The sequence below is a fragment of the Flavobacterium sasangense DSM 21067 genome (assembly GCF_000686885.1).
Classification (GTDB): domain Bacteria; phylum Bacteroidota; class Bacteroidia; order Flavobacteriales; family Flavobacteriaceae; genus Flavobacterium; species Flavobacterium sasangense.
Window position 1 is genome coordinate 1 of sequence record NZ_JMLU01000022.1, and the last position, 57,671, is coordinate 57,671.

Below are 57,671 nucleotides of genomic sequence, written 5' to 3' on the forward strand. Positions count from 1 at the left end.
AGTACAGGATTAGTTTCAAACATTATTACGCAATTCTGCGTTACGGTTATCATCTCTACTTTATTGTCATTAGTAGCTTCATTTACAATTATTCCATGGTTGTCTTCTCGTTATGGAAAGTTAGAACATATTGAAGGTAAAAACTTGTTTGGAAAAATCATTCTTGGATTTGAAAGCTATTTAACTCGTTTTACAGACTGGGTTTCAGGATTGTTAACTTGGTGTTTAGATCATTATATAAAAACTATTGTAGTTGTTTTAGTATTGTTTTTTGGATCAACAATCGGATTAATGGGTGGTGGATTTATTGGTGGTGAATTCTTCGCAGCATCTGATAGTGGTGAGTTTTTAGTTCAAATTGAAATGCCAAAAGACGCTTCGTTAGAACAAACCAACTTTATGACGCAAAAAGCAGAAGCTTTCCTGAAAAAAGAACCATTCGTTCACAGTCAAATTACAACTATTGGTCAAACGAGTGAAGGTTTAGGAGCTTCTCAAGCAACTGCTTATAAATCTGAGATTAACGTAAAAATGGTTGGTTTAGACAAACGTGATGAACCAGCAAACGTTTATGCTGCCAAAACAAAACGTAAATTAGAGAAAATCTTAGTTGGAGCAAAAGTTAAAACGGTTCCAGTAGGTATTTTAGGAACTGCTGAAGACGCTACTTTAGGTTTAATTGTTACGGGTCCAAATGTGGAAACAGCTATGGCATTTGCAAAAGCGGCTGAAAAAGAATTACGTACGATTCCTGGAGCAACAGAAATTGAATTATCTGTAGAAGATGGAAATCCAGAAGTAAACGTTCAAGTGGATAGAGATAAAATGGCTGCGCTTGGATTAAGTTTACAAACTGTAGGTATGACGATGCAAACCGCATTTAGTGGAAACACTGATGGCAAATTTAGAGCGGGTGAATACGAATATGACATCAACATTAAATACAATGCATTCGACAGAAAAAGTATTGAAGATGTAAGTAATTTAATTTTCATAAACGATAGAGGTGAACAAATCAAATTAATTCAATTTGCAACGGTTTCTGAAAGTTCTGGTCCAAGTGAATTAGAAAGAAGAGACAAATCAGCATCGGTAACTGTAAAAGGTCAAAATGTGGGAGTTGCTTCGGGAACTATTGTATCGCAATGGCAAGAAAAAATTGATAAATTAGAAAAACCTACAGGTGTAGATTACATTTGGGGTGGTGATATGGAAAACCAATCAGAAGGTTTTGGAACACTTGGAATTGCTTTATTAGCAGCTATTATCTTGGTTTACCTTGTTATGGTTTCGTTATACGACAGTTTTGTGCATCCATTTGTAGTATTATTTGCGATTCCGCTTTCGTTTATTGGAGCTATGTTAGCTTTAGCTTTAACAAATAATACATTGAATATTTTCACCATCTTAGGTATCATCATGCTAATTGGTCTGGTGTGTAAAAATGCGATTATGTTGGTGGATTATACGAATCAAAGACGTAAAGCAGGAGAAAGTATTAGAACGGCATTAATTCAAGCGAATCATGCAAGGTTGCGTCCAATTTTAATGACTACGATTGCGATGGTATTTGGTATGTTCCCAATTGCATTAGCTTCTGGAGCTGGAGCAGAATGGAAAAACGGTTTGGCTTGGGTAATTATTGGTGGATTAATTTCATCGTTATTCTTAACCTTAATCGTGGTTCCTGTAATCTATGAAATCATGGAGAAAATAATCTCTAAATTCTCTAAAGGAGAAAAAACAGATTATGAAGCCGAAATGGTTGCCGATTATGTTCACCAAGAATTAAGTGAAGACGGTTTTAACCCGAAACACACATTATAACAACAAAAAAGTCCCGATTTAATCGGGACTTTTTTTATACTTCAAATTGAATTAGTTTTTAACTAAAACGTCTTTTGACCATTTTTTTACTTCAGCAATTCTGCTATCTGAAAAATCAACTTCGCTTAAAGAATCTTCACTCCAGAAAAACCACTTTCCAGTTTTAGTACCTTTGTTATATTCGCCCATGGTTTGTTTAGTACCATCTTCGTTATAAGCCATCCATTTTCCATGTAATTTTCCGTCTAAGTAATACCCTTCTTGTTTTACTTGTCCGTTATCATAATAATATGTTGCTTTTACCATTTGGTCAACCACTTCTAATTTTGGTTTTACTTCTTGTGCAAATGACAAACTCGAAACCAATAATACTACTGCAATTGCTACTTTTTTCATACTCTTTTCTTTTATAGGTTAACATTACAGTAACAAATATAAAATATAATTTACAATAAAAAAACTTTTACTTAACAATTTGGTAACATTGAGTAAAAACTTAACATTGAAAAAGCCAATACGTAATGTATTGGCTTTAAATTAAATATAAATATATGTTAGATTATTTCACTAAACCATCTAATAATTCTACTAATAAAGGAGATGATGGTCTTGGCGCATCAGCTTTTACAACTTTACCTGTAGGATCAATTAATAAGAATCTAGGAATCGAATTAATTCCAAATGCTTTGATAAAATCTGACATCCAGTTTTTATCAGCAAACAATTGAATTCCTCCTAATTGCTTTTCCGTAACAAATTTTTGCCATTTCTCATGATCTTTATCTACATCAACCGAAATACTAACGAATTCAATGTTTTTACCATGATATTTTTCCTCAATTTTCTTTAAATGAGGAATTTCTGCTCTACATGGACCACACCATGTTGCCCAAACATCGATATACACATATTTCCCTCTTAAATCTTCTAATTTCGTTTTTCCACCTTTGTGGTTTTCATAATCAAAAGAAGGAGCTGCAGTACCTTCTACTTTTTTTGCAGCCGCTTTTTGATTATAATATTGCGCTAGCATCATGCCTTCTTGGACAATTCTTGGTTTTAAAGCGCTTACTAATTTTTCATCTAAACCAGCACTTTCTAATTTTGCTAAATCTTCTTTTGCTTTTTTATCAAGAGCAGCCTTAAAAGTAGCTTCGTCTTTTTCTAATAAACCTTCAAGCTCCATTTCAAATTTCTCATCTGACAATGCTTTTTGAGCTAGAAAGTTACTTTCTTTCGAACCTTTTCCAGTGTAAACAATTGTTTCGTCAAATTCTTTTGCATCCAATGTTAATTTGATATCATCGCCTCCTCTTAAATACATCATTGAAGATTCTGACCCATCACTAAATTGATGTAACCCATCCGTTACTTCAAAAGAAGCTTCAAAAACTCCTTTTTTATTAATTGGGATTACTTGTTTGAATTTATTTGGGCCAAAAACAGTTAACGTGTCACTATTTCTGTTTTCAATTTTAGCCGAAAATTTTACTTTTTCTTTTGTAGTAGTTTGTGCAAAAGAAAAACCGACTGATAATACTAATAAATAAACTAGTTTTTTCATAAAATGTGTTATAAGGTTTGTGTAAAATTATATTATTATTTTATAAAACGAAAAATAACGAATTAAAATTCTATTATTATTAACAATTGAAAACAAAAATTTTCTTTTTTGTTCTTACTTTTGCATAAAATTTTTCAAAATGTACAGAAGTCATAATTGCGGCGAATTAAACGCATCACATATTAATACAGAAGTTACCCTTGCAGGTTGGGTTCAAAAATCGAGAGATAAAGGATTTATGATTTGGGTTGATTTACGTGATCGATACGGAATCACACAATTAATCTTTGACGAACAAAGAACCGACAAAGCCGTTATTGAAAAAGCAAAATCTTTAGGAAGAGAATTTGTTATTCAAATCAAAGGAACTGTTATTGAGCGTGTTTCTAAAAACCCAAATATGGCAACGGGTGACATTGAAATTTTAGTTTCTGAATTAACTATTTTAAACGAAGCACAATTGCCTCCATTCACTATTGAAGATGAAACTGATGGTGGTGAAGACATTCGTATGAAATATCGTTATTTAGATATCCGAAGAAATCCGGTTAAAAACAACTTATTGTTCCGTCATAAAGTATCGATGGAAGTTAGAAAATACCTTTCTGACCAAGGTTTTTGCGATGTAGAAACGCCTTATTTAATTAAATCTACTCCAGAAGGCGCACGTGATTTCGTTGTACCAAGTAGAATGAACGAAGGACAGTTTTATGCACTTCCACAATCGCCACAAACGTTTAAACAGTTATTGATGGTAGGTGGAATGGATAAATATTTCCAAATTGTAAAATGTTTCCGTGACGAAGATTTACGTGCTGACCGTCAACCAGAATTTACACAAATTGACTGCGAAATGGCATTCGTAGAGCAAGAAGATATTTTAGATATGTTCGAAGGCTTAACGCGTCATTTACTAAAAGAAATCAAAGGAATTGAAGTAGATAAATTCCCAAGAATTACTTACGATTACGCCATGAAAACCTACGGTAATGACAAACCAGATATTCGTTTTGAAATGAAATTTGGTGAGCTAAATGCTGTAGCGCAACATAAAGATTTCCCAGTATTCAATTCAGCAGAATTAGTAGTAGGAATCGCTGCACCAGGCTGTGCAAATTACACAAGAAAAGAAATTGACGCTTTAATTGATTGGGTTAAACGCCCACAAGTTGGAGCTTCGGGAATGGTATATGTAAAATGTGAAGAAGATGGAACTTTCAAATCATCAGTAGATAAATTCTACGATCAAGAAGATTTGAAAAAATGGGCCGAAATTACCAATGCTAAACCAGGTGATTTAATTTTAATTTTATCGGGTAATGCAAACAAAGTGAGAACGCAATTATCTGCTTTAAGAATGGAAGTTGCTACTCGTTTAGGTTTGAGAAAATCTGACGAATTTGCACCATTGTGGGTGGTTGATTTTCCATTATTAGAATGGGATGAAGAAAGCGGTAGATACCACGCAATGCACCATCCATTTACCTCTCCAAAACCAGAAGACATGGCATTAATTGAAACCGAACCAGGAAAAGTTCGTGCTAATGCGTATGATATGGTATTAAACGGAAACGAAATTGGTGGAGGTTCTATTCGTATTCACGACAGAGAATTGCAATCAAGAATGTTTGATTTATTAGGATTTAGTAAAGAAGAAGCTTTGGCTCAGTTTGGATTCTTAATGAACGCTTTCGAGTTTGGAGCACCACCACATGGAGGTTTAGCATTCGGTTTAGATAGATTGGTTTCTATTTTAGGCGGACAAGAAACGATTCGTGATTTTATTGCATTCCCTAAAAATAATTCAGGAAGAGATGTAATGATTGATGCGCCTTCAACTATTGATGAAGCACAATTACAAGAATTACACATTAAACTAAGATAAAATGAAAAAGGTTCTAATTGGTCTTATCGTAATCATTGCTTGCTTAATTTCTTTTGGATATTTTCAAAAGAATAGTGGCTTAAATGGCGATAAATGGATTGGAATTGGAGTTCTTTTAGCTGCTTTTGTTCTTATGCCTTTATTTTTATATTCGAGATTTAAAAACAAAGAAACTAGAGACAGGATGCTAAACTTAGGTTTAAAGAAAAAAGAAGGTACTGATAATCAGTAATTTTTAAATATTTTTAACTTTTTCTTGTTTGTGTCGTAAATAAGTATATCTTTGATAATTATTAATTTTTTACAATACAAAATGAGAACAGGTAAAGTTAAGTTCTTCAATGAATCAAAAGGTTACGGTTTTATTACTGATGATGAAACTGGAAAAGACATTTTCGTACACGCTAGCGGAATGAGAGTTGAATCTTTAAATGAAGGTGATGCTGTTAGTTACGAAGAAGAAGAAGGAAGAAAAGGTAAAGTAGCTGCTCAAGTAGTAGTTATCGAAGACTAATATATATTATTTTTTGATTACCTAGAAAGAACAAAGTCCCGATTAAATCGGGACTTTTTTTATACCATATATTTATCAATATAACTTTATTCCATAAAAAAAGAGCTACATTACTGTAGCCCTTTTAAACTAATCAAACCATATTTTACTTAAATAAATACTTTACTCCAAATAAAATATTTCCTTTTGGCATTGGCACCATTCCTGCTTCAACATACTCTGTGTTGAAAATATTATTAGCGTAAATCGAGAATTCCAACTCTTTTAATTTGTATGATGCACTTACATCCCAAATATTATAACTAATTCCAGAAGTTCTTTCTACATATCTATATCCAATAGAATTACTAAAATTCTTGAACCATTCCATTGCATAATTTCCAACAAATTGGTGTTTCATAGAATTAATGGAATATCTTGAATAAGCAGCACTCGTTTGCTTAACATCGTCTTCTATAAAAGTATATCCTAATTTAATTTTTTGCTGCAAAGCATTTACAGTAAATCTATATTCCATATTGGTTTCAAAACCTTGTGTGTTTACATCCTGAATGTTTTGAGGCGTATAAACCACATCTGATTCTGTTAATCTTACATAATCTATCAAATCATTTGAATCTCTATTAAATGCTGCAAACGTAAAATCAAACTTTTTAGTTAACCATTTCACTCCAATTTCTTCCGAAACAGCTTCTTCTGGTTGTAAATTTTCGTTACCAATGGCTTGTGGACCTATATAATACAAATCAGTATATGTTGGAACTCGATAAGTATATCCAATGTTTCCATATAGCCTAACATTTGAGGAAACTTGATAACCTAAATCTAATCCTGGAAATGCTTTGCTGTCAAAATCAGAAAAATAAGAAACAGCAACTCCTGGCGTTATATCGAATTTTTTATCCAAAAACTGAAAACGATGTTCTAAAAACACAGAAGCCATTTCTCTTGAATTATCACCTAATCGATTACTTGAAATGTAATACTTAGCCATTTCAACACCGAAACCAGTGATTCCAACTTTTGATTCATACGAACCATTTAATTCGGCAGCAAACTTATTGGTAATATGTAAATTTCTATAAATAGAAGGATTGCTTCTTATGTAGTGATATTCATCTTGATTTCTTCTCCAATACACTCTTGGTTTCCAAGTGAAATTTCCATTTTTAATCACTGTTGAAAGTCCAACTAAACTCGCTTGTGTTTCTTCATATTGCTCAGTTGCTGATGGAATTCCGTAAAAACCATTTGCACCAAATTTTCTTTCTGAATAAGTTGTCAGTAATTCAATTGGTAATTTATTTTTATTGAATTGACTTTTCAATACATAATTGGTGTTATCAAAATCGGTATTATGACGATATCCTTCTGAAAAGTTTTTAGAAAAATGTACGATATGACTACTCTCTTTTAAACTAACTGTACCAGTAGCTTCAGCAATAAATTGACCAAAAGAACCACCTTGTACTTTTGCAATCAAAGAATTTTCTTCAACGTCTTTTGTTACAATGTTAACAGCTCCTGTGAAGGCATTTTGTCCAAAAACGCGTGCAGCAGGCCCTTTAACAACTTCAATTCTTTTAATAACTTCAATTGGTAAAGCTAAATTCATCGTGTGATGTCCTGTTTGCGGATCATCAACTTTAATTCCATCAATAAGTAATAACGTTTGATCAAAACCTCCACCTCTGATATATAAATCGGCTTGCATTCCGTTTACACCTTGGCGTCTTACGTCAATTCCTGCAAGTTGTTGTAATGCATCAGCAACATTTGTAATTCCCAGTTTTTTGATATCTTCAGCGGTAACAATTTGAATTGTTCTTGAATTTTCTTTAAAAGGCAAATCAATACGAGAAGAAGTAACTACAACTTCTTTAAGAGAATCTGTTTTTAATTCTGTTTCTTGTGCATTTCCTACTATAGAGCCAAAAAGCAAGACATATAAAAAGTATTTGTTTTTCATTTGAAGTTTATTTTAAAACGGTGCAAAAGTCGTAACTTTCCGGACGATTAAAATAGTCCAGTTTTAAAATGAAAGATAGTCCGGTTAATGTGTTACTAAAAGAACTTATTCACTTTGATAAAACGAGTGCTACTTCGGTGTATATTCAAATTTCCCAACAAATTATAAATGCTGTTCAAAGAAGGTATCTTAAAGAAGGAACAGCTTTACCTGGTACCCGAATTTTCAGTCAATTACTCAACATTCACAGAAATACAGCTGTTGCAGTTTATGAAGAATTAGCTTCGCAAGGTTGGGTTGAAATTATTCCAAACAAAGGGACTTTTATTTTAGTTCCAAAACCAAAAACAGCTACTATCAAAGCACGTTCCAATAAAATAAACGATGCTTATAGTTATCCTAAAACGACAGGATTTCCTTTTCAAACTTCGTTTCACTTGGCATCAACACAAGAATTTTCGGAAGCAAAATACATTTTAAACGATGGTCAACCCGATTTACGATTGCATCCTATTCACGAGTTTTCAAAATGGTATGGCACATCAATGAAACGAAAATCGTTGATTTCAAAATGGAACAATACATCAAAAAACAGCTATTCTACATTTGAAAATCAATTATGCAATTTTTTAAATGCAACGAGAGGATTTCACATCAAACCCACAAATTTAATCAGTACACGAAGTACCGAAATGAGTTTATACATCATCTCGCAACTTTTAATTCGTAAAAAAGATGTTGTTTTGGTCGGTAATTTGAGTAATTATAATGCCAATATGATTTTTCAAGAAGCTGGAGCCGATATTAAAACTATTCCCGTTGATGAAAATGGATTAGACATCAATTATATTGAAAAGCATTTTACAAAAGGAAAAATTCGATGTGTTTATGTGTGTTCTAATCGCGATTATCCTACTACAAACACTTTGTCTGCCGAACGAAGATTACATCTTTTACAGCTTGCCAAGAAATACCAATTTGCCATAATTGAAGATGATTTTGATTATGATTTTCAACTCGACGGTTCCGCTATGTTGCCCATGGCAAGTTCAGACGGAAATGGAATGGTAATTTATCTTGGAAAGTTAGGCCAATCGTTATTTCCTAGTTTTCAAACGGGATTTGTGGTAGCTCCAGAAAATTTGATTTTGGAAGCAAAAAACTACCTACAAATGTTAGACAAACAAGGCGATTTGATTCAAGAACAAGTGCTTTCGGAATTAATTTATGAAGGTGAAATTCATCGTTTACTGAAAAAGAATACCATCATTTACAAACAAAGAAGGGATTTTGCTTGCGAATGTTTCAAGCGTTATTTCAATGAAGTTATTGGATATAAAAAGCCTTCCGGTGGATTAGCCATTTGGATTGAATTTAACCCTTCAATATCATTAATTCAACTTGCTGAAGAAGTTTCGAAATTAGATGTCTTTCTGCCAAAGACCATTCTTTATCAAGATAAAAACACCTGTGCCATCCGTTTTGGATTTGGACATTTGAATGAAGAAGAAATTGAAATTGTAATAAGCAAATTAAATCTTGCATATAATTCAATCACAAAGTAATAAAAAAAAGTCCCGCAAATTGCAGGACTTTTTACTATAATCTTATTGTCTTAGTCAGCTAAAACAATAATCTTGTTTTCATTCATTTCGATGGTACCTGAATTAATAGGTAACCAATACGTTTGCTCATTTACTTTATTGAATTTAGAAACGAATTCTTTTTCAATTTTAATGTTTTGAGCATTGATTTTCACGTTTCCTTTTGCCAATAATGAAACAATAGGCGCGTGATTATTTAGCATTTGAAACTCACCGTTAATTCCAGGAACTGCTACCGAAGTAACTTCTCCTTTAAACAATGTAGCTTCTGGTGATACTATTTCTAAAATCATTTTTTTATGCTTTAGGCTTTAAGCTTTAGGCTTTAAGCTATTAAAAATTATGCCTCTGCTAACATTTTTTGTCCAGCTTCGATAGCTTCTTCGATAGTACCTTTAAGGTTGAACGCTGCTTCTGGTAAGTGGTCTAATTCACCATCCATAATCATGTTAAATCCTTTGATAGTTTCTTTGATATCAACCAATACTCCAGGAATACCTGTAAATTGCTCCGCTACGTGGAAAGGTTGAGATAAGAAACGTTGTACACGACGTGCACGAGATACTGCTAATTTATCTTCTTCAGATAACTCTTCCATACCTAAGATGGCAATGATATCTTGTAATTGTTTGTATTTTTGAAGAATCTCTTTTACTCTTTGAGCACACTCATAGTGTTCTTTTCCTAAGATTTCTGGAGTTAAGATACGAGAAGTAGAATCTAATGGATCTACCGCTGGATAAATACCTAACTCAGCAATTTTACGAGACAATACAGTTGTTGCATCTAAGTGAGCAAACGTTGTTGCTGGTGCAGGGTCAGTTAAGTCATCCGCAGGTACGTAAACCGCTTGTACAGATGTAATAGATCCTTTTTTAGTTGAAGTAATACGCTCTTGCATAGCACCCATCTCAGTTGCTAATGTAGGTTGGTAACCTACCGCAGATGGCATACGACCTAATAAAGCCGATACTTCAGAACCTGCTTGTGTAAAACGGAAGATATTATCAACGAAGAATAATACGTCTTTACCTTGGTCAGATCCAGCTCCATCACGGAAATACTCAGCGATAGATAATCCTGAAAGTGCTACACGAGCACGAGCTCCAGGTGGCTCATTCATTTGTCCGAAAACGAAAGTAGCTTTAGACTCTCTCATTCCTGGCATATCTACTTTAGATAAATCCCATCCTCCATTTTCCATAGAGTGCATGAATTCTTCACCGTATTTAATAATTCCTGACTCTAACATCTCACGAAGTAAGTCATTTCCTTCACGTGTTCTTTCTCCTACTCCTGCGAATACAGAAAGTCCACCGTGACCTTTTGCAATATTGTTAATCAACTCCTGAATCAATACTGTTTTACCTACTCCGGCACCACCAAATAATCCAATTTTACCTCCTTTTGCGTAAGGCTCAATAAGGTCGATTACTTTAATACCTGTAAATAAAACTTCAGAAGAAGTTGATAAGTCTTCAAATTTTGGAGCTGGTCTGTGGATTGGTAAACCATTTGCACCTGATTTAGGTAAATCTCCTAAACCGTCGATTGCATCACCAATTACATTAAATAAACGACCAAAAACGTCTGCTCCAATTGGCATTTGAATTGCAGCACCAGTAGCAACTACTTCCGCTCCTCTTGACAAACCATCTGTAGAGTCCATAGAAATGGTACGAACAGTGTTTTCACCAATGTGAGATTGAACTTCAAGTACTAATAAAGTACCATCTTTTTTAGTGATTTCTAATGAATCGTAAATTTTAGGTAATTCGTTATTTGAATCGTTGAAAACGACGTCAACAACTGGCCCGATAATTTGTGCAACTTTTCCTGTGATTCTAGACATTGCTTATGTATTTATTTAATAGCTAATTAATGTTGAAAAAATGATGTATTTTTCCGAGTGCAAAGATAGTTTTTTCTAAAACAATTTTGCAATTTATTTTTTGAATTTTTTGCAATAAAAAAGCGAAATCTTCCAATTTCGCTTTTAAAATGTTATTCTACAGTAACGGATTTTGCTAAATTCCTAGGCTGATCAACATTACAACCTCTAAGAACTGCAATGTGATACGATAGTAATTGTAACGGAATTGTAGTCAACAATGGTGTAAACGGTTCGTTGGTTTCTGGAATTTCAATTACGTGGTCTGCTAAAGCTTTTACTTGTGTATCTCCTTTAGTAACTACAGCAATAATTTTTCCGCTTCTTGATTTTATTTCTTGAATATTACTTACCACTTTATCGTAATGTCCTTTGTTTGGAGCAATTACAATTACCGGCATAGATTCGTCAATCAAAGCAATTGGTCCGTGCTTCATTTCTGCTGCTGGATACCCTTCTGCGTGGATATATGAAATTTCTTTTAATTTTAATGCGCCTTCTAAAGCTACTGGGAAGTTATAACCTCTTCCTAAGTACAAACAATTTGTTGCGTCTTTGTAAATTTCGGCAATTTGTTTAGCAACATCATTAGTCAATAAAGCTTCTTGCACTTTTTCTGGTATTAATTCTAATTCCAACAAATAACGTTGGTAATCTGAATTACTCATTGTTCCTTTTGCTTTTGCTAAACGTAGCGCTAACAAAGTAAGAATTGTAATTTGCGTAGTAAACGCTTTTGTTGAAGCTACTCCGATTTCTGGACCTGCGTGCGTGTAAGCACCTGCATGCGTTTCGCGAGAAATTGACGAACCTACTACATTACAAACTCCAAATACAAAAGCTCCGTTTTCTTTAGCTAATTTAATTGCTGCCAAAGTATCTGCCGTTTCACCAGATTGTGAAATTGCGATAACTACATCATCTTTATTAATGATTGGATTTCTATATCGGAATTCTGAAGCATATTCTACTTCAACTGGAATTCTTGAAAATTCTTCAATAATATATTCTGCTACTAATCCTGCGTGCCATGAAGTTCCACAAGCCACAATTAGGATTCGTTTTGCATTTAAGAATTTTTCTAAATTATCTTCAACACCTGACATTTGGATAATTCCTTTGTTTGCCAAAAGTCTTCCTCGGTAAGTATCTTTGATTACGCTTGGTTGCTCATAGATTTCTTTCATCATGAAATGATCGTAACCCCCTTTTTCAATTTGCTCCAAGTTTAATTGAAGTTCTTGAATATAAGGATCAACCAATGAATCGTCTTTAATTTTTCTAACTTTTAATGGCTTGTGTAAACGCACAATTGCCATTTCTTCATCTTCTAAATAAATAGCGTTTGAAGTATATTCAATAAAAGGAGTAGCATCTGATGCAATAAAAAACTCATCTTCACCAATTCCAATTGCCAATGGACTACCTAAACGCGCTACAATAATTTCATCTGGTTTTTCCACGTCAATTACTGCAATCGCATAAGCTCCAATAACCTGGTTTAATGCAACTTGAACTGCTTTTCCTAGTTTACAGTTTTCTTTTTTCTTAACTTCTTCAATCAAGTTTACCAACACCTCAGTATCTGTATCCGATTTAAAAGTATAACCTCTTTTGATTAATTCTTGTTTTAATGGCTCGTAATTTTCGATGATTCCATTATGAATAATCACCAATTTTCCAGAATTTGAAAAATGTGGATGCGAATTTACGTCATTAGGAACTCCATGAGTTGCCCAACGTGTGTGTCCCATTCCTATTTTACCAATAGTCGTTTTCTCGCTTTCCGCTTTAGCTTCAAGGTCAGAAACTTTTCCTTTGGTTTTTGATAATTTTAAATCTTTTCCATCATATAATACAATACCGGCACTATCGTAACCTCTGTATTCTAAACGATGTAATCCTTTAATAATTACAGGATACGCATCTCTATGACCAATATAACCTACAATTCCACACATATAATACTAGTTAGGTTTAGTATAATAAATTTTTAATTTCAATTTTTTATCTTCAGGAACATTAACATGATTTCCATATAAAATTGTTCCCAATGTATTTATAGCAGAAGCAAGTGGAATATTTTTTTGGATATCTGAACCAACTAAAAAAGGATATCTTAAACTAGCCGAAACAGAAAGATTAATATTTTCAGTAACTACTAAACCCAATCTCATATCACTCTTCAAAAACTTATCTTCACTATTAATCCATTTTTTTAACTGTTCTGTTATTCTTATTTTGTAATAGTATTGATCATTTTCTTTTACAAGAAGACCTCCATAGATAAATTTATTTTTCTTTATATCTTCTGAAACACTATTATCTACCAAATAATCATATACAAGAGTATTATCACCTGCGTTGAATAAGTAAATTCTTTTAGGCTGATCAACTCCAGTAGCAGACATATGAGTTCCGTCAACATAAAATTTAAGATACGCATCATTAATTAGCCAATTATTAGCACGTATTTCTTCTAATTTATCCGCAATACCATTTGAGTCTGCATCATCTCCAAATAATTCAATATAAGAAACTGCACCATCTCCGCCTTTTACATAAAGTCTTTCATCACCTGTTAACTCATTAGAATTGTTAATTCCTGTTTCATAAACTGAGCCTGAAATATCATTATCAAAGAAATTAATTCTATTTCCTCCTAGCTTAATCTTAACACTTCTTTTTGTATTAACCGTTGAAATGGTTGAGTGATATTGAACAGTTATATATCCTCTCGAAAAATCTAGCTTTGCTAAAACTCCAGCCTCACCACTATTCTCCTCCGCTTTAAAATACAACCCTCTAAAATAATCTTTAAAAAGACTGTTATTGATTAGATTACTTGGATTTGCTAATAACACTTTATTTTTAAAAAAATCTTTATCTAAATTGATCCACATACCTGGAACCAATTTTTCTTTTACAACTTTTTCTGCAGGATCAGTTGTAATTGCGCCTGATGAATCTAAAAAATTACCACTACCATCTGTTTTGTAAATAATAATTTCGTCTTTTTTAAATTTAAACTGACTATTCTCTTCAGTATTTGAACCGTTATTTAATTGAAAACCTGTTAAATTAGATTCAACCAAATTTTTATCATCAGAATAATACTTTTGAGAATAAGATCCAACCTCACTAGGATTTGGATTTGGCTCAAAATCTCTGATATAATATTTATTTTCGTAAATTTTTAGATTTATAGTACTTTCAACATCGCCATAAATAGAATCTAAAGTGTAGACATTTTCATTGTCAACAACTTTTTTAGTTGAAAAATATGGAACATATAAATAAACTGAATCATTAGGTTCAATTTCAATTTCAGTACCATAATCAGCTCTTGGAGCCACCAATTCTAATTGAGAAACAAAATTTGCAGTTGTTTTTCCAAATTTAGGATTGTTATATACACCTAGAGCATTAATAGGTAAATTATTTGCTTGTACAGCGCCTGTTCTTTTAGAAAAAGCCAACAAAGGAACATCGTCCACCGACTCTAAATCAAAATGAGGATCATCAACAAGATCAGAACCAATACTATTAAAATCTTTGTCGCAAGAAATAATTGTAACAGCAACTGTAATTACAGAAAATATTTTAAGAAAACTTTTTTTCATAGCCGAAAACCCTTTTATAATACGTGATTTTTAATAAACGAAGTATATACTTCTTTAATTGTGTCTTTTGATGCGAAAGGTAAAAAAGGTTTGTTTGAACTTTCTATAAATTTTGTTAAAGTTGGAGACAACACTTCAGAACCCGCAACTACAGCATCGGAATGCATAATTGAAACCTTCATTAAGTTCTCATAAGTAGGTGATGCTAAATCTGAAACAGCATCTTTATTAATATTATCAAATAATACTTTATTGATAAATTCTTTATCTAATTCTCCTTCAAAACCTTGTTCGTAAACCGATGAAATAATTTTTGTTTCCGCAAAAATACCTTCATCTTTATAATAATGTTTCAAATAAACTGGTAACATTGCTGCCATCCAACCGTGAACATGAATTACATCTGGAACCCAATTTAATTTCTTAACGGTTTCAACTACTCCTTTGGCGAAGAAAATAGCTCTTTCGTCATTATCAGGATATAAAACACCTTCTTCGTCTGAAAAAGTTGCTTTTCTTTTGAAATATTCGTCATTATCAATAAAATAAACTTGAATTCGCTCTTTGGGAATTGAAGCTACTTTAATAATTAGAGGCATATCCATATCATTTACCACCAAATTCATCCCTGATAAACGAATAACTTCGTGTAATTGATGTCTTCTTTCGTTAATATTACCATATCTAGGCATAAAAATTCGTATTTGACCGCCTAAATCATTAATCATTTTTGGCATTTCATACGATTGTAACGATACTTCATTTTCAGCTAAATAAGGCACCACTTCAGATGATACATACAATATCCTCTTGTCTTCCATAATGTATTCTAGTTAATTAATGTTTTAAAAAACCTTGCAAAATTACAAAATTTTATGGATTTATCCACTAAAATAGTAAGTTTGCACCTGAAATAACAAAGTAGAAAATGCTCATTTTTAACAAAAAGTCCGATTTAAGCGCTTTTTTAAGCCCATTAATCAAACAAAATAAATCCATTGGATTTGTTCCTACAATGGGAGCATTACATCAAGGACACCTATCGTTACTTAAAAATTCGCTTTCTGAAAACGATGTAACAGTAATGAGTATTTTTGTAAATCCAACGCAATTTAACAATGCTGAAGATTTAGATAAATATCCAAGAACTTTGGAACGCGATGTGCAAATCATGCAAGATTTAAGCAACAACATCATCGTTTATGCACCAGAAGTAGCCGATATTTATGAAGGAAACACTGTTTCTGAAAGTTTCAATTACGATGGTTTAGAAAATCAAATGGAAGGGAAACACCGACCAGGACATTTTGATGGCGTAGGAACTATTGTGAAACGTCTTTTCGAAATTGTTCAACCGAACAAAGCTTATTTTGGCGAGAAAGATTTTCAACAATTACAAATTGTAAAAAAATTAGTTTCAAAACATAACATTCCAGTTGAAGTTATTGGTTGCCCCATTCATAGAGAAGCAAATGGATTAGCTATGAGTTCTCGTAACGAAAGACTATCAGAATCTTCAAGAGAAAAAGCAGCGGTAATTTATCAAATTTTAAATACAGCTAAAGATTTTTTCCAAAGCCATTCAGCGGAAGAAACCACAACATTTGTAGAAAAAGAATTCGAAAAACATCCTGAATTTCAATTGGAATATTTCGAAATCGCCGATGAAGCAACACTTTTACCCGTTTCTGAAAAAGAATCAAATAAAAAATATCGCGGATTTATCGCCATTTTCATTGAGAATATCAGATTAATTGATAATATTTCACTAAATTAATTACCTTTGCATCATGCAAATTCAAGTAGTAAAATCGAAAATTCATAGAGTAACCGTAACGGGTGCCGATTTGAATTACATAGGAAGTATCACCATTGACGAAGCCTTAATGGAAGCGTCTAACATTATTGAAGGTGAAAAAGTACAAATCGTTAACATTAATAATGGCGAACGATTAGAAACATATGCTATCAAAGGACCAAGAAACACAGGCGAAATCACATTGAACGGACCTGCTGCTCGTAAAGTGCACCGTGGCGACATCATAATCATTATTTCTTACGGAATTATGGACTTTGAAGAAGCTAAAAAATTCAAACCTACTTTAGTTTTTCCTAACGAGAAAGATAACTCTTTAACGTAGTTTGAAAACGCCAATCCGAAAAATTTTAAGCTTAATAATTCCTTTATTCATAGGATTGGGGATCATGTATTATCAATTTAGTACTATGACGACCGAGCAAATAGAAAAAACAAAAATCAGCTTTCTAAAAGCCGACTACTTTTATATTTTCCTATCGCTTTTCATAGCTTTATTCGGTTATTGGTCTAGAGCATATCGTTGGAAATACGCCTTACAACATTTGGGTTACAAAACTAAATTTAGTAATGATTTAATGACGGTTTGCGTTTCTTATTTGGTTAATTTAACTATCCCACGTTCCGGTGAAATTTCAAGAGCAGCTCTTTTAAAAAAATATGAAGACGTACCTTTTGACAAAGCTTTTGGAACAGTAGTTGCCGAACGAATTGTTGATATGCTTATCTTTTTACTTTTTTTAGCAATTGGATTCGTTTTACAATTTGATACAATATACCAATTTTTACTTGAAAATGGCGTAAAATTCGAAACGCTAATTTGGCTTTCAATCGCAGGATTTATATTATTTGTTCTTTTTGTTTTAATTTGGATTTATGCCGAATGGAACATCATTTTAAAACTAAAACAAAAACTTTCTGGCTTAATCGAGGGCATGCAAAGCATCTTAAAAATGAAAGATAAATGGAATTACATTTTTCATTCTTTTTTCATTTGGTTTTCTTACCTGATGATGTTTTACGTTACCATTTTTGCGTTACCAGAAACCGCAAATATTAGTTTTGACATTGTGGTTATGGGATTTATTTTTGGAACACTTGCTGTTGGTTTTTCTAATGGCGGACTTGGAGCATATCCTTTAGCAATATCAACTGTTTTATTGTTGTATGGAATACCAGAAGAAACAGGCGCTGCTTTTGGGTACTTGGTTTGGACGTCACAAACAGTTTTAACCATTTTCTTAGGATTATTATCTTATTTGCTTTTACCTATTTTAAATAAAAAATAAATTAGTAAATTGCTAATCTATTTAACCAAACTATTTAAAATGAAAACCAAACTTTTCCTTTTTGCTTTATTGGTATCGTCATGCTTATTTGCACAACGCACACCAGAAACTATCGAATCTAAAAAATTAGGCACAAGAACTTTTACAGTTGTAACGCCAGCATCATACGCTACTAGTCCAGAAAAAAGCTACCCAACTTTGTTAGTTTTAGATGGAGAATATCTACTAGATCCATTTGAAGGAATTTTAAAATACGGCGCTTATTGGGATGATTTACCCGAAATGATTATCATCGCCGTAAATCAAAACAATGGAGAAACTCGTTTTGCAGATAGCGAATTTGACCAAGCTGGATTTCCTTCTGGTACAGGAGCAAATTTCTTTGAATTCATTGGACAAGAACTATATCCATATGTAGATAAAAAATACCGCACCATTCCTTTCCGAATGATTGCTGGTCATGACACAACTGCAGGTTTCTTGAACTTTTATTTATACAAAGACAACCCAATTTTCAATGCTTATATTTCATTAGCTCCAGAAATGGCTCCAGAAATGGAAAAACGTGTAGCAGAACGTTTAGCTAAAACAATCAAACCCGTTTTCTATTATCAAGCTACAGGCGAAGGTGATTTAAAAGAAATCAACGAAAAAGCAGCAGAATTAGACGCAAATATTAAAGCCGTTCCAAATGCTACATTTAAATATCAAAACGATGCTTTCAAAGGTGCTTCTCATTATTCTTTAGTAGCAAAAGCTATCCCAAATGCAATTTATTTTATTTTTGATGGATACCAACCGATTTCAATGGTAGAATTTCAGGATAAAATTCTAAAATTAGATGCTGGATATACAGATTATTTAGTAGCGAAATACGACGAATTAGAAAAACGTTTCGGTTTTAAAATGAAACCAAGATTATCTGATTTTAAAGCTATCGAAGCCGCAATCATGAAAAACAAAGCTTACAATGAATTATTAACTTTGAGTGATTATGCTAATAAACATTATCCAAAAACTACTTTAGGAACTTATCACGAAGCTTTATATTATGAAAAAACAGGTAATTACAAGAGAGCTATTAAAACCTATCAAAGAGCTTTCACGCAAGAGCCAATTCGTGAAATAACTAAAGATTTCATGTTGAACCGTGCAGAAGCTTTAAAAGGAAAACCAGATAAACCAACTGAAGAAGCACCAGCGGAAGTTCCAGCTGAAACTCCAACAGAAGAAAAAAAACAAGAATAAAACCAAATGAGTAAAGTAAAAACCGCTTTTTTTTGCCAAAATTGTGGCACCCAATATTCAAAATGGCAAGGTCAATGTAACGCCTGCAAAGAATGGAATACCATTGTAGAAGAATTGGTTCAAAAAGAAGAAAAAGTAGCGTGGAAAACCACAACAGCTACATCTAAAACGGCTACAAAACCTTTACTTGTAAAAGAAATAGACACCGCACAAGAAATCCGATTGAACACGACTGATAACGAGTTGAATCGGGTTTTGGGTGGCGGATTGGTTCCAGGTTCCTTAACGTTGTTAGGTGGCGAACCTGGGATTGGAAAAAGTACTTTGCTCTTGCAGATTGCTTTAAAATTACCTTACAAAACGCTTTATGTTTCGGGAGAAGAAAGCCAAAAACAAATTAAAATGCGTGCCGAACGTATTACCTCAACCGGCGATAATTGTTACATTTTAACTGAAACCAAAACCCAAAATATCTTCCGTCAAATTTTAGAAATTGAGCCCGATATTGTGATTATCGATTCGATTCAGACTTTACATACGGATTATATTGAATCGTCTGCAGGAAGTATTTCACAAATTAGAGAATGTACCGCAGAGTTGATTAAATATGCCAAAGAAACCAATACGCCAGTTCTTCTAATCGGGCATATTACCAAAGACGGAACCATCGCCGGACCCAAGATTTTGGAACACATGGTCGATACCGTTTTACAATTTGAAGGTGATCGAAATCACGTGTACCGCATTTTACGTTCGTTGAAAAACCGATTTGGTTCTACTGCTGAATTAGGGATTTACGAAATGCAAGGTTCTGGCTTACGCGAAGTCGACAATCCATCTGAAATTTTGATTTCACATAAAGACGAACAACTTTCTGGAACTGCAATTGCTACTACTTTAGAAGGTATGCGTCCGTTGATGATTGAAATTCAAGCTTTGGTGAGCACCGCAGTTTATGGAACACCACAACGAAGCACTACAGGTTATAACGCTAAACGTTTGAACATGATTTTAGCGGTTTTAGAAAAACGTGCAGGTTTTAGATTAGGTACAAAAGACGTTTTCTTAAACGTAACAGGAGGAATTTCAGTTGAAGACACAGCGATTGATTTAGCTGTTGTAGCAGCCATTTTATCTTCAAACGAAGACATTGCCATTGCAGAAGGTTTTTGCTTTGCCGGAGAAGTAGGACTTTCAGGCGAAATTAGACCGGTTAACCGTATTGAACAACGCATTCAAGAAGCCGAAAAATTAGGATTTACCACGATTTTTGTTTCCAAACACAACAAAATTTCGTTAAAAAATACCGGAATCAAAATTGTTTTAGTGGCTAAAATTGAAGATGTGGTGAGTGAGTTGTTTGGGTAAACTTTTAATCTTTTAGACATGAAGAAAGAAAAATTAAAAATACTTCCATTTTTATTATTACTATTCTATTATGGAATTACCGAACTTTTTAAAGATTTGTCTTTTGAAAAGAAGATGGCAATGTTGCTACCTATTATTCTAATTTCGATAATTATCTATAGTATTCAATACAAAAACAATTCATCTGAAAACAAAAAAACAAAGTTTTACATTTTACTGTTCTTCATTATCGTTTCTACTTTAATAACTTGGTTTGGATACAATGCGATTGACTAATAAACATTCTTAATTAAAAGATTTTGTCCGATTTAAAAGAACGAAGATTAAAAAGTCTTGATTACCAAATTCAAGAATTAGAAAACCGTCCCAATTATTATAAAAAATATTGGTTTAGGATAATTATAATTGGTGTTTTAGTAACATTAATTGCTCCAGAATACACTGCTAAAAATTCTAAAAATTTAATCTATTATTTTGATTACAATTATCCGTTATGTTATATTGTTGTAGCACTTTCTTATATTGTACTTTGTGTAATCATGCTATTAACTTTCACAATTCAAGACAAGAAAAAGTTGAAGAAATTAAAAGAAGAAAGGGAGATGATTGATTTGTTTAGGAGTTAAACTACCAAACGACGAAAGTGAGGATTTACAATTCGTGTCTACTATCAACTTCAAATGATCTAGGAATTAAAAATTCCTATAAACATAATAAGTAAACAAGGTTAAACCTAAAGAAAACAGACCGTAAACATCAACTAAATATTTCTTTTTCCCTAAACTATATTCATTTTTTGTAATAATAGTATCTAATTTTTTTAGTTTCAGATAATAGAAATTATTAAAAATTACAATGACAACTTGAATTACAAAATAATAGTAATGAATTTTATATTCGAAATGAAAATTGGCTAGATAAAAAATAACATTTAAAATAGTTAACACGTTATTTGCCTGACAAAAAGACAAAAATGTTATTACAGGAATTTCTGGCGAAGCATTTACTTTGACACTATCGCTATAAAGATTGTAAAATATGCAATTAAAAAACCTTTTCATCTATTATAAATTCACTTATTCAATCTATTAATACTTTCCCAAAAAACATTCTCCCTAATTGGAAATACTAAAATTTTCATCATTCAAATCCTCTAAATCCCCTCCAACAACTCCAACGCCTTATTCACTGATTTCACATTATCAAAAGTCAGTAATAAACGTAAACCGTTTTTAGTTTCTTTTTCTTTTATTTTACATACATTGCCATTGCGTTGGGCAAATTGTAGCACTTTCATGAAACGGTTACTTTGGTAAAAATCACTTTGTTGGTCGCCAATGAAATAACCAATCATTTTGCCTTGTTTCATCATCAAACGTTCAATTCCCATTGCGGTGGCTTTCCATTTGATGCGTACGCTATTTAGTAACGCAATGGCTGGTTTTGGTAACGCACCAAAGCGGTCAATTAGTTTTTGTTCAAATTGTTGTAACGTAGCTTCGTCTTTAATTTGGCTCAATTCGTTGTATAAATTCAAACGTTCGGTAATGTTGTTGATGTATTCATCTGGGAACAGCAATTCGAAATCGGTATCAATTTGAATGTCTTTGACAAATTCTTTGGTTTCGATGTCATTTTCTTCTTGGTACAAGTCTTTGAATTCGTTTTCTTTCAACTCCTCAATGGCTTCGTTCATGATTTTTTGGTAGGTATCAAAACCAATTTCGTTTATAAAACCACTTTGTTCGCCACCTAATAAATCTCCCGCACCACGAATTTCCAAATCCTTCATCGCAATGTTGAAACCGCTTCCTAATTCGCTAAATTGTTCCAAAGCCGTAATACGTTTTTGCGCTTCACCCGTCATCATCGAATACGGTGGCGTAATGAAATAACAAAACGCTTTTTTATTACTTCTTCCCACGCGGCCACGCATTTGATGCAAATCAGATAATCCGAAATTATTGGCGTTATTGATGAAAATCGTGTTGGCATTTGGTACATCTAAACCACTTTCGATAATGGTGGTAGCGACCAAAACATCAAATTCACCTTCCATGAAAGCCAACATCAATTCTTCCAGTTTTTTCCCATCCATTTGACCGTGACCGATGCCGACTTTTGCTCCTGGCACCAATCGTTGGATCATTCCGGCAACTTCTTTGATGTTTTCAATTCGGTTATTAATGAAATAGACTTGTCCACCACGTTGAATTTCATACGAAACCGCATCACGAATCACTTCTTCATTAAAACGAATGACTTGCGTTTCAATCGGATAACGGTTTGGTGGAGGCGTTGTAATTACCGATAAATCACGAGCCGCCATCAACGAAAACTGTAACGTTCTAGGAATCGGAGTTGCGGTTAACGTCAAGGTATCGACATTCGTGGCAATGGTTTTCAACTTGTCTTTTACGTTGACACCGAACTTTTGTTCTTCATCGATAATCAACAAACCTAAATCTTTAAACACGACATTTTTGTTGACCAATTGATGTGTTCCAATCAAAATATCGACTTTTCCTTCTTGTAATTTTTGAAGTGTATCTGCTTTTTGTTTTGCCGTTCTAAATCGGTTTACATAACTTACGGTAACCGGCATATCTTTCAAACGTTCCGAAAATGTTCGGTAATGTTGATACGCTAAAATAGTAGTTGGAACTAAAACGGCAACTTGCTTTCCATTATCCACCGCTTTAAAAGCAGCACGAATAGCAACTTCAGTTTTTCCGAAACCAACGTCACCACAAACCAATCGGTCCATTGGACGTTCGCTTTCCATGTCTGCTTTTACATCGGCTGTTGCGGTAATTTGGTCGGGCGTATCTTCGTAAATGAACGAACTTTCTAATTCTTTTTGCAAATAACTATCGGGTGCAAATTGAAAACCTTTGTCTAATCTTCGTTTCGCATACAACTGAATTAAGTTGAACGCAATGTGTTTTACACGTGCTTTTGTCTTTTGTTTTAAGGCTTTCCAAGCGTTGCTTCCTAATTTGTAAATCTTTGGAGGCGCGCCATCTTTCCCGTTATATTTCGAGATTTTGTGTAGCGAATGAATGCTCACATACACAATATCGTTATCGGCATAGACCAATTTTATGGCTTCTTGCGTTTTGCCTTCTACCTGAATTTTCTGCAAACCACCAAACTTTCCAATTCCGTGATCAATGTGGGTTACATAATCGCCCACCGACAAGGAAGTCAGTTCTTTTAAGGTAATCGTCTGCTTTTTCGAATAGCCATTTTTAATTGAAAACTTATGGTAACGCTCAAAAATTTGATGATCGGTGTAACACGCTATTTGATTTTCTTCGTCGATGAAACCTTCAAACAATGGCAACACCATGGTTTTGTATTGCTTGCGAATACTTTCGTGATTGGCTTCATCAATATCTTCAAAAATATCATGAAAACGACTTGCCTGATTTTCATTAGAACAACACAAATAATTTTTGTAACCGTTGAAATGATTCTCGCTCAAATTGTTCAACAACAAATCGAATTGTTTATTAAACGAAGGTTGCGGTTGTATATGAAATTCGACTTTTTTATCAATTTTAAAAACCGCTTGATTATGCAATTCGATTACCGAAAAATCAAGAGCTCTTTTCAAAAACTGCTTTTGATTTAGGAATAATTCTTCGGGTTTTGCGTGTTGGATATCTTTGGATAATTTCTCGAATGCTTCATTGGCTTTGTCGAATAATTTATCTAATTGTTGGCCTAATAATTCGGTATTTTGAATGATTAAAACCGTTTTTTCGTTGATATAATCTAAGAAACTTTCGCGGTTTTCTTGTAATAATTTGTTTTCGACATTGGGAATGATGGAAATCTTTTTCAGCTTTTCAACCGACAATTGGGTTTCCACATCAAAACTTCTGATGCTATCGACTTCGTTGCCGAAAAATTCAATTCGGTACGGATTATCATTGGAAAAGGAAAATACATCGATGATTCCACCACGAACGGAAAATTCGCCAGGTTCGGTAACAAAATCAACACGTTTGAAATTGTATTCGAATAAAGTTTCGTTGATAAAATCGATAGACAAATTATCGCCAACCGACAATTTCAAGGTGTTTTTCTCTAATTCTTTTCGGGTAACCACTTTCTCGAAAATGGCTTCGGCGTAGGAAACAATAATCGCTGGTTTTTTGCGGGAATTGATTCGGTTTAAAACTTCTGCTCGAAGTAACACATTGGCGTTGTCGGTTTCTTCAATTTGGTAAGGTCTTCTGTACGAACTTGGGTAAAAAAGAACGTCTTCGGTATTAATTAATTGCTCTAAATCGTTCAAATAATACGCAGCTTCTTCCTTATTGCTGAATAAAATCAGAAACGGAAGTTCGGATTTTTTAAACAGCGAATGTGCCACAAAAGACAACGACGAGCCGACCAAACCAGTCATTTGAGACTTTTGGCGCGCTGCGAATGTACTTTCTAAAAGGGCAATCTTTGATGACTTATCGTAAATGGATATAATGTCGGACTTGCTCAAAATGAATTTTTTAATTGACTACAAAAATAAAAAAACCACTACGTTTTCAATAGAAAAGTAGTGGTTATATTACTGAAACGTTTGTTAAAAAACGAATTTCTTAGCAACGGTAACGTTATTTTCTAATGTTGTCTTAATTATCAAAGCTTGATTGTTTCGTGTTAATTCATAAAGAACAATTTCTGAAGTGTTTATTTTATCTTTTGAAAGAACAATTCTTCCCAACATATCATATACAACTACACCTGTAATGTTTGATTTTGTAGAAACGATTTTTGGTTGATTATCATTTTTGAAAACATAAACAGAATTTTCATTTCCTACAAAATCATCATTTGATAAAGAAATATCTTGATAATGGATTTTAAATCGAGAATCAAAAGTTCCAATTGTTGTTGTGAAAGTAAAAGCACTGTTTTTCAAATTGTGAAAAGTACCATTGCTAGTATCTTCTAAAAAGATGTCTTTATCGGCAAAAAATGTATCAAAATGGTCGATTGCGATATCAAAAGTACCGGCTTCAGTAGTAGTATAACCTAAAGGAATAACATCGCTAATTAACCAAGGATAAGCCCTAGCTTGAATTCCGAAACCTACTGAAAAAGAATCAATTAACGAATAAAAACGAATAACACCTTCTGTTGAAGCTAAAGCATCTGAACCAAAATCATATCCATTGGTTGCGTCTTCTTGATAACCAAAAGCAATTTGTTTAAAAGCGCCTAATGTGTTAGTCAAATTCAAATGCACATAATAATTAAGTGGAACATCTTGAGTATTTCTGTAAAACTGCAAATTATTACCTGCTACACGCATTGCATTGGTAAAATTAATTGTGGTGGTAGTTGCCGCAGACGCAAAAAAGCCTTGCCCAGCAGTAATGTATAAACCAGGTGCAGTTCCACCCGTTACAGCTGCTGTTCCAGTAGTTCTAGTTCGAATAGCATAATCACTTGAGGTAAAAACGTTATTTGTAATTGCTGAATTATGAGTCCAAAAATATAATGTACCTAAATTTGAATTATCTAATAATGTAATAACACTAATAGCCGAAGGATAAGGATTTGCTAAAAAATTATAATTTAATAACATCGGATTAAATCCTGCTACACTTGCTGGAATATTTCCATTATTAGGAACGCCTACAAATTCACCATTAAAAACTTGAGGTGTTGCTGTATATCCTTGTGGTGCTCTAATTGCATAGCCTTTTCCTGGCGTCATTACGTTTGCTTGATTTTCTAAAACCCAATTATTTACACCTACACTTGCGTTATAAGAATAAAATTTATCTGATAAAGTTAGTGGTGAAAAAACATTTAGAACTTGAGCAACAACTGGTGAACCCCAATACGTATATTCAAATTGACGCATTGGTGTCGTATTTCTCCTGTATTTTATATTACCCGTATTTACAGCAGATGAATTATTTTGTAATAATGATGTATTATTATTCATAATCAACTGTCCTGTTCCTAAAACTTGAATATTATCTTGTACAGTTATTGTTGCCGCATTGTCTATATTTAAAATAGCGTCAGCTTGTACTGTAATGGATTTAAAACTTGTATTAGATGTAATATTGCAAGTTCCTGACAAAACAATTGCATCACTTGTTATGTTTGGATCGCCATTATCCCAAGCTGAGCCAGTCCAAGTTGTAGTTTGACCAAACATCATTTGAATGGTTAACAAACTAAATCCAATGATAAAATTAAAAATGTATTTTTTCTTCATACCCTAACTATTATTTAATTTTATCAGATACTTCCATTTTTTTTCGCATTTCATCTGGATTTGCATTTCTTGCGGTATCCAAAGCTCGCAACATTAATTCCTCTCCAATTTCTTTAGGAATCGCTTTTTTGATGATGATTTCATCCCATTGTTTGTACAAACCTTTAATTTCTTCGTTGATTTCTGGAATTAATTTAGCTATTCTTTGTTCTGGAATTACTCTTAAATTCATGAAAGTCTCCAACGATTTTAATTTGGTATTTAAAGTGGTAATTCTACTTAAAATCTGAGGTTTATTATATTCAAAAGGAACCGTCAAAGCCAAAGTATCTGCCTTTTTAGACAAATTTGTTGTTTTCATTTGAAAAGCCGACAAGGTAGATTGCGGTTTTTGCAGCATTTCAATTTCAAATTGACGCCATTCGTTCCAACGATCTAAGGTAACTTCTACTTCAGGTCTTGGTGTTGGAAAATTAAATTGCCACATTTTCGAAATGTTTTTAAAAACAGCTTCGTTTTTTTGGGCTACTTTTTGGGCTTCTAATTGCTGATTTTCATTTTCGCATGAAATCAATGTTAAAACTAAAAGCGACAAACTATATAAGAAAACTTTCATTCGGATAAATTAAAAAGCAAAGGTACAAATGTTTACTTAACGTAGTTACTTTTCTAATAATATCTTAACACCAGTTTTACATCTAAATTGTTAATCTGCTAAGAAAAATCTTTGAAAAGATGTTAATTTATTAAATATCTAAATTAAGCAAAGTATTTATAAAAATATCACAAAAAACCATCCTAAAAATCAGTACTAAAATGTTATATTTGTTACCTCATTACACTATCAAATGGACACAAAAATTTTAATAATTGGTGCTTGTGGGCAAATTGGCACTGAACTTACAGCTAAATTAAGAGCAACTTACGGAGTTAACAACGTTATCGCATCAGACATTAGAAAATTAGAAAATGATGTAGTTAATAACGGAATTTTTGAAGTAGTAAATGCACTTGATTACAATCAAATAGAACACTTACTTGAAAAATATCAAATTACTGATGTGTATTTAATGGCGGCATTGCTTTCGGCTACGGCTGAGAAAAATCCGGCATTTGCCTGGGATTTAAATATGAATTCGTTGTTTCATGTTTTAAATTTAGCCAAAGCAGGAAAAATTAAAAAGATTTTTTGGCCTTCAAGTATTGCCGTTTTTGGACCTACAACTCCAAGACACAATACACCTCAATATACCGTTATGGAGCCTTCAACGGTTTATGGAATTTCGAAACAAACAGGAGAAAGATGGTGTGAATATTATCACAAACAATATGGTGTAGATGTAAGAAGTATTCGTTATCCAGGTTTGATTAGTTGGAGTACCGAAGCTGGTGGAGGAACTACAGATTACGCAGTAGATATTTATCACAAAGCAATTACAGATGGAAAATTTACGAGTTTCTTATCTGAAAATTCTGAATTACCGATGATGTACATGGACGATGCTATTAAAGCAACTATAGGAATCATGCAAGCTCCAGCGGAACAAGTTAAAATTCGTTCGGCTTACAATTTAGCAGCCATGAGTTTTACTCCGAAGCAAATTGGGGAAGAAATTAAAAAACACTATCCAAATTTCGAATTAAGCTACGAACCTGATTTCCGCCAGAAAATTGCCGATAGTTGGCCGGCAAGTATTGATGATACTCCAGCAAGAGAAGATTGGGGTTGGAAAAACGATTTCGATTTAGAAAACATGACCGTGGATATGTTCAAAAACTTAAACGAACATATTTATAACAAATAAAAAAACGCCTCGATTACTCGGGGCGTTTTCCATTAGAACAAAAAACAAACTTACTCCTGAACGATAGGAGCTCTCAATGATTCTAATACAGCAACAACTTCACCAATTAAAGCAGGATCTGTAACCCCGTTTAAACCAGCTGCCGCTCCAACATATCCTATAAATTTATCGTATTCAGCATCATTAGATTTTTTCCCCATACGAGGATTTTGTGCTGGATCATGTGCTGCCACCATATTCAATCCTGTATAAGTATTTGTAGCACCTCCCCCTGTATTTGCTGAGAAGAAATCGGTTAAATTATCACTTAAAATCGCAACATTTGTAGTGTTTCCACTTAAAGCTTCTGAAATTACTGGTGCAAAATGTTGCCCTAAGTTTCCTTCTGCTCCTACCACAATGTCAGAAACAATTAAAGTAATGGTTGAATCCACCACAGAACGATAGCTCAAACGTCCTTGTTCAATCATTTGTCCAGGATTGTTTGGGTCAGCTACCATAGTGGTACCACCTAATTTTGCATACAGAGATTTTGGTTTTGCTGAATCATCATCACTACATGATGTAAACAAGCTTCCCGATGCAATAAACAAAGCCATTAAGGCTAATTTTGAAAAATTTTTCATAGTAATAGTATTTGGAAATTAATTAAAAATTCGTTGAATTCCTCTTGAAAATTTATAACTGAAACTATCTTCAGACATAACAGGACAAGCAGTTTTATTTTCTAACTCTTTTGGAAGCACAAAACGTTCTGCTTTGTAATTCCCCATTGCCATAAGCTTATTATAAATAGTTTTTGAATCTGCAACCTTGATGTCGTGAAAGAAAACTAAAACACCTGTTTCTTTATTCAATCTATCGGTTTTAACTCCTGGAATAGATTTTAAATTACGATGGATTTCTTTTGCTTTAAGCGAATCTATTGGTTCTTTGAAGTCAATTCTGCTAATTTGTAAAGTAGCATTATCTACGACTAAAGGTTTTGCAGTTGCGATGTGAACTACTAAAACCAGAAATAAAATCAGGAAGATTCCGAAGACACTTCCTATAGCAATTTTGATTTTTCTATTAATTTTCATTTTGTTTGAGATTTTTGTTTAGTTTCATTTACGTAAACAATTTCTCATTGGTTTTCACAAACAGAAAAAAAATTAAATTTTTAACATTTAGACATAAAAAATCCCAAGACAAATTATCTTGGGATTAACTATTACTTATGTTTATTTTTACTTCTTTTCGGAAAGAATTTTATCTTCTATTACCGATTTTATTTTTACAACTTCATCCACATTGTCATTTGGAACCGTCATTGAAAGCACATAATGTTTAATTTTCCACTGCCCATTTTCTTGAACCAAAACACCTGAGCCGCGACAAATTTTCATTTGCGTACTTAACAATTCGTCAAACCAAACGATTTTTCCATTTTCACTAAAATAGATATTACGTTCGATTGCTTTAAAGTTCCATGCTTTTCCTTTGTCAAAATACGGTTTTGCGAATGTTTGAAATTGTTTTTTGTTCCAATTTTCAGTAGCGTCTGTTCCGATGAAAATGGATTCTTCTGACATCGCTCCAAAATACGCTTCATAATTTGCAGCTGCAGCCGCTTTATGCCAATTATCTAAAATAGTAGTAATGTTTTGTTTTTCGGATTGAAGCTTTTCCTCGCAGGGTTTGCAAGACAGAACTAGGGTTGCAAGGATTAGGATAGTTAGTTTTTTCATATTAAAAAGTGTTAATTACAACTGTTTTCACATTCACAAATTCTTTAATTCCATCTTCGGCTAATTCTCTTCCGTAACCTGATTTTTTGATTCCCCCAAAAGGTAATCTTGGGTCGGATTTGACCATTTCGTTTATAAAAACGGCCCCTTCATTGAAAGAAGAAATCTTGGTTTTGATGAAATCAATATCTTGGGTAAAGATAGAAACGCCTAAACCAAATTCCGATTGATTGCTTAATTCGATTACTTCTTCAATAGTTTTAAAAGTGACAATTGCAGCAACTGGTCCGAATGTTTCTTCATTGAAAACAGGCATTTCTTTGGTTACATGGGTCAAAATTGTAGGTTCATAGAAAGCATCTTTTCTATTTCCACCAACGACTAGCTTAGCTCCCATTTGAATCGACTTTTGAACTTGGACTTCTAATTCTGCTGCCAAATCAACTCGTGCTAACGACCCAATTTGGGTTTCTTTATCTAACGGATTTCCAGTTTTTAAATATTGAATAGCGACTTTGAATTTTGCCACAAACTCTTCTGCAATATTTTCGTGAACTAAAAATCGCTTAGCTGCAATACAACTTTGACCTGCATTTTGCATTCGGGCATTTACGGCTGTTGCTACTGCTTTTTCTAGATTAGCATCTTCTAAAATGATGAAAGCATTACTTCCGCCTAATTCTAACACACATTTTTTTAAGTGTTTTCCAGCTTCTGTAGCAACTGCGATTCCGGCTTGTTCGCTACCGGTTAATGAAACGGCTTTAATGATTGGATTTGCAATGATATTCGCTACTTCGTTACTTGGAATAGGTAAATCTTGATAACAACCTTTTGGAAAACCGGCTTGTTCAAATATTGCTTGAATTAATTCGGCAGATTTTGGAACATTACTTGCATGTTTAACTACAACTGTATTTCCGGCGATAAGTGTTGGAACCGCAAATCGGAATACTTGCCAAAACGGAAAATTCCATGGCATTACGCCTAAAATAACTCCTAAAGGTTCATAGGTAACAAAACTTTCAGAAGCTTCGGTTTTTATATTTTTTGTGGCTAAAAAGGTTTCAGCATTTTCGTAATAGTAATTGCATAGAAGAGCGCATTTTTCAACCTCAGCGATGGCTTGTGAAATGGGTTTGTGCATTTCAGTAGTGATGCAAGTTGCATATGCTTCTTTATTTTCTAAAAGTAGTTTAGCTAATTGCGGCAAAAAAGAGATTCGATTTTGAATACTTAAATTGCGCCAAGAATGCTGTGTGTTTTCTGAAACTTTTAAAAGATGTTGCATGCTGAAAAGTTTTTGTAAAAATACTAATTTTAATTGAAAACGAGGTTCGCGTTAGGGATTACCTCACCCAGTTTTAGCTTTAGTTGAGTTCGGTAAATTTCATTTGTAGTGGAAATCCTTTGTTTGTAAAATTGCCAAATTTTATAAACAAAGATTGTAACGGAAAGCCCGACCCTTGTGGGAACGCCCAAATTAAAAAAGGAAATGATATCTTTGTACGATATTTTACAACGTAAATAAAATGGAAGATTGTTTTGAAGCCTTAATTTCGAGTTACTTGGATTCGAAAGTGGGCATTGTGGAACATTTTGTATCGGAAGAGTTAGCGCAACACTTGGTAAAGAGATTGTTTGAATTGAAAGAACAAAATTTATTAAAAGCCGCTGGAATAGGAAATGCCGCAAAATTAACTCAAAATTCGGCAATACGAAGTGATGCGATTTATTGGTTAGACCGAGCGAACAATAACGAACATGAAAATGCTTTTTTAGATCAAGTAGATGCTTTTGTGTCGTATTTGAACTGCAGTTGTTATACTGGAATTACAGGTTATGAATTTCATTTTGCGTTGTTTGATAAAGGCAGTTTTTACAGAAAACATTTAGATCAATTTCAAGATAATTCAAGCCGACAGTTTTCGATGATTACGTATTTGAACGAAAATTGGCAACCTGAAGATGGTGGTGAATTGTGCATTTATGATGGCGATGTGACTCAAAAAATAGCGCCAACCAATAGAAAAACAGTGTTCTTTAAAAGTAATGAATTGGTTCATGAAGTTTTGGAAAGCCACAAACCTCGATTGAGCGTTACGGGTTGGTTGAGACGAGATTAGAAATAAAAAAAACCGATACAAATTGTATCGGTTTTTTGTTGCTCCCCCCTCTTGGGCTCGAACCAATCCCGATAGCTATCGGGACTCTGATTAACAGTCAGATGCTCATTTATATTTTTCTAATAATTTAAATTTCATCTCGGGATATTTAAGTAAATTTTGAATATATATTCTGCTCTTCATTGATTTTATATGCTTCTCAATCGACAACCCTTGATGTTTAGTTTCACATTCAATAGTGAAAATCAATTCCCAATCACCTGATTTATAAGTAAACTTTCTGGATTGAGAATCACTAAGATGAAAATCTAATCTAACATCAAGATTTTCTGTAAAACCGATATAGTATTTATCCAATTTTTTTGAGTAAAGAATGTAAACCGTGTTGCTCATTTCATATAAATAAAAAAACCGATACAAATTGTATCGGTTTTTTGTTGCTCCCCCTCTTGGGCTCGAACCAAGGACCCTCTGATTAACAGTCAGATGCTCTAACCAACTGAGCTAAGGAGGAATCACCTCAAAGGTTTATGTTTTGCTAAAAAGTTGCTCCCCCTCTTGGGCTCGAACCAAGGACCCTCTGATTAACAGTCAGATGCTCTAACCAACTGAGCTAAGGAGGAAGGTATTTATCTTTTTAGCGAGTGCAAATATAAACTGATTTTTTGTTATCGCAAATTATTTTATTGAAAAAATTACAAAAGTTTATCTACCACCAATTGGTAAATATCTTTTCCGAAAGTTAAAGCCATTAAGGTCAATAAGATAATCATTCCTGCGGTTTGAACATAACCTGCTGCTTTGTCTGATAATTTTTTCCCCGTAATCATTTCAACTATTGTAAATAAAGCGTGTCCTCCATCTAATCCAGGTATTGGTAACAAGTTCATAAAGGCTAATCCGATTGAGAATAAAGCGGTAAAATTCCAAATGAATTCCCAATCCCAGGTATCTGGTAAACGACGCGCAATTCCGATTGGACTTTGAACGTGTTTGTAAGCTTCTGTTTTAGGACGTAATATTAATTTGAACTGTTTTACATTGTAAACCAATAATGCCCAAGATTCTTTGACTGCAGCTGGAACTGCTTGTCCAAAAGACAATTGATTATTTACTTCGTAATCTGATTTATCTAAGGGTTTATTAAAGAACCCTAATTTCCCTTCTTTATCTACCTTGGCTTTTAAAGTTAATACTTCGGTACCTCTTAAAATAGATAAGGAAATACTATCGTTTTTATGTTTAGAAATATTTTCTTTATATTCATCATAATAATTGAAGAATGTTCCGTTTACTGCTTTTATTTTATCCCCTTTTTTTAATCCTGCAATTTCAGCTTGCGATTTTGGAACTACAGAATCTACTACTGATCCTAAAAAACGAGGCCCAACAAACTCTTTTCCTTCTTTACTAATGATTTCACCTTTCATTTCATCGGTTAAAATCACGTCTACTTTTTGACCATTACGTTCTACCTCAACTTTATCACCAAGTAAAACATCTAATGTCATTCGGTTAAAACTTGGTTGGTGTTTTCCGTCTACCGAAAGAATTTTATCGCCATTTTTAAATCCCGCTTTCTGACCTACTTCACCAAATGCTAATCCGTTTTCTTGAATTTTTTCAGTAGCAATGAATTTCTGTCCAACAGTTGCATACATAATGGTAAAAATCAACCAAGCAAGAATTACATTCACAATAATTCCACCCAACATAATAATCAAACGTTGCCAAGCTGGTTTTGAACGAAATTCCCATGGCTCTGCAGGAGCATTCATTTGTTCTGTATCCATACTTTCGTCAATCATTCCTGAAAGTTTTACATAACCTCCTAATGGCAACCATCCGATTCCCCATTCAGTTTCACCAATTTTCTTCTTCACTAAAGAAAAACCAGCATCCATAAACAAGTAAAATTTCTCTACTCGTACTTTGAACATCTTAGCCGTGATGTAGTGACCAAATTCGTGAAGAATTACTAAAACTGATAATATGAATAATATTTGTGCTACTTGAATCATTTCTATGCATTTATTTAAACGACAAAAGTAAGGTTTTCACCTTACTTTTCATCAATATTTTATTTTGGAACTATTTTTTTATAAAATTTTTATGAATTGCACCTTCCGAAGTCGTGATTTTCATCACATGCATTCCCGAACTTAAATTGTCAATTCTGAAATCTGCAGTTTGATGCGTTGCCAATAATTGTCCTAAAGTATTATAAATTTCTACTTTTTCTAATTGAGTAGTCGTAGGCATCATAATGTGTAATTCATCATTTGCTGGATTTGGGTAAACTGAAATTGTTTGATCTAATTCAAAAGTTAGTGGCAACCCGAGAGCGACGGAACGCTTAAAACAGAATCTACAAAAAACCACCAAAAAATTAACTAAAAAAATTCATTACTTTAGCGTTTTGAAAAACTAAAATTATGGCATTAAGTTGGAACGAAATTAAAGAAAGAGCTGTAAAATTTTCTAAAGAATGGGCAGAATATTCTAATGAAGAAGCAGATGCAAAACCATTTTTAGTAGAATTCTTCAATGTATTTGGAATTTACAGCAAGAAAGTTGCAACTTTTGAACATCGAGTTAAAAAACTTGATGAACGTGATGGTTATATTGATTTACTTTGGAAAGGAACAATTCTAATAGAAATGAAAAGTCGAGGAAAAAATCTTGACAAAGCATTTCAACAAGCCAAAGATTATTTGCACGGTTTAAAACAACACGAATTACCAAAATACATTTTAGTTTCAGATTTTGAAATCTTCAAACTTTACGATTTAGAAGAAGAAAACATTGTTGAATTTAAAATTTTAGATTTAGTAAACAACGTTCAAAGTTTTGGCTTTCTACTCGGTTATCAGAAAAAAGTATACAAAGAACAAGATCCAGCCAATATAAAAGCGGCTGAATTTATGGGTAAACTTCACGACAGATTAAAGGAAATCGGTTACGATGGTCATCCATTAGAAGTTTACTTGGTTCGCCTACTCTTTTGTCTTTTTGCCGAAGACACAACAATTTTCAATAAACAACAATTTCAAGATTATATAGAATTTCGCACCAACGAAGACGGAAGCGATTTAGCACCAAAACTGCAAGAACTTTTTCAAGTTCTTGACACGCCAAGTGAAAAACGTTTTAAAAATCTTGACGAACAATTAGCTGAATTTCCGTATGTAAACGGAAAACTATTTCAAGAAATCTTGCCAATGGCAAGTTTCGATACCAAAATGCGAAAAGCATTATTAGATTGTTGTTACATCGATTGGAGCAAAATTTCTCCAGCAATTTTTGGTTCAATGTTTCAAAGCGTAATGAATCCGAAAGAACGCAGAAATCTTGGCGCACATTATACAAGCGAAACCAATATTTTAAAACTAATAAAACCTTTATTTCTTGACGAACTTTGGGCGGAATTTGAAAACATAAAAAACAATAAAAACAAACTTCCAGAGTTTCACAAAAAAATTAGTTTACTAAAGTTTCTTGACCCAGCTTGTGGTTGCGGAAACTTTTTAGTAATTACTTACAGAGAATTACGTTTGTTAGAAATTGCAGTGTTACGAGCATTAAACAAATCAGGACAGGGATTTTTGGATGTTTCAGAAATTATTTGGCTCGATGTCGATATGATGGGCGGAATTGAATATGAAGAATTTCCAGCGCGAATTGCAGAAGTTGCAATGTGGTTAATCGACCACCAAATGAATATGTTAATTAGTAACGAATTTGGTCAATATTTTGCACGTTTACCATTAAAAAAATCTGCTAAAATTGTTCACGGCGATGCTTTAGAAGTCGATTGGGAATCTGTTGTTCCAAAAGAACAACTTTGTTATATTCTAGGAAATCCACCATTTATAGGTTCTAAAATAATGACACAATTGCAACGCAATCAAATCGTAAAAGAATTTGATAACATTCAAGGAAGTGGCGTTTTAGATTATGTAACAGGTTGGTATATAAAATCGGCTAAATTCATTCAAAACACAAAAATAAAAGTTGCTTTTGTTTCTACAAATTCAATTGTTCAAGGCGAACAAACGTCTATACTTTGGGGTCAAATGTTAAATAAATTTAGCATAAAAATTCATTTTGCTCATAGAACTTTTAAATGGAGTAATGAAGCAAAAGGAAATGCAGCAGTTTATTGTGTAATAGTTGGCTTCGCCAACTACGACACTAATAATAAAAGCATTTTTGAATATGATGACATCAAAGGAGAAGCATTGGAAATAAAAGCAAAAAATATCAATCCATATTTAGTTGATGCAAAAGATTTATTGATTAATAAAAGTTCAAATCCTATTTGTAATGTTCCAAAAATGAGTTTTGGAAATATGCCTTTAGACGGTGGACATCTATTATTATCTGACATCGAGAAAAGTGAATTTATTTTAAAAGAACCGAAAGCGGAGAAATTTATAATACCTTTAATTTCAGCTTATGAATTCCTTAACGGTGAAAAACGTTGGTGCATTTGGCTTGTTGACGCAGAACCAAGTGAATTAAAACAATTACCAGAAATTTTAAAACGTGTTGAAGCAGTAAAAAAGTTTAGACTTGACAGCGTTGCGCCTTCAACTCAAAAATTTGCAACAACACCATCTTTATTTCGAGACAGAAACCAACCTGAAACTTATATTTTAATACCAAGTACAACATCAGAAAATCGAAAATACATTCCGTTAGGTTTTTTCAATAAAGACCATATTGCAAATAATAGTTGTCACACTATTCCTAATGGTAGTCTATATCATTTTGGGATTTTAATGTCTTCAATGCATATGGCTTGGGTTAAATCTGTTTGCGGTCGATTAGAAAGTCGTTACAGATATTCAAAAGATATTGTTTACAATAATTTTCCTTGGGCAGAAAATCCAAGTGAAAAACAAATAAGACAAATTGAAGAAAAAGCACAAAAAGTTTTAGAAGTTCGTTCAAATTTTCCTAAAAGTTCATTGGCTGATTTATACAATCCTTTAACAATTCCACCAACATTAATAAAGGCACATAACGAATTAGACAAGGCTGTAGATTCTGCTTACAGAACTGCACCTTTTACAAGCGAAGCCAACAGAATGGTGTATTTATTTGAGTTATACGAAAAATATACAGCCGATTTATTTACAAAAGAAAAACCGAAGAAGAAAAAATAACATAACGTAAAAAAGAAATGTTTGCTCCGCAAACAAACTAATTGCTACCGCAATTAGTTTTCTTCTTACCGCTTTTGTATTTATTGCTTCCGCATTTATATTTATTGCATCCGCAAAAAGAAATATTGCGTCCGCATTTGTATTTATTGCTTCCGCAATTAGATTTATTCTATACGAAGAAAGAATTATTGCTTCCGCATTTAGATTTATTACATACGCAGAAGAATTTATTGCATCCGCATTTAGATTTATTACATACGCAAAAAGAATTATTGCTTCCGCATTTAGATTTATTACGTACGCAGAAAGATTTATAACTACTACATTAAATATGACGTTTAGTAATCAGAAGAAAGGGCAGCCACTAACAGCGGTTTCAAGAAATGGCGAGGCAAGGGATTTATCAGAAATTGGAAAGGTTTTTAATTAAAAGTTTTTTCTATATTTGTAAAGGCTTGGTCTTGGTTCATCGCCACTTCATGAAGCCGCGAAACGATGCATTTGCTAATGTTACCACATTATTTTTAGAAATAATATGTTTGTTTGGATCAAATGTTACTCCAGTCACAACAAACGGAACTGGCACTACAAATTCTTGATTATTAACAGTGTTGTTTACAACCACATCATGATTTACACCTCCAGCACTTGTTAGTCTAATTTGTAAAGGCATTTCAAAAAAAGAAACTGACGCATGCGACTGTGCTTGACTTACTGTAATTTTTGCCTGACCAGCTCCCCAATTCTGAGCCGTAATGGTATATGTAGGATAGCCTTGCATGTAAAGCCAATCGTTGAAAAATTCCGATAGACTACTTCCATGAACTGCTTCCAAATGACTTTTTAAATTATTTGTAAGGGCATACCCGTAAGCCAAATTAGAATCAGACAAATAATTACGTAAAGCTTGGAAAAAATTTGCATCACCCATCACCCAACGCAACATATGCGTTACCATAGACCCTTTATCATATGTTAATCTAGAAGAAAATATTCTATTTACGTTTGTTAAATCAGAATCTTGAAGATATACATATCCAGTAGTTTGTGAGGTAATAGAATTTATTTTATTAGTTTTCCAAGTCACAAATGGAGTAGCTCCGTCTAAATTTTCAACTACTAATCCAGACATGTATTCTGTAAGTCCCTCATTTAACCAAATGTCTTTCCAAGAACCGCATGTGATTTTATCACCAAACCATTGATGTGCCATTTCATGAGCGATTAAATTTCTTCCAAAACTACCCATAAAAGAAACCGTTGTATGCTCCATTCCGCCACCCCAACCAAATTGAGCATGTCCGTATTTTTCATTTCTAAACGGATAAGGCTCCAATAAAGATTCATATAAATTTATAATTGTTGGAGTAGTTCCTAATTGTGTTGCAGAAGTTGCAGAAGCATAACTTTCAGGATATAAATAATTCACAATAGGAAAATAAGGACTTGCGACAGTTCCTAATCCTCCTTGCTGATTATAAATTTGATAATTTGTTACTGCAATAGCTATCAAATAAGCTGGTATTGGGTAACCGTGATGAAAATGAGTGGTTTTATTTGCTCCAGAAATAGTTTGAGAAACCTCTATCCCATTAGAAACACTAACATAAGCAGATGGCGCAGTAATATAAACATCTATTGAATTTACTTTATCATTCAAATCTTGTTTACAAGGCCACCAATCTCTTGCTCCGTAGGGTTCAGAAAGTGTAAAAATCACAGGAGTACCGCTATGAGTTCCTCTAGTAAATGCCCCTTCCGCTTGAGGCGGAGAACCTGCATATGTAATTACAACTGTTGCAGAATTACCTGTAGCCAAAGTAGCAGGTAAATTAATATTTAACTCGTAATTGCTTTGACTAAAAGTTAAACTAGAACTATTCATTGTTACAGAACTCACTACTAATTCGGTTGCCATATCAAAAGTCACAACATTCATATCGCTTAATGCAGTAAAAGTTGTGGTAACTATTCCGCTAATATATGGGGTGGTATTATTCGGATCTACATTAAATCGCAATTCATGATAACTAATATCATAATTTTGAGTATTGGGGTTGGCTCTAAAATTTATGGTTGCTGAAGCCGACTTCATTTCTGCTTCTACCATTCTATCAAATTCAGAATTATCCGTTTGGGCAAAACCGATAACTCCAAATAAGAGTAATAAACTTAAAGTAATTTTTTTCATTTTTTGTAGGTTATAAAATTTTGGAGGCAACTTCTAAGTAATTTAACATTATTAAAACCCAACAGAATTAAGCTTAAAATTATCAATTTACATAAAAATCAAGCGAATATACAATAATATCTTTATTTTAATACAGCTTTTTGTAAGAATTTCATCAATTCATAAAAACACATAAGTGAAATCGTTTTTTATGTATTATCTGAATCCAATTTCTTAAATTTGCATCCTTAAAATCCTATATATTATGTTACAGATAGCGTACATTAGAGAAAACAAAGACGAAGTAGTAAAACGATTAGCTAAGAAAAACTTAGATGCTAAAAGTGCCATTGAAGAAGTTATTGCACTAGACGAAAAAAGAAGAGCAACTCAAGTGGAATTAGATACTATCAAAGCTGAGTCAAATAAGCTATCCAAAGATATTGGGGATTTAATGAAAAGTGGCGAAAAAGCGAAAGCCGAAATCTTGAAAGAAAAATCGGTTCAACTTCGTGAAAAAGACAAAGAATTGACCGAAGTTTTAAACACATTTGCCGCTAAATTACAAGAAGAATTATACAAATTACCTAATTTACCAGCCGACATCGTTCCAGAGGGAAAAACACCTGAAGAAAACTTAAACGTTTTTCAAGAAGGTGAAATTCCTCAATTACACGAAGGCGCATTGCCTCACTGGGAATTAGCAAAAAAATACGATTTAATTGATTTTGAATTAGGAGTAAAAATCACAGGAGCAGGTTTCCCAGTTTACAAAGGAAAAGGCGCCAAATTACAACGCGCTTTAATCACTTATTTCCTTGATAAAAACACCGATGCTGGTTACTTAGAATACCAAGTTCCTCATATGGTTAACGAAGCTTCCGGTTTTGGAACTGGTCAATTACCGGACAAGGAAGGACAAATGTACCATGTAGGCGTTGATGATTTGTATTTAATTCCAACAGCTGAAGTTCCAGTAACGAATATCTTTAGAGATGTGTTGTTAAATGAAAATGATTTACCAGTTCTTTGTACAGGATACACGCCATGTTTCCGTCGTGAAGCAGGTTCGTATGGTGCTCACGTTCGTGGTTTAAATCGTTTGCACCAATTTGACAAAGTAGAAATCGTTCGCATTGAACATCCTGATAAATCTTATGAAGCATTAGATGGAATGGTGGAACACGTAAAAGGAATTTTACAAGAATTGAAATTACCATACCGAATTCTAAGATTATGTGGTGGCGACATGAGTTTCGCTTCTGCCTTAACCTATGATTTTGAAGTGTATTCAACAGCTCAAGAACGTTGGTTAGAAATTAGTTCGGTATCTAATTTTGAAACCTTCCAAGCAAATCGTTTAAAATTACGTTTCAAAGACAAAGAAGGTAAAAACCAATTGGCACACACGTTGAACGGAAGTTCATTAGCGTTACCAAGAGTATTAGCTGGAATTTTAGAGAACTACCAAACACCAGAAGGTATCGTAGTTCCTGAAGTTTTAAGAAAATATACTGGATTTGACATCATTAACTAAACGTTAATCTTTATAAAATAATGTACTAATTTGACGCTAAAAAGTGTTACTTTAGTACATTATTTGTTTTATTTATGTTGCAAAAAATAGCTTTTTTCATTTTGTTTTTGTCCTCGTTTTGGGTTTCGGCACAAAATGAGCAATTGGCATTTAATTATATTGATGCTGGAGAATACGAAAAAGCTGCAACCATTCTTGAGGAAGTTTACACAAAAAACAAACATTTATATTTGGACAAACTTTTGTATTGTTACCAACAGTTACAACAATATGATAAAGCGTTAAAATTTATAAATGAATTAAAGCCTAAAAACAACAACCCTACTCTTTTAGTAGAAGAAGGCTATGTTTATCAACTACAAAAAAGACAGTCTGAAGCCGATAAAAAATATCAAGAAGCCCTTAATGAAATTGATAAAAATGCCAATTTTGCATACAATTTAGGAAGTGTTTTCGAAAGAAAAGTATTATTAGAATGGGCATTAAAAGCCTATGAAAAAGGTCAAAAATTAAACCCAAATCTAAATTTCGATTACCAAATCGCCATGATTCAAGGGCAATTAGGTAATTTGGAATTGATGCTAAATAAATTATTAGATTATGGTTTCAACACTCCTGACGGAACTCAGATGGTTCAAAATCAGCTGAATCGTTATTTAATGGACGATTCCGATGGTTCTTTTGCAGCCACTATTCGAAAAAACTTATTGCTAAGAACTCAAAAGTCGCAGGACGTCTATTGGAACCAATTTTTGAGTTGGTTTTTTGTACAACAAAAAGAATACGGAAAAGCGTTTATTCAAGAGAAAGCAGTTTACAAAAGAAATCCTGATTCATTTATAAATATTGTTACCCTTGCTAAAATGGCAATGGAAGAAAAACAATATGAAGATGCGAAAACGATTCTAAGTTTTGTTTTAGAAACTACACAAAACTTAGATTTACAAATGCAAGCGCATCATTTTTTAATTTCCATGGAAATGGAATCGGCAACTTCAAAAGACTATCCTGCTATTGATTTGAAACTTCAAGAGTTATTAAAAAAATATGGTATTAGTCCGTATTCAATAGACTTGCAAATTCTTTCCGCTCACTTTAAAACGTTTTATTTAAATCAATCAAAATTAGGAACTGAGCTGTTGCAAAACACCTTAAAACTTCCATTAAATGTGAGAGAACAATCAGAAGTTAAAATGGAATTGGCGGATATTATGGTGTATGATGAAAAATTCAATCAAGCCATTTTGTATTATGCACAAGTAGAAGACAACTTGAAAAATGATGTTTTAGCACACGAAGCTAGTCTAAAATTAGCAAAAGCGAACTTCTATAAAAAAGATTTCGATTGGACTTTGCAACAAGTGAAAGTTTTGAAACAATCGCCAAGTTTGTTAATTGCAAATGACGCGATCGAAATGTTTTTGCTTATCCAAGACAATTCGGCCGAAGACAGTTTGCGAGTAGCACTTCAAGCCTATTCAACAGCGGATTTAAAATTGTATCAGAATAAAAAAGAAGAAGCACTTCGACTCTTTTTAGCCATTTTACAAAAACACAAAGGCGAAAGCATCGAAGAAGGAACCTTATTCAAAGTTGGAAAAATCTATGAAGAAAAAGGCGATTTCAACAAAGCTTTAACGTATTATCAAAACATATTAGACAATCATAAAGACGGAATTTATAAAGATGAAGCCTTATACTTTTCGGCAGAAATTTATAGAAAACATCTTTTAGACAACGAAAAAGCAAAAGCATTATACGAAAAAGTAGTTTTAGAACATCCCGATAGTTTGTATTACACCGAAAGTAGAAAACAATACAGAACATTGCGAGGTGATTCGACAATTTAGAGAAAAAAGTTAAACAACTAAACACTTAAACGATTAAACATAAACAATGATTATATACAACGTAACGATAAACGTAGACGAAAGCATTCATTCCGCTTGGTTAAAATGGATGCAGAACAAACATATTAACGATGTTTTAGCGACTGGTTTATTTACCAATGCTAAAATGGTTCGCGTATTGGTTGAAGAAGAAATGGGAGGAACAACTTATGCCGTACAATATTTCACCGATTCTAGAGCTAAATTAGAAGACTATTACCAAAATCACGCGCCAAGATTACGTCAAGAAGGCTTACAACTTTTCGCTGATAAAATGTTAGCGTTTAGAACGGAATTAGAAGTGATTGAAGAATTCTACGGAGAAACAAACTAAAATGGAAAAAGTAACCGCAAAAAAACACTTAGGACAACATTTCCTAAAAGACGAAAGCATCGCAAAGGATATTGCCGATACACTTTCGCTTGAAGGCTATTCAAAAATTTTGGAAATTGGTCCAGGAATGGGTGTTTTAACCAAATATCTATTGGACAAACCAACCGAAACCTTTGTAATTGAAATCGATAAAGAATCGGTGGAATATTTGGGCGTTCACTATCCAAAATTAGAAAATCATATCATTTCGAAAGACTTTTTAAAATACAATTTAAACGAAGTTTTCAATGGCGAACCTTTTGCTATTATTGGCAATTTCCCTTATAACATTTCGACACAAATTGTATTCAAAACTTTAGAAATGCGCGATCAAATTCCAGAATTTGCTGGGATGTTTCAAAAAGAAGTAGCTGAAAGAATTTGCGAGAAAAAAGGAAGCAAAACCTACGGAATTTTATCGGTTTTAACCCAATCTTTTTATGAAGCAGAGTATTTATTTACTGTTCCGCCAAGTGTTTTTAATCCGCCACCAAAAGTAGATTCAGGTGTTTTACGATTAAGAAGAAAAGCAGATTATTCATTACCGTGTGATGAAAAATTATTCTTTAGAGTGGTAAAAACTGCTTTTCAACAAAGAAGAAAAACCTTGCGAAATAGCTTAAAAACATTCAATTTTTCTGATAATTTAAAATTAGACACTATCTTTGACCTCCGTCCGGAACAATTGACGGTGGAACAATTTATAGATATTACCCAAAAAATAGCAGCCGATGGAGTTTAAAATCAGCAGAGAGTTTCTATCTGAAATAGAACAACTTATAAGTGAAAACAAGTCGCAAGAATTACTTTTGCTTCTTGAAGATATTCACTTTGCTGATATTGCCGAAATCATGGAAGAACTCGATGATTATGGCGCTGCTTACATTTTTAATACCTTAGATTCTGAAAAAACAGCTGAAATTCTTCTAGAATTAGATGAAGAAGTTCGTGAAAAAATCTTACGTAATCTTTCTCCAAAAGAAATTGCGGAAGAGCTTGACGAATTAAGTACCGACGACGCTGCCGACATTATTGCCGAATTACCGCAACATAAAAAGGAGCAAGTAATTTCGGAATTAGAAGACGTTGAACACGCCAAAGACATTGTAGATTTATTACGCTACGATGAAGATTCTGCCGGTGGTTTGATGGGAAAAGAGTTGGTGAAAGTCAACGAAAACTGGAACGTTTTAACTTGTGTGAAAGAAATGCGCGCGCAAGCTGAAAATGTATCAAAAGTACATTCTATATACGTGGTTGATGATGAGGAACGATTGAAAGGTCGATTATCATTAAAAGATTTATTGACAACCTCAACCAAAACCCCAATTAGCGATGTTTACATCAAAAAAGTAGATTACGTAAAAGTAGACACGAAAGATGTAGAAGTTGCCCGAATCATGCAAAAATACGACTTGGAAGCCATTCCGGTTGTAGATGAATTAGGAAGATTAGTAGGAAGAATTACCATTGACGATATTATCGATGTCATCAAAGAAGAAGCCGACAAAGATTACCAGTTAGCAGCCGGTATCTCGCAGGACGTTGAAGCCGATGACAGCATTTTGGAACTGACAAAAGCACGTTTGCCTTGGTTGGTTTTAGCTTTATTTGGGGGATTTATTTCGGTACACGTTTTAGGAATCTTTGAACCCGTAATGGATTTACATCCTGAATTATTTTTCTTTACACCATTAATTGCTGCGATGGCAGGAAATGTTGGTGTCCAATCTTCTGCTATTATTGTGCAAGGTTTAGCAAACAACACTATTATTGGACCAGTTGTCGAGCGTTTATTAAAAGAACTTTCCTTAAGTTTACTTAACGGAATTATTCTTTCTGCCATATTACTTTTAGGTAGTTACTTTTTATTAGGATACGAAATTCATGTTGGTTACACAGTTTCAATTGCGCTACTTTCAGTAATTATTATGGCATCGTTAATTGGAACTTTTATTCCAATTATCTTAAATAAATACGGAGTTGACCCTGCATTAGCAACAGGTCCGTTTATTACGACGAGTAACGATATCTTAGGGATTTTGACCTATTTTACGATTGCTAAGATTATTTTGGGGATTTAATTTCACTTACTTCCCAACCTTTTCCATTTTATTTCACTCTATAGAATAAACACAAAAGTTTATAGAGATGAAAAAAATAATTTTGACATTCATTTTGTTAACTTCAATTACATCATTTTCACAAGAAGAGACTAAAGAGCGTTTCTTATTTGAAAAAAAACTAAATCAGGTTACTATAAATGATTCTATTTCCAAACACACGAAAATCATTAAAAAAATTTCGATTCCAGCAAAAATTGATTCCATATCAGCTGACTCAAAATGGGAACTTTTATATTTACACGAAACTGGATGGCAGGAATCAATGCCAAATAATCCTTATAAAATAAATAATTTATACATCGGAAAACGAAACAACATCGTTACTGGTAAAGATTTAAAAGACTTCTTTCAAACAATTGGTCAAAAAGAAATTCTATTTAATCAACTCCCATCTGAATTGTCTTACATGAACAGAGGAGCTCCATTAAATGGAAAATTCACAATTATTTTTCTAAAAAACAATCACATTACTTTACAATACATTCACAGTTATCCTAATGGAAATCAATCAAGTTGGTTCAGAAAAACCAATTATTATTTAAAAAGAATAAACTAAAAACTATATCAAATGAAAAAAATATTTTCACTGTTAATCGTTCTGGTTTCTGCAATTGCATTTGCTCAAAAACCTATTTTTACTTCCGCTAAAATTAAAAGCGCAACTGTTTATAGCAATTCGGCTGAGTTATTACAATCGGCTTCCGTTACACTTCCTTCTGGAACTAGCGAAATTGTTATTAAAAATGTAGCGGATTACGTAAATGAAAACACCATTCAAATTGGTGCTCCGGCTAATGTTACGGTTTTATCCGTTCAGTTTACACGAAATTTTATTTCGGAATACGAAATTGATGAAAGCAATCCGATGATAAAAAGAGTTCGTGATAGCATTGCCATCATCGAAAAAGAGATGGGAAAAATTGCAAACGAAAAAGTTTCCTATGCCAAAACCATTGATTTATTAGATAAAAATCAAAATGTAGCGGGACAAAATTCTGGATTGAATGTCACCGAATTAATGAAACTAGTAGATTATTACAGAGCGAAAAGAAATGAATTGAGTAATTTGGTTGATGTGCTTTATGAAAAGGAAAACAAGTTAAAAGACAAACTATCAAAACTGAATTCTAAATTAGAATTGAACACTCAAAAACAAGAAAAAACGTCACAAGGGAAATTAGTTTTACAAGTGATGACTGATGCAGCAAGTTCTGTAAATTTAGACATCAATTACCTAACGAACAACGCTTCATGGTCTCCATTTTACGATTTACGCGCTGACAACATAAACTCGCCAATCAATTTAATGTACAAAGCAAAAGTGGTACAAAACACCGGAATCGATTGGAAAAAAGTAAAACTGACACTTTCAAGTGGTAATCCAAATCAAAACAATACGGCTCCTATTTTACAAGCTTGGTTTTTACGATTTGGTTATCCAAGAACATATGGTTATACAAATGATGACACTAAAATGAATGAAGTTGTGGTTACTGCTTATGGTATAAAAAAAGATTCAGCTCCACAATCTTCAATCTCAAACTACACTACCATTAATGAAAATCAATTGAATATTTCCTTCGATATTGACATTCCATATGACATTTTATCCAATGGAAAAGCACATAGTGTAGCCTTGAAAGATTTGAAATTACCTGCAACATATAAATATTATGCGGTTCCAAAAGCAGAAAAAGAAGCTTTTTTATTAGCTGAAATTAGCGAATATTCTAAATTCAATTTATTACCTGGGGAAGCAAATATAATCTTCGAAGGAATGTATGTAGGCAAAACAATGATTAACCCAAATCAAACTTCTGACACCTTGAATTTAAGCATGGGAAGAGATAAAAAAATTGCCATCAAACGTGAAAAAATCGCAGATAAATCGGGAACTAAATTCTTATCAGGTTATAAAGAACAAACGTTCACTTACGATATCACCATAAAAAACAACAAAAAAGAAGCGATTGAAATGTTGCTAAAAGATCAATATCCAATTAGCACTGATAAAGAAATCACAATAGAATTATTAGACAACGGAAAAGCCAAAGTAAACCCAGAAACCGGAATTCTAACTTGGGATGTAAAACTTGGAGCTGGAGAAACGAAGAAATATCGAATCAGTTATAAAATCAAATATCCGAAGGATAAGTTTATAGATAATTTGTAAATCAGTGTTCAGTGTTCAGAAGTAAGTGTTCAGTATATAACTGATAACTTATAACTGAACACTGATTACTTTTTTTAAGGCGCTGGATTCGGAATTAATTCTTGAATTTTCTCAATTTCAGCTACGATTTCGTCTGATAGAATGGTGTCAAAAGCTTGAATATTTTCTTGCAATTGTTCCATAGTTGTAGCTCCAATAATAGTAGAAGTCACAAATTTTTGACGATGTACAAAAGCAATTGCCATTTGGGTTAATGTTAAACCGTTAGCTTCTGCTAATTCTTTGTATAATTTGGTTGCTTTGAAGCAATTTTCATTGGTATAACGAACGAAATTTGGAAACAATTTCATACGTGAATTCTCAGGATAACCGTTCAAATATTTCCCAGATAAAAATCCGAAACCTAATGGCGAATAGGCTAACAACCCAACATTTTCACGCATTCCAATTTCTGACAAACCAACTTCATATAAACGATTCAATAACGAAAAAGGATTTTGAATCGTGGAAATTCTTGGCAAACCGTGTTTTTCACTTTCCATTAAAAAGCGCATAACACCCCACGGATTTTCATTAGAAACCCCAATGTGTTTGATTTTTCCTTCTTTGATTAATCCATCATAAACTGTTAGTACCTCAAAAATATTGTCTTGCCATTTGGTATCAATTTCCTGAACACCGCGTTTTTGAAACATGTTCATTACACGCTCTGGCCAATGCATTTGATACAAATCGATATAATCGGTTTGAAGATTTTTCAAACTCAACTCTACCGCTTCGTGAATACTTTTTTTAGAAAAATCCAATGGCTGACGAATGTATTCCATTCCTCTATTTGGTCCAGCAATTTTGGTAGCTAATACTAATTTCTCACGTTCCGAAGCACCAATTTTCTTAATCCAAGTTCCGATGTGACGTTCTGTGCTTCCAAAGATTTGAGCGTTTCCGCCAATAGGATACATCTCAGCTGTATCGATAAAATTAATTCCTTTTTCAATTGCGTAATCCAATTGCGAATGCGATTCAATTTCGGTATTTTGATTTCCAAAAGTCATCGTTCCTAAACAGATTTTACTGACTTTTAGTTCGGTATTAGGTAGTGTTGTATAGTTCATTTCAGAATTTGAAAATTTAAAGTTCAAAGTTACAAAGTTTCAACCAAAGAAAAAGGCTTGAATTTAGAACTCAAGCCTTTTTTATCAATCTTTTATGAAATGTTATAGTTCATTCAACATTTTAGAAATCTCATCTAACTTAGGCGTTAAGATGATTTCGATTCTTCTGTTTTTTGCTTTTCCTTCTGCCGTATCGTTACTCATTAAAGGCGCAAATTCACCACGACCTGCTGCTGTTAAATTCTCTTTTTTCACTTTAGCATTAGCCGATAAAATATTCACAATTGCAGTTGCTCGTTTTGTAGATAAATCCCAGTTATTTTCCACTCCACCACCAATAGTACCAGTGATTTTATCGTTATCCGTGTGACCTTCAATTAAAACAGAAATATCTGGATTGTCACCTAAAACTTTCCCAACTAAATCCACCGCTTTTTTACCTTCAGAACCTACAGTCCAACTTCCAGATTCGAAAAGTAATTTATTTTCCATTGAAACGTATACTTTTCCATCTCTTTCCGTTACAGTTAATCCTTTTCCTTCAAATGCTTTTAACGATTTAGATAAGGTTTCTTTCAGTTTTTTCATAGCAGCATCTTTATCAGCCATCATTTTTTCTAATTCAGCTAAACGTGCTGAAGATGCTTCTAGGTCTTTTTTCAATTTATTTAAACGATCTTGTTCCGCTGCTAAAGCTTTTTGTTTTGCTTCTAACTCAGCCAACAATTGTCTGTTTTTATTAATATTAGCTTCTAAAGCATCATTGCTATCTTTTTCAAGTGCAGCGTATGAAGCTTTTAGATTGTCTAAACTCTTTTTGGTTGCTGCATAATCTGCTGCTAATTTATCGCGCTCTGCCTTAGTTTTATCTAATTCCGATTGCAGTTTATTTTTATCCGCTTCTAACTGATTTTTATCGGTTTTTAAAGTGGTATTTTCATCCGATAAAGCGTTGTGTTCTTTCTTTAAATCGGCATATTTGTTTTCTAAATCTTGGTAGATTTTTTTAGAAACGCATGAAGTAGTTAAACTTAAAACTACACAAGCAAGGGCAATTTTTCTAATCATTTTGTTTTTTTTTATAATTGATTTTTCAGGTTTCAAGTTTGACGTTGATCTTTGAATTTGATCTTGTAATTGAACTTTTATTTAATTTCTACTAAAACTGGACAATGGTCAGAATGTTTGGCTTCTGGCAGAATTAAGGCTCTTTGAATTTTATCTTTCAAAGGTTCGGCTGCCAAACAATAATCAATTCTCCAACCTTTGTTATTATTTCGAGCATTAGCTCTATAACTCCACCAACTGTAATTGTGTGGTTCTTTATTTAAATGGCGAAAGGTATCGATAAATCCACTTTTCATGAAACCATCTAACCAAGCACGTTCTTCGGGTAAAAAACCAGAAATTTTTGCATTTCGGATAGGGTCATGAATATCGATAGCTTCGTGACAAATGTTATAATCTCCACAAATTACCAAGTTAGGAACTTCTTTTTTCAACTCATTTACATAGTTTTGAAAGTCGTCCATATACTTGAATTTATGATCTAATCTATCAATATTTGTGCCAGATGGAAGGTACAAACTCATTACCGATAAACCATCAAAATCCAAACGTAAATTTCGTCCTTCAAAATCCATGTGAGGAATTCCTGTTCCATAAACTACCTTTTTTGGTTCAATTTTAGACAAAATCGCTACACCACTATACCCTTTTTTTTCCGCTGGAAAATAGTATTGATATGGATAACCTGCTGCTTCAATTTCTAATTTTGGAATTTGGTCTTCGGTTGCTTTAATTTCTTGCAAACAAATAACATCTGGATTCGCTTGTTGCAACCATTCTAAAAATCCTTTGGTAATGGCGGCTCGAATTCCGTTAACGTTGTATGATATGATTTTCATTTACTTCTCTAGCTTTTGACCAAATATAGGAAAAAGGTTTTTAAAAATAAAGTTTAGAATCTAAGGAATTCATAATTTACTAACTATCAGACTACTAAAAAATCTAACAAAATACCCTTTTTTATTACCTGATGAAAAGTGCTGAAAATTCAGCAAAATTCTTATCTTTGTTTCTTGCTCAATAAACAAAAATAAATGGGTTTAGTTACTGCTAAAGAAGTTGCAAAAGCGATAAATGCTGACAAATATGGGGTTTTCGGGACTTTCTCGGGCTGGTTGCTTATGAAAGTGCTTAAGATTTCTACGCTGAACAAAATTTATGATAGAAACAAACATTTGAGTGAATTGGAATTCTTAAATGCTATTTTAGATGAATTCCAAATCAAATTTGAAATCCCAGAAGAAGATTTAAAACGTTTACCAAAAGACGGCGCTTATATTACCATTTCTAATCATCCACTTGGCGGAATTGACGGTATTTTGTTGTTGAAATTAATGCTTGAAAGAGAACCAAATTTCAAAATTATCGCCAACTTTTTATTACACCGCATTGAACCGATGAAGCCGTATATCATGCCGGTAAATCCGTTTGAAAATCATAAAGATGCAAAATCAAGCGTTGTTGGAATTAAGGAAACATTACGTCATTTAAGCGATGGAAAACCTTTGGGAATGTTCCCTGCAGGAGAAGTTTCTACTTACAAAGATGGTAAGTTAGTAGTAGACAAACCTTGGGAAGAAGGCGCTATCAAAGTGATTCGTAAAGCACAAGTTCCTGTGGTTCCCATTTATTTTCATGCTAAGAATAGTAAATTATTTTACTTCTTATCTAAAATTGATGATACACTTAGAACCGCTAAATTACCAAGTGAATTACTTACTCAAAAAGATAGAGTAATTAAAGTTCGTATTGGAAAACCTATTTCGGTAGCAGAACAAAATGAATACCAAGATATTGAAAGTTATGGAGAATTCTTGAGAAAGAAAACCTATATGCTTTCCAATGCTTTTGAGGATGAAAGTAAAATTAATTTACCAAAATTAAGTATTCCAAAACCTCCTAAACAAATTGCAAAACCAGCTAATCACGATCAAATTTTGGAAGAGATGGCTTGTTTGAAAAAAGGAGATTATCGTTTATTACAAAGTAAAAATTATGAAGTTTACTTCGTAACTGCTGATAAAATTCCAAATATCTTACACGAAATTGGTCGTTTACGCGAAATTACGTTTAGGGAAGTTGGTGAAGGAACCAACGAATCGTTAGATTTGGATCCTTACGACAAATATTATCATCACATGTTTTTGTGGGATGAAGAAGCACAATGTATCGCTGGAGCTTACCGTATGGGATTAGGCTCTCATATTTATCCACAACACGGAATTGATGGTTTTTATTTGCATGAATTGTTCCGTTTTGAACCAGAATTGTATGACATGATGAGTAAATCTATCGAAATGGGTAGAGCCTTCATCATTAAAGAATACCAACAAAAACCAATGCCATTGTTCTTGTTATGGAAAGGAATTGTACACACAACTTTACATTATCCTGAACATAAATATTTAATTGGTGGCGTAAGTATTAGTAATCAGTTTTCTGAATTTTCAAAATCGTTGATGATTGAGTTTATGAAGTCGCACTATTACGATCCATACATTGCGCAATATGTGCATCCGAAGAAAGAATTTAAGGTAAAACTAAAAGATGCTGATAAAGATTTTGTTTTTAACGAAACAGAATCCGACTTAAATAAATTTGATAAAATTATTGATGAATTAGAACCAGGATCTTTACGTTTACCGGTTTTAATTAAAAAATACATCAAACAAAACGCGAGAGTTGTTGCTTTTAACGTGGATCCATTATTTAATAATGCGGTTGACGGATTAATGTACATTCGAATATCAGATATTCCAGAAAGCACCATGAAACCGGTTATGGAAGAATTTCAAGCGGAATTAGAAAGAAAAGAGAAAGGCTAAAAATTACTAACCAACTATAAACTAATTTTATTATGAAGTATTACTTAAGTGTTTTGCAGAATTATGCAAACTTTGAAGGTAGAGCCAGAAGAAAAGAATATTGGATGTTTTTCTTGTTCAATCTAATTTTTAGCTATTCTTTAACTTTCTTAGACTTATTTGTCTTGAAAACAGGATTTATTAATTTATTTTATTCTTTAGCAGTTTTATTACCATCAATTGCTGTAGGCGTAAGAAGAATGCATGATGTTGGCAAAAGTGGATGGTATATTTTAATCCCAATTTATAACTTAATCTTAGCATTGACTGAAGGAGAATTAACGGTGAATGAATATGGTCCAAACCCAAAGAATCCAATAGACGAGATTAACGAAATTGGAACACCTCAAGAATAATAAAATAAAAAAGGCTTACGAATTTGTAAGCCTTTTTTATTTCCAAATACTTTGTTGTACAATGTCATTCCAAGAATTGTCTTGAACAAAAAGAATTAATCTTATAATGTGATATCCTATTAGAAAAGCAGCTAAATAATAAGCTAATTTTCGGTTATAAAACCATTTTCTAAAGTAAGTTTTCTTTGTTTTAAGTTCAACTAAAAAAAGAACGATAATAAAAAAACAAAAACCCACAACTAATGGTCCAAAAAGATGAAAACTCAAACTTTTGAGCAAATTTCCATCATAAAAATAAACAATTGATTTTGTGATTCCGCATGACGGACAAGGAAAACCTGTTGTAGCTTTTAGTGGGCAAAAAGACTGCTCTTTATCTAACGAATGATTGCTGTTTTGAAGCCATAAAACAAAAGGTATTACAAGTGTTAAAACCGCACCTGTAATACCTAAAATTCTATTTAAAATAAATTTTTTAATTGTATAATCTGTTAATATCTCCTTGAACAATCATAGCGGCTGCAAAAGGAAAAAACAAACCTAGAATAATTAATAAAGTAGATTGATCTTTATTCAATTCTCCTGTTCTTTTGTATACATTTGGCAAACCATCTTTACCTAAAACGTAATAAAAATATAAATTTACAGGCAAACAACATCCAGAGAAAACAGCTACTGGCGTAGAAATCACTTCTCTGTTTGACACTGCGTTTATAACTTCTGCTACTTTTATATTCCAGTAGATTAAATACAATCCACAAGTTATAAAACTTAATAATAACACCATAATTGGGTCAATTTTGAATACCGGAATATTGTTGTTTGGCTGATTCCAAGTCTCTTGTTGGTTAGTTACTTCCATTTGTTTTTAGTTTTAGTTAGTTTTTACGAATATATAAAAATATTACATATAAGTCTAACTTGTCAAATTTTGTTACAAACTAATTTGCGTAAATAGCTTTTATTTTATCTACAATCGTTTGCGCTAATTTTTGATGACTTTCAAAAGTCCATCCTGCAATATGTGGTGTTAGCAATACATTTTCAGCTTGTAATAAATATTCGAAAGCGGCTGGTTTTTCACCTTCAAATAAAGTTTCGAAAGATAGTTTTTCGTATTCCAAAACATCTAAACCTGCACCTAAAATTTTACCTGATTTCAATGCTTCAACTAAATCAGCTGTTACCACCGAATTTCCTCTTGCGGTATTAATCAACCAAAATGATTTTTTAAATTGATTAATAAAATCAGCATTAATCATTTTATCAGTTTCAGGTGTCCAAGGTGTGTGCAAACTCAAAACATCAGCTCTTTCTTGAAGTTCAGATAATGAAACTTGATTAGCATTACTATCTCCCATATTCGGCAAGATATCATGACACAAAACGGTTACATCAAATCCGCGAAGTTTCTTTGCGAAAGATTTTCCCATATTTCCATATCCAATAATTCCGATTGTTTTGCCTTCTAATTCATGACCGCGATTGGCTTCTCGTTTCCATTGACCCGATTTTACTTCGTTATTGGCTTTGTTCAAGTTATTAAAAAGTGATAATAACATTCCGATAGCATGTTCACCAACGGCATTGGCATTTCCTTCTGGAGCCGCTATTAAATGAATTTCTTTCGCTGTAGCGTAATCACAATCGATACTTTCTAAACCAGCACCAACTCGAGCTATGAATTGTAAATTAATAGCTTTATCTAAAAAGGTTTTGTCAATTTTAAAGCGACTTCTAATGACAATTCCGTGATAGTTTTCAATTTTAGCTTCTACTTCTTGTTTAGATGACGTAAAATCTGCTTCGTTTTGAAAACCGGCTTGCTCTAATTGTTCCCAAAGCAAGGGATGATTACTATCTATGTGAAGTATTTTAATTTGGGATAAATTCATGATTTTCTATTGAAATATAAAAGTACAAAATTGATTCAAAAAAAATGAGGCCAATTTGACCTCATTTTTTTTAATTTAACCATAATTCAGGGTTCAAATAGGTTGTGTTTTGTAAAACTGCAAACTTCATGGTTGTACTTCCAGAGCTATCGGTATGTATAGTTCCTAATTTTTGTTTAATGTTTACTTTTTGTCCTTTTACTACATTAACAGATGATAAATTCATATAAATAGTAATAAAATCTCCATGTCTAACATAAACTGCTTTCCAATTTCTATTGTTTTCATTTACCTGAATTTGGAAAACTTCTCCTGCAAAAACAGCTCTTGCAGAGGCTCCTTTTTCAGTAGAAATTTCTATACTACTATTATGAACAACTAAATTTTTATGTATTGGATGTGGTTGATCACCATATTTTTGAAAAATATTTCCTTTTTCTACTGGCCATGGCAACTTTCCTTTATTCGCTTTAAAATTATTAGATTCTATTTTCCCTTCTGGGGTTAACATGAATTTCGTAGCATCAGCAGTTCCTGCCTTTGGAGCTGGAGTTCCTGATTTTTCGGAATTTCTTTTATTAGCGGCAGCAATCTCAGCAGCAATAATTTGTTTAATTTTCTTTTCTAATTGCTTAGCTTCTTTCTGTTTTTTATCAATCTCAGCTGCTAATTTCTTTTTATCTTTTTGTATCGATTTAACTAAGCGTTCTTGTTCTTGTTTTTCTTTTTCTAACTCTTGCTTTTCTTTTTCAGTTTGTGCTAAAACAACTTCTTTTTCCTTTTTGCTTTCAGACAAACGTTTTTCGGCTTGTAATAATTTTGTTTGCTTGTCTTTAATCTCTTCCCCTTGCATTTTTCTGAATCCTGCATATTGTTTCATGTATTGGATTCGTTTGTAAGCTTGGAGGAAATTCTCAGAAGAAAGAATAAACATAATTCTACTTTGCTCGTTTCTACTTTTATATGATTTTACAATCATTTTTTCGTAATCTTCCTTTAGAACTTTTAATTCTCTATTTAACTTGTTCATTTCTAATTGCGTCAAATAGATTTCATCGCTTAGAATACGCGTTTGCTTTGCGGTAGTATTCAATAATTTTTGTCTTAATTGAATCAACTGTTTTTGCTGATTAATTTGGGTTAAAACCGATTTTTCTTTCTTCTTCTCGGTTTCTAAACGCGATTTATTTTCTGAAATTTCTTTCAGAATTTGTGCTTTGCGCTCTTCTAGTTTTTGCTGTTCCGAAGGTTGAGCAAAACATAGGCTTGTAATGAAAAAGAAAAATACGATTTTAAGAAATTGATTCATGCAACAAGGATTTTTACAAAGGTAGTTTTTTTACTTAAATAAAAAATTAATTGATTTCAACTGCGGTGTAACCACTAGGCACTGAATAAGGATAACTCAAATCTTCATTAAATGTTGTGTGCTTGTATTCAATATCAATAGTTACTTTGCTTTTTTGTTCTGCTTTAATATTGATTTCGTTTGGTAAAAACATCTCTTTTTCTTCTTTGTACGAAGGATAACGAATTTCTAAATTTCGATTTTGACTTACTTGTTTTATTGTTTCTTTTTTTAATAAATAATTAGCCCCTTCAAAATAAAACTCTTGAGAAACATCAACATCTGTTGGCGAAGACAATTTGAACATTTTATCCACCACTTCAGAAATCCATCTATCTTTTGTTAAATCGTCAATTGCTTTTCCAAGAAATAAATTCTGCACTTTGTTGAAATCTAAATCAGTTCCTAACCAATTACTTAACATACTGAAATCACCTTCAAAATACGTATTATTTATTTTTTCATAATAACTAACTTTGGTTGGAGTAATCATTGCTTTTGCCATTGGAATTCCAAGAAACTTAATGTTAATCCAAATAATTTCGTCTTTTTTGATGCGGATATCAGCATTCATTGAGTGTGATTGCTTTTCATCCTCATATTTAGCATTTGCCCTTATATTCAAGGTTTTAAAATCATGTTGATTTTTGTAATGACCATTGATTACTTTTGAAACTTCGGTGTTTTCATTTGCTGCAGCTGTTGCAACGGTTTGTTTTGGCTTACATCCAATTAAAAAAACGATTAAAAAGGCTGATATAATTGACTTCATTTATTTTTGTAATTGCTTTAATTTGTTGGTATACGTTTCTTTTTTTGCATTATCATTCAAATTCTCGCAACTGATAATTAATTGTTTGTAAAAATTAACATTGAAACGATTGTTGTAAATTCCAGATTCTGACGGATTAAATTCAACAACAAAATCCAAGCCATTTTCTAAAATATTCTTTGCTTTTTTATATTCTTTAAGTTGATTGTATCCTAAACCGGCATAAAAATAAAACCCAACTTGGGTAGGGAATGACTCCAAATATTCTTCTGCTTTCTTAGTTACTGATTGAAAATCTTGCTTCTGAATTA

At 32.9% G+C, this 57,671-nt stretch carries 53 protein-coding genes and 2 tRNA genes (1 of these 55 running past the window's edge); 25 read left to right on the forward strand and 30 right to left on the reverse strand.

Going from position 1 to position 57,671, the window contains the following annotated elements:
• A partial coding sequence (locus BP92_RS0109890; RefSeq protein WP_026725926.1) for an efflux RND transporter permease subunit occupies positions 1-1,827 on the forward strand: 1,827 nt, incomplete at its 5' end.
• 51 nt (positions 1,828-1,878) lie between these two features.
• On the opposite strand, the gene BP92_RS0109895 is transcribed toward BP92_RS0109890, so the two are convergent.
• Positions 1,879-2,223 carry a toxin-antitoxin system YwqK family antitoxin gene (locus BP92_RS0109895; RefSeq protein ID WP_026725927.1) on the reverse strand — a complete coding sequence of 115 codons (345 nt, stop codon included), beginning with the start codon at positions 2,221-2,223 and terminating at the stop codon, positions 1,879-1,881.
• A 163-nt stretch (positions 2,224-2,386) separates the two neighbouring features.
• Positions 2,387-3,391: a TlpA family protein disulfide reductase gene (locus tag BP92_RS0109900; RefSeq protein ID WP_026725928.1), complete on the reverse strand. Its 1,005-nt coding sequence runs from the start codon at positions 3,389-3,391 to the stop codon at positions 2,387-2,389.
• Between the two features lie 139 nt (positions 3,392-3,530).
• Here BP92_RS0109900 and aspS point away from each other — a divergent pair, with 139 nt between their 5' ends.
• The 3 genes from aspS to BP92_RS0109915 all read left to right on the forward strand — a co-directional run bounded on the left by aspS (position 3,531) and on the right by BP92_RS0109915 (position 5,790).
• Positions 3,531-5,276, forward strand: a complete 1,746-nt coding sequence (gene aspS, locus BP92_RS0109905; protein ID WP_026725929.1) for an aspartate--tRNA ligase — start codon at positions 3,531-3,533, stop codon at positions 5,274-5,276.
• A gap of 1 nt (position 5,277) precedes the next feature.
• Positions 5,278-5,508, forward strand: coding sequence for a hypothetical protein (locus BP92_RS0109910; protein ID WP_026725930.1), 231 nt, complete (start codon positions 5,278-5,280; stop codon positions 5,506-5,508).
• Positions 5,509-5,589: 81 nt separating this feature from the next.
• Positions 5,590-5,790 (forward strand): cold-shock protein, encoded by a 201-nt coding sequence (locus BP92_RS0109915; RefSeq protein WP_008255794.1) that lies wholly within the window; start codon positions 5,590-5,592, stop codon positions 5,788-5,790.
• Between the two features lie 145 nt (positions 5,791-5,935).
• Here the strand turns inward: BP92_RS0109915 and BP92_RS0109920 are convergent, their stop codons facing one another.
• Positions 5,936-7,759: a TonB-dependent receptor plug domain-containing protein gene (locus BP92_RS0109920; protein ID WP_026725931.1), complete on the reverse strand. Its 1,824-nt coding sequence runs from the start codon at positions 7,757-7,759 to the stop codon at positions 5,936-5,938.
• Positions 7,760-7,827: 68 nt separating this feature from the next.
• Here BP92_RS0109920 and BP92_RS0109925 point away from each other — a divergent pair, with 68 nt between their 5' ends.
• Positions 7,828-9,324 carry an aminotransferase-like domain-containing protein gene (locus BP92_RS0109925; RefSeq protein WP_026725932.1) on the forward strand — a complete coding sequence of 499 codons (1,497 nt, stop codon included), beginning with the start codon at positions 7,828-7,830 and terminating at the stop codon, positions 9,322-9,324.
• A gap of 50 nt (positions 9,325-9,374) precedes the next feature.
• Here BP92_RS0109925 and BP92_RS0109930 read toward each other — a convergent pair whose 3' ends face one another.
• The 5 genes from BP92_RS0109930 to BP92_RS0109950 all read right to left on the reverse strand — a co-directional run bounded on the left by BP92_RS0109930 (position 9,375) and on the right by BP92_RS0109950 (position 15,698).
• The gene (locus tag BP92_RS0109930; protein WP_026725933.1) at positions 9,375-9,656 is read right to left on the reverse strand and encodes a F0F1 ATP synthase subunit epsilon; all 282 of its coding nucleotides are present in this window, start codon (positions 9,654-9,656) and stop codon (positions 9,375-9,377) included.
• 47 nt (positions 9,657-9,703) lie between these two features.
• On the reverse strand, positions 9,704-11,215 hold the full coding sequence (gene atpD / locus BP92_RS0109935; protein ID WP_026725934.1) for a F0F1 ATP synthase subunit beta: 1,512 nt from the start codon (positions 11,213-11,215) through the stop codon (positions 9,704-9,706).
• A 152-nt stretch (positions 11,216-11,367) separates the two neighbouring features.
• Positions 11,368-13,215 (reverse strand): glutamine--fructose-6-phosphate transaminase (isomerizing), encoded by a 1,848-nt coding sequence (gene glmS, locus BP92_RS0109940; RefSeq protein WP_026725935.1) that lies wholly within the window; start codon positions 13,213-13,215, stop codon positions 11,368-11,370.
• Between the two features lie 6 nt (positions 13,216-13,221).
• Positions 13,222-14,877, reverse strand: a complete 1,656-nt coding sequence (locus BP92_RS0109945) for a DUF4270 domain-containing protein (RefSeq protein ID WP_035693260.1) — start codon at positions 14,875-14,877, stop codon at positions 13,222-13,224.
• A gap of 14 nt (positions 14,878-14,891) precedes the next feature.
• Entirely contained in the window at positions 14,892-15,698 is an 807-nt protein-coding gene (locus BP92_RS0109950; RefSeq protein WP_026725937.1) for a glycogen/starch synthase, read from the reverse strand.
• Positions 15,699-15,805: 107 nt separating this feature from the next.
• On the opposite strand from BP92_RS0109950, the gene panC reads away from it, so the two are divergent.
• The 7 genes from panC to BP92_RS0109985 are packed head-to-tail and all read left to right on the forward strand — an operon-like array spanning position 15,806 to position 21,224.
• Entirely contained in the window at positions 15,806-16,654 is an 849-nt protein-coding gene (panC, locus tag BP92_RS0109955) for a pantoate--beta-alanine ligase (protein ID WP_026725938.1), read from the forward strand.
• A 13-nt stretch (positions 16,655-16,667) separates the two neighbouring features.
• Entirely contained in the window at positions 16,668-17,018 is a 351-nt protein-coding gene (gene panD / locus BP92_RS0109960; protein WP_026725939.1) for an aspartate 1-decarboxylase, read from the forward strand.
• Position 17,019: 1 nt separating this feature from the next.
• Positions 17,020-17,982, forward strand: coding sequence for a lysylphosphatidylglycerol synthase transmembrane domain-containing protein (locus BP92_RS0109965; RefSeq protein WP_026725940.1), 963 nt, complete (start codon positions 17,020-17,022; stop codon positions 17,980-17,982).
• A gap of 39 nt (positions 17,983-18,021) precedes the next feature.
• A complete protein-coding gene (locus tag BP92_RS16085; RefSeq protein WP_035693264.1) occupies positions 18,022-19,230 on the forward strand; it encodes an alpha/beta hydrolase in 1,209 nt (402 codons plus the stop codon).
• Between the two features lie 6 nt (positions 19,231-19,236).
• Positions 19,237-20,598 (forward strand): DNA repair protein RadA, encoded by a 1,362-nt coding sequence (gene radA / locus BP92_RS0109975; protein ID WP_026725941.1) that lies wholly within the window; start codon positions 19,237-19,239, stop codon positions 20,596-20,598.
• A gap of 18 nt (positions 20,599-20,616) precedes the next feature.
• Positions 20,617-20,874: a hypothetical protein gene (locus BP92_RS0109980; RefSeq protein WP_026725942.1), complete on the forward strand. Its 258-nt coding sequence runs from the start codon at positions 20,617-20,619 to the stop codon at positions 20,872-20,874.
• A gap of 23 nt (positions 20,875-20,897) precedes the next feature.
• Positions 20,898-21,224, forward strand: a complete 327-nt coding sequence (locus BP92_RS0109985; RefSeq protein ID WP_026725943.1) for a hypothetical protein — start codon at positions 20,898-20,900, stop codon at positions 21,222-21,224.
• 527 nt (positions 21,225-21,751) lie between these two features.
• Here the strand turns inward: BP92_RS0109985 and mfd are convergent.
• The 3 genes from mfd to BP92_RS0110005 all read right to left on the reverse strand — a co-directional run bounded on the left by mfd (position 21,752) and on the right by BP92_RS0110005 (position 27,458).
• The gene (gene mfd, locus BP92_RS0109995) at positions 21,752-25,015 is read right to left on the reverse strand and encodes a transcription-repair coupling factor (RefSeq protein WP_394331854.1); all 3,264 of its coding nucleotides are present in this window, start codon (positions 25,013-25,015) and stop codon (positions 21,752-21,754) included.
• Positions 25,016-25,189: 174 nt separating this feature from the next.
• Entirely contained in the window at positions 25,190-26,842 is a 1,653-nt protein-coding gene (locus BP92_RS0110000) for a T9SS sorting signal type C domain-containing protein (RefSeq protein WP_026725946.1), read from the reverse strand.
• Positions 26,843-26,852: 10 nt separating this feature from the next.
• Positions 26,853-27,458 (reverse strand): hypothetical protein, encoded by a 606-nt coding sequence (locus BP92_RS0110005; RefSeq protein ID WP_026725947.1) that lies wholly within the window; start codon positions 27,456-27,458, stop codon positions 26,853-26,855.
• Between the two features lie 232 nt (positions 27,459-27,690).
• Between BP92_RS0110005 and BP92_RS0110010 the strand changes: the two genes are divergently transcribed.
• A complete protein-coding gene (locus BP92_RS0110010; RefSeq protein ID WP_026725948.1) occupies positions 27,691-28,647 on the forward strand; it encodes an NAD-dependent epimerase/dehydratase family protein in 957 nt (318 codons plus the stop codon).
• Positions 28,648-28,697: 50 nt separating this feature from the next.
• Here BP92_RS0110010 and BP92_RS0110015 read toward each other — a convergent pair whose 3' ends face one another.
• The 4 genes from BP92_RS0110015 to BP92_RS16090 form a co-directional block, all read right to left on the reverse strand.
• On the reverse strand, positions 28,698-29,273 hold the full coding sequence (locus BP92_RS0110015; RefSeq protein ID WP_026725949.1) for a globin family protein: 576 nt from the start codon (positions 29,271-29,273) through the stop codon (positions 28,698-28,700).
• Positions 29,274-29,291: 18 nt separating this feature from the next.
• Complete coding sequence (locus BP92_RS0110020) at positions 29,292-29,729, reverse strand: hypothetical protein (protein WP_026725950.1); 438 nt, start codon at positions 29,727-29,729, stop codon at positions 29,292-29,294.
• 147 nt (positions 29,730-29,876) lie between these two features.
• On the reverse strand, positions 29,877-30,377 hold the full coding sequence (locus tag BP92_RS0110025; protein WP_026725951.1) for a nuclear transport factor 2 family protein: 501 nt from the start codon (positions 30,375-30,377) through the stop codon (positions 29,877-29,879).
• Between the two features lies 1 nt (position 30,378).
• On the reverse strand, positions 30,379-31,668 hold the full coding sequence (locus tag BP92_RS16090; RefSeq protein WP_035693268.1) for an NAD-dependent succinate-semialdehyde dehydrogenase: 1,290 nt from the start codon (positions 31,666-31,668) through the stop codon (positions 30,379-30,381).
• A gap of 241 nt (positions 31,669-31,909) precedes the next feature.
• Between BP92_RS16090 and BP92_RS0110035 the strand changes: the two genes are divergently transcribed.
• On the forward strand, positions 31,910-32,503 hold the full coding sequence (locus tag BP92_RS0110035) for a 2OG-Fe(II) oxygenase (protein ID WP_026725952.1): 594 nt from the start codon (positions 31,910-31,912) through the stop codon (positions 32,501-32,503).
• Positions 32,504-32,608: 105 nt separating this feature from the next.
• On the opposite strand, the gene BP92_RS17495 is transcribed toward BP92_RS0110035, so the two are convergent.
• The 5 genes from BP92_RS17495 to BP92_RS0110060 all read right to left on the reverse strand — a co-directional run bounded on the left by BP92_RS17495 (position 32,609) and on the right by BP92_RS0110060 (position 34,840).
• Positions 32,609-32,896 (reverse strand): GIY-YIG nuclease family protein, encoded by a 288-nt coding sequence (locus BP92_RS17495; RefSeq protein ID WP_026725953.1) that lies wholly within the window; start codon positions 32,894-32,896, stop codon positions 32,609-32,611.
• A 47-nt stretch (positions 32,897-32,943) separates the two neighbouring features.
• Positions 32,944-33,017 (reverse strand) — tRNA-Asn (locus BP92_RS0110045).
• A 35-nt stretch (positions 33,018-33,052) separates the two neighbouring features.
• Positions 33,053-33,126 (reverse strand) — tRNA-Asn (locus BP92_RS0110050).
• Between the two features lie 72 nt (positions 33,127-33,198).
• Positions 33,199-34,524 carry an RIP metalloprotease RseP gene (gene rseP / locus BP92_RS0110055; protein WP_051604440.1) on the reverse strand — a complete coding sequence of 442 codons (1,326 nt, stop codon included), beginning with the start codon at positions 34,522-34,524 and terminating at the stop codon, positions 33,199-33,201.
• A 70-nt stretch (positions 34,525-34,594) separates the two neighbouring features.
• A complete protein-coding gene (locus BP92_RS0110060) occupies positions 34,595-34,840 on the reverse strand; it encodes a T9SS type A sorting domain-containing protein (RefSeq protein ID WP_026725955.1) in 246 nt (81 codons plus the stop codon).
• 98 nt (positions 34,841-34,938) lie between these two features.
• Between BP92_RS0110060 and BP92_RS0110065 the strand changes: the two genes are divergently transcribed.
• Together BP92_RS0110065 and BP92_RS0110070 are read left to right on the forward strand one after the other, a co-directional pair.
• Positions 34,939-37,674, forward strand: coding sequence for a class I SAM-dependent DNA methyltransferase (locus BP92_RS0110065; RefSeq protein ID WP_026725956.1), 2,736 nt, complete (start codon positions 34,939-34,941; stop codon positions 37,672-37,674).
• A gap of 41 nt (positions 37,675-37,715) precedes the next feature.
• On the forward strand, positions 37,716-37,991 hold the full coding sequence (locus BP92_RS0110070) for a hypothetical protein (protein WP_150111911.1): 276 nt from the start codon (positions 37,716-37,718) through the stop codon (positions 37,989-37,991).
• Positions 37,992-38,140: 149 nt separating this feature from the next.
• Here the strand turns inward: BP92_RS0110070 and BP92_RS16095 are convergent, their stop codons facing one another.
• Positions 38,141-39,865: a M1 family metallopeptidase gene (locus BP92_RS16095; RefSeq protein WP_084329715.1), complete on the reverse strand. Its 1,725-nt coding sequence runs from the start codon at positions 39,863-39,865 to the stop codon at positions 38,141-38,143.
• Positions 39,866-40,109: 244 nt separating this feature from the next.
• Here BP92_RS16095 and serS point away from each other — a divergent pair, with 244 nt between their 5' ends.
• The 7 genes from serS to BP92_RS0110110 all read left to right on the forward strand — a co-directional run bounded on the left by serS (position 40,110) and on the right by BP92_RS0110110 (position 47,942).
• On the forward strand, positions 40,110-41,381 hold the full coding sequence (gene serS, locus BP92_RS0110080; protein WP_026725958.1) for a serine--tRNA ligase: 1,272 nt from the start codon (positions 40,110-40,112) through the stop codon (positions 41,379-41,381).
• Between the two features lie 74 nt (positions 41,382-41,455).
• Positions 41,456-43,231, forward strand: a complete 1,776-nt coding sequence (locus tag BP92_RS0110085; protein WP_026725959.1) for a tetratricopeptide repeat protein — start codon at positions 41,456-41,458, stop codon at positions 43,229-43,231.
• Between the two features lie 46 nt (positions 43,232-43,277).
• Positions 43,278-43,604: a DUF4286 family protein gene (locus BP92_RS0110090; protein ID WP_026725960.1), complete on the forward strand. Its 327-nt coding sequence runs from the start codon at positions 43,278-43,280 to the stop codon at positions 43,602-43,604.
• Between the two features lies 1 nt (position 43,605).
• A complete protein-coding gene (rsmA, locus tag BP92_RS0110095; protein ID WP_026725961.1) occupies positions 43,606-44,385 on the forward strand; it encodes a 16S rRNA (adenine(1518)-N(6)/adenine(1519)-N(6))-dimethyltransferase RsmA in 780 nt (259 codons plus the stop codon).
• On the forward strand, positions 44,375-45,727 hold the full coding sequence (gene mgtE / locus BP92_RS0110100; protein ID WP_026725962.1) for a magnesium transporter: 1,353 nt from the start codon (positions 44,375-44,377) through the stop codon (positions 45,725-45,727). Before rsmA ends, mgtE begins: the two co-directional genes overlap by 11 nt.
• A gap of 67 nt (positions 45,728-45,794) precedes the next feature.
• Entirely contained in the window at positions 45,795-46,325 is a 531-nt protein-coding gene (locus BP92_RS0110105; protein ID WP_026725963.1) for a hypothetical protein, read from the forward strand.
• Positions 46,326-46,337: 12 nt separating this feature from the next.
• Positions 46,338-47,942, forward strand: coding sequence for a DUF4139 domain-containing protein (locus BP92_RS0110110; RefSeq protein WP_026725964.1), 1,605 nt, complete (start codon positions 46,338-46,340; stop codon positions 47,940-47,942).
• A 74-nt stretch (positions 47,943-48,016) separates the two neighbouring features.
• Here the strand turns inward: BP92_RS0110110 and BP92_RS0110115 are convergent, their stop codons facing one another.
• The 3 genes from BP92_RS0110115 to BP92_RS0110125 form a co-directional block, all read right to left on the reverse strand.
• Complete coding sequence (locus tag BP92_RS0110115; protein WP_026725965.1) at positions 48,017-49,057, reverse strand: aldo/keto reductase; 1,041 nt, start codon at positions 49,055-49,057, stop codon at positions 48,017-48,019.
• Positions 49,058-49,159: 102 nt separating this feature from the next.
• The gene (locus BP92_RS0110120) at positions 49,160-50,125 is read right to left on the reverse strand and encodes an OmpA family protein (RefSeq protein WP_026725966.1); all 966 of its coding nucleotides are present in this window, start codon (positions 50,123-50,125) and stop codon (positions 49,160-49,162) included.
• A 77-nt stretch (positions 50,126-50,202) separates the two neighbouring features.
• On the reverse strand, positions 50,203-50,964 hold the full coding sequence (locus BP92_RS0110125; protein ID WP_026725967.1) for an exodeoxyribonuclease III: 762 nt from the start codon (positions 50,962-50,964) through the stop codon (positions 50,203-50,205).
• A gap of 195 nt (positions 50,965-51,159) precedes the next feature.
• Here BP92_RS0110125 and BP92_RS0110130 point away from each other — a divergent pair, with 195 nt between their 5' ends.
• Positions 51,160-52,950, forward strand: coding sequence for a GNAT family N-acyltransferase (locus BP92_RS0110130; RefSeq protein WP_026725968.1), 1,791 nt, complete (start codon positions 51,160-51,162; stop codon positions 52,948-52,950).
• Positions 52,951-52,982: 32 nt separating this feature from the next.
• Positions 52,983-53,345, forward strand: a complete 363-nt coding sequence (locus BP92_RS16100) for a DUF805 domain-containing protein (protein ID WP_035693272.1) — start codon at positions 52,983-52,985, stop codon at positions 53,343-53,345.
• 36 nt (positions 53,346-53,381) lie between these two features.
• Here BP92_RS16100 and BP92_RS0110140 read toward each other — a convergent pair whose 3' ends face one another.
• The 6 genes from BP92_RS0110140 to BP92_RS0110165 form a co-directional block, all read right to left on the reverse strand.
• Complete coding sequence (locus BP92_RS0110140) at positions 53,382-53,855, reverse strand: DUF2752 domain-containing protein (protein WP_245598375.1); 474 nt, start codon at positions 53,853-53,855, stop codon at positions 53,382-53,384.
• Positions 53,821-54,207 (reverse strand): DUF4234 domain-containing protein, encoded by a 387-nt coding sequence (locus tag BP92_RS0110145; RefSeq protein WP_026725970.1) that lies wholly within the window; start codon positions 54,205-54,207, stop codon positions 53,821-53,823. Before BP92_RS0110145 ends, BP92_RS0110140 begins: the two co-directional genes overlap by 35 nt.
• A gap of 79 nt (positions 54,208-54,286) precedes the next feature.
• A complete protein-coding gene (locus tag BP92_RS0110150; RefSeq protein WP_026725971.1) occupies positions 54,287-55,240 on the reverse strand; it encodes a 2-hydroxyacid dehydrogenase in 954 nt (317 codons plus the stop codon).
• Positions 55,241-55,310: 70 nt separating this feature from the next.
• On the reverse strand, positions 55,311-56,549 hold the full coding sequence (locus tag BP92_RS0110155) for a murein hydrolase activator EnvC family protein (RefSeq protein ID WP_026725972.1): 1,239 nt from the start codon (positions 56,547-56,549) through the stop codon (positions 55,311-55,313).
• Between the two features lie 46 nt (positions 56,550-56,595).
• A complete protein-coding gene (locus BP92_RS0110160; protein ID WP_026725973.1) occupies positions 56,596-57,360 on the reverse strand; it encodes a DUF4292 domain-containing protein in 765 nt (254 codons plus the stop codon).
• Positions 57,361-57,671, reverse strand: the 3' portion of a protein-coding gene (locus BP92_RS0110165) for a tetratricopeptide repeat protein (RefSeq protein WP_084329717.1). The gene runs 1,057 nt beyond the window's last position; the window shows 311 of its 1,368 coding nt (coding positions 1,058-1,368); its start codon lies beyond the right edge, outside the window; its stop codon occupies positions 57,361-57,363.

What these genes read in the sequence shown, in the direction of transcription:
- radA (WP_026725941.1), top strand. Translation starts at nt 19,237, where the DNA reads ATGAGTAAAGTAAAAACCGCTTTTTTTTGCCAAAATTGTGGCACCCAA.
- BP92_RS17495 (WP_026725953.1), bottom strand. Translation starts at nt 32,896, where the DNA reads ATGAGCAACACGGTTTACATTCTTTACTCAAAAAAATTGGATAAATAC.
- BP92_RS0110010 (WP_026725948.1), top strand. Translation starts at nt 27,691, where the DNA reads ATGGACACAAAAATTTTAATAATTGGTGCTTGTGGGCAAATTGGCACT.
- BP92_RS0109910 (WP_026725930.1), top strand. Translation starts at nt 5,278, where the DNA reads ATGAAAAAGGTTCTAATTGGTCTTATCGTAATCATTGCTTGCTTAATT.
- BP92_RS0110090 (WP_026725960.1), top strand. Translation starts at nt 43,278, where the DNA reads ATGATTATATACAACGTAACGATAAACGTAGACGAAAGCATTCATTCC.
- BP92_RS0110150 (WP_026725971.1), bottom strand. Translation starts at nt 55,240, where the DNA reads ATGAATTTATCCCAAATTAAAATACTTCACATAGATAGTAATCATCCC.
- mgtE (WP_026725962.1), top strand. Translation starts at nt 44,375, where the DNA reads ATGGAGTTTAAAATCAGCAGAGAGTTTCTATCTGAAATAGAACAACTT.
- BP92_RS0109920 (WP_026725931.1), bottom strand. Translation starts at nt 7,759, where the DNA reads ATGAAAAACAAATACTTTTTATATGTCTTGCTTTTTGGCTCTATAGTA.
- rseP (WP_051604440.1), bottom strand. Translation starts at nt 34,524, where the DNA reads ATGATTCAAGTAGCACAAATATTATTCATATTATCAGTTTTAGTAATT.
- BP92_RS0109945 (WP_035693260.1), bottom strand. Translation starts at nt 14,877, where the DNA reads ATGAAAAAAAGTTTTCTTAAAATATTTTCTGTAATTACAGTTGCTGTT.
- BP92_RS0110120 (WP_026725966.1), bottom strand. Translation starts at nt 50,125, where the DNA reads ATGATTAGAAAAATTGCCCTTGCTTGTGTAGTTTTAAGTTTAACTACT.
- BP92_RS0109895 (WP_026725927.1), bottom strand. Translation starts at nt 2,223, where the DNA reads ATGAAAAAAGTAGCAATTGCAGTAGTATTATTGGTTTCGAGTTTGTCA.
- BP92_RS16100 (WP_035693272.1), top strand. Translation starts at nt 52,983, where the DNA reads ATGAAGTATTACTTAAGTGTTTTGCAGAATTATGCAAACTTTGAAGGT.
- BP92_RS0110105 (WP_026725963.1), top strand. Translation starts at nt 45,795, where the DNA reads ATGAAAAAAATAATTTTGACATTCATTTTGTTAACTTCAATTACATCA.
- BP92_RS0110085 (WP_026725959.1), top strand. Translation starts at nt 41,456, where the DNA reads ATGTTGCAAAAAATAGCTTTTTTCATTTTGTTTTTGTCCTCGTTTTGG.
- BP92_RS0110110 (WP_026725964.1), top strand. Translation starts at nt 46,338, where the DNA reads ATGAAAAAAATATTTTCACTGTTAATCGTTCTGGTTTCTGCAATTGCA.
- BP92_RS0110145 (WP_026725970.1), bottom strand. Translation starts at nt 54,207, where the DNA reads ATGGAAGTAACTAACCAACAAGAGACTTGGAATCAGCCAAACAACAAT.
- BP92_RS0109900 (WP_026725928.1), bottom strand. Translation starts at nt 3,391, where the DNA reads ATGAAAAAACTAGTTTATTTATTAGTATTATCAGTCGGTTTTTCTTTT.
- BP92_RS0110015 (WP_026725949.1), bottom strand. Translation starts at nt 29,273, where the DNA reads ATGAAAAATTTTTCAAAATTAGCCTTAATGGCTTTGTTTATTGCATCG.
- BP92_RS0110065 (WP_026725956.1), top strand. Translation starts at nt 34,939, where the DNA reads ATGGCATTAAGTTGGAACGAAATTAAAGAAAGAGCTGTAAAATTTTCT.
- BP92_RS0110035 (WP_026725952.1), top strand. Translation starts at nt 31,910, where the DNA reads ATGGAAGATTGTTTTGAAGCCTTAATTTCGAGTTACTTGGATTCGAAA.
- aspS (WP_026725929.1), top strand. Translation starts at nt 3,531, where the DNA reads ATGTACAGAAGTCATAATTGCGGCGAATTAAACGCATCACATATTAAT.
- panC (WP_026725938.1), top strand. Translation starts at nt 15,806, where the DNA reads ATGCTCATTTTTAACAAAAAGTCCGATTTAAGCGCTTTTTTAAGCCCA.
- BP92_RS0110020 (WP_026725950.1), bottom strand. Translation starts at nt 29,729, where the DNA reads ATGAAAATTAATAGAAAAATCAAAATTGCTATAGGAAGTGTCTTCGGA.
- BP92_RS0109915 (WP_008255794.1), top strand. Translation starts at nt 5,590, where the DNA reads ATGAGAACAGGTAAAGTTAAGTTCTTCAATGAATCAAAAGGTTACGGT.
- mfd (WP_394331854.1), bottom strand. Translation starts at nt 25,015, where the DNA reads ATGACTGGTTTGGTCGGCTCGTCGTTGTCTTTTGTGGCACATTCGCTG.
- BP92_RS0110160 (WP_026725973.1), bottom strand. Translation starts at nt 57,360, where the DNA reads ATGAAGTCAATTATATCAGCCTTTTTAATCGTTTTTTTAATTGGATGT.
- glmS (WP_026725935.1), bottom strand. Translation starts at nt 13,215, where the DNA reads ATGTGTGGAATTGTAGGTTATATTGGTCATAGAGATGCGTATCCTGTA.
- serS (WP_026725958.1), top strand. Translation starts at nt 40,110, where the DNA reads ATGTTACAGATAGCGTACATTAGAGAAAACAAAGACGAAGTAGTAAAA.
- BP92_RS0110115 (WP_026725965.1), bottom strand. Translation starts at nt 49,057, where the DNA reads ATGAACTATACAACACTACCTAATACCGAACTAAAAGTCAGTAAAATC.
- BP92_RS0109925 (WP_026725932.1), top strand. Translation starts at nt 7,828, where the DNA reads ATGAAAGATAGTCCGGTTAATGTGTTACTAAAAGAACTTATTCACTTT.
- BP92_RS0109980 (WP_026725942.1), top strand. Translation starts at nt 20,617, where the DNA reads ATGAAGAAAGAAAAATTAAAAATACTTCCATTTTTATTATTACTATTC.
- BP92_RS16095 (WP_084329715.1), bottom strand. Translation starts at nt 39,865, where the DNA reads ATGAAAAAAATTACTTTAAGTTTATTACTCTTATTTGGAGTTATCGGT.
- BP92_RS16085 (WP_035693264.1), top strand. Translation starts at nt 18,022, where the DNA reads ATGAAAACCAAACTTTTCCTTTTTGCTTTATTGGTATCGTCATGCTTA.
- BP92_RS16090 (WP_035693268.1), bottom strand. Translation starts at nt 31,668, where the DNA reads ATGCAACATCTTTTAAAAGTTTCAGAAAACACACAGCATTCTTGGCGC.
- rsmA (WP_026725961.1), top strand. Translation starts at nt 43,606, where the DNA reads ATGGAAAAAGTAACCGCAAAAAAACACTTAGGACAACATTTCCTAAAA.
- BP92_RS0110025 (WP_026725951.1), bottom strand. Translation starts at nt 30,377, where the DNA reads ATGAAAAAACTAACTATCCTAATCCTTGCAACCCTAGTTCTGTCTTGC.
- BP92_RS0110155 (WP_026725972.1), bottom strand. Translation starts at nt 56,549, where the DNA reads ATGAATCAATTTCTTAAAATCGTATTTTTCTTTTTCATTACAAGCCTA.
- BP92_RS0110125 (WP_026725967.1), bottom strand. Translation starts at nt 50,964, where the DNA reads ATGAAAATCATATCATACAACGTTAACGGAATTCGAGCCGCCATTACC.
- BP92_RS0110005 (WP_026725947.1), bottom strand. Translation starts at nt 27,458, where the DNA reads ATGAAAGTTTTCTTATATAGTTTGTCGCTTTTAGTTTTAACATTGATT.
- BP92_RS0110130 (WP_026725968.1), top strand. Translation starts at nt 51,160, where the DNA reads ATGGGTTTAGTTACTGCTAAAGAAGTTGCAAAAGCGATAAATGCTGAC.
- BP92_RS0109930 (WP_026725933.1), bottom strand. Translation starts at nt 9,656, where the DNA reads ATGATTTTAGAAATAGTATCACCAGAAGCTACATTGTTTAAAGGAGAA.
- BP92_RS0109950 (WP_026725937.1), bottom strand. Translation starts at nt 15,698, where the DNA reads ATGGAAGACAAGAGGATATTGTATGTATCATCTGAAGTGGTGCCTTAT.
- atpD (WP_026725934.1), bottom strand. Translation starts at nt 11,215, where the DNA reads ATGTCTAGAATCACAGGAAAAGTTGCACAAATTATCGGGCCAGTTGTT.
- panD (WP_026725939.1), top strand. Translation starts at nt 16,668, where the DNA reads ATGCAAATTCAAGTAGTAAAATCGAAAATTCATAGAGTAACCGTAACG.
- BP92_RS0110000 (WP_026725946.1), bottom strand. Translation starts at nt 26,842, where the DNA reads ATGAAGAAAAAATACATTTTTAATTTTATCATTGGATTTAGTTTGTTA.